The organism is Streptomyces sp. NPDC032745, from assembly GCF_055579465.1.
Window position 1 is genome coordinate 274,328 of record NZ_JBVING010000008.1, and the last position, 57,446, is coordinate 331,773.

General features: G+C 71.9%; 47 protein-coding genes and 1 pseudogene (2 of these 48 running past the window's edge). 27 read left to right on the top strand and 21 right to left on the bottom strand.

The genetic code is table 11. From position 1 onward, the window contains the following. On the bottom strand, positions 1-1,130 hold the 5' portion of the coding sequence (locus ACZ5WG_RS22400) for a hypothetical protein (RefSeq protein WP_468725363.1). Its footprint begins 325 nt before the window's first position; 1,130 of the gene's 1,455 nt are visible here — the first part of the coding sequence; it begins with the start codon at positions 1,128-1,130; the stop codon falls past the left edge of the window. Positions 1,131-1,451: 321 nt separating this feature from the next. Between ACZ5WG_RS22400 and ACZ5WG_RS22405 the strand changes: the two genes are divergently transcribed. From ACZ5WG_RS22405 to ACZ5WG_RS22415, 3 genes are all read left to right on the top strand, one after another. Continuing rightward, a complete protein-coding gene (locus tag ACZ5WG_RS22405; RefSeq protein ID WP_468725365.1) occupies positions 1,452-2,717 on the top strand; it encodes a sensor histidine kinase in 1,266 nt (421 codons plus the stop codon). 11 nt (positions 2,718-2,728) lie between these two features. After that, positions 2,729-3,388, top strand: coding sequence for a response regulator (locus ACZ5WG_RS22410; protein ID WP_468725537.1), 660 nt, complete (start codon positions 2,729-2,731; stop codon positions 3,386-3,388). Between the two features lie 161 nt (positions 3,389-3,549). Then, positions 3,550-4,788: an alpha/beta hydrolase gene (locus ACZ5WG_RS22415; RefSeq protein WP_468725366.1), complete on the top strand. Its 1,239-nt coding sequence runs from the start codon at positions 3,550-3,552 to the stop codon at positions 4,786-4,788. 105 nt (positions 4,789-4,893) lie between these two features. Here the strand turns inward: ACZ5WG_RS22415 and ACZ5WG_RS22420 are convergent, their stop codons facing one another. Continuing rightward, a complete protein-coding gene (locus tag ACZ5WG_RS22420) occupies positions 4,894-5,571 on the bottom strand; it encodes a class I SAM-dependent methyltransferase (protein WP_468725368.1) in 678 nt (225 codons plus the stop codon). Positions 5,572-5,936: 365 nt separating this feature from the next. Here ACZ5WG_RS22420 and ACZ5WG_RS22425 point away from each other — a divergent pair, with 365 nt between their 5' ends. The 11 genes from ACZ5WG_RS22425 to ACZ5WG_RS22475 all read left to right on the top strand — a co-directional run bounded on the left by ACZ5WG_RS22425 (position 5,937) and on the right by ACZ5WG_RS22475 (position 17,404). Continuing rightward, positions 5,937-6,158, top strand: coding sequence for a hypothetical protein (locus tag ACZ5WG_RS22425; RefSeq protein WP_468725370.1), 222 nt, complete (start codon positions 5,937-5,939; stop codon positions 6,156-6,158). Positions 6,159-6,848: 690 nt separating this feature from the next. Beyond that, on the top strand, positions 6,849-7,448 hold the full coding sequence (locus ACZ5WG_RS22430; protein WP_468725371.1) for an acyltransferase: 600 nt from the start codon (positions 6,849-6,851) through the stop codon (positions 7,446-7,448). A 429-nt stretch (positions 7,449-7,877) separates the two neighbouring features. Further along, positions 7,878-9,047 carry a hypothetical protein gene (locus tag ACZ5WG_RS22435; protein ID WP_468725372.1) on the top strand — a complete coding sequence of 390 codons (1,170 nt, stop codon included), beginning with the start codon at positions 7,878-7,880 and terminating at the stop codon, positions 9,045-9,047. Next, positions 9,044-9,844 (top strand): WecB/TagA/CpsF family glycosyltransferase, encoded by an 801-nt coding sequence (locus ACZ5WG_RS22440; protein WP_468725373.1) that lies wholly within the window; start codon positions 9,044-9,046, stop codon positions 9,842-9,844. The genes ACZ5WG_RS22435 and ACZ5WG_RS22440 overlap by 4 nt, the downstream gene beginning before the upstream one ends. Then, complete coding sequence (locus ACZ5WG_RS22445) at positions 9,844-11,100, top strand: nucleotide sugar dehydrogenase (protein ID WP_468725374.1); 1,257 nt, start codon at positions 9,844-9,846, stop codon at positions 11,098-11,100. The genes ACZ5WG_RS22440 and ACZ5WG_RS22445 overlap by 1 nt, the downstream gene beginning before the upstream one ends. Before the next feature lie 4 nt (positions 11,101-11,104). Then, positions 11,105-12,214, top strand: coding sequence for a non-hydrolyzing UDP-N-acetylglucosamine 2-epimerase (gene wecB / locus ACZ5WG_RS22450; protein ID WP_468725375.1), 1,110 nt, complete (start codon positions 11,105-11,107; stop codon positions 12,212-12,214). Between the two features lie 137 nt (positions 12,215-12,351). Beyond that, positions 12,352-13,224 (top strand): YveK family protein, encoded by an 873-nt coding sequence (locus tag ACZ5WG_RS22455; protein ID WP_468725377.1) that lies wholly within the window; start codon positions 12,352-12,354, stop codon positions 13,222-13,224. Next, positions 13,196-14,764 carry a lipopolysaccharide biosynthesis protein gene (locus ACZ5WG_RS22460; protein WP_468725378.1) on the top strand — a complete coding sequence of 523 codons (1,569 nt, stop codon included), beginning with the start codon at positions 13,196-13,198 and terminating at the stop codon, positions 14,762-14,764. The genes ACZ5WG_RS22455 and ACZ5WG_RS22460 overlap by 29 nt, the downstream gene beginning before the upstream one ends. Before the next feature lie 5 nt (positions 14,765-14,769). Then, positions 14,770-15,876 carry a right-handed parallel beta-helix repeat-containing protein gene (locus tag ACZ5WG_RS22465; protein ID WP_468725379.1) on the top strand — a complete coding sequence of 369 codons (1,107 nt, stop codon included), beginning with the start codon at positions 14,770-14,772 and terminating at the stop codon, positions 15,874-15,876. Beyond that, entirely contained in the window at positions 15,873-16,685 is an 813-nt protein-coding gene (locus tag ACZ5WG_RS22470; RefSeq protein WP_468725380.1) for a glycosyltransferase family 2 protein, read from the top strand. The genes ACZ5WG_RS22465 and ACZ5WG_RS22470 overlap by 4 nt, the downstream gene beginning before the upstream one ends. 41 nt (positions 16,686-16,726) lie before the next feature. Beyond that, entirely contained in the window at positions 16,727-17,404 is a 678-nt protein-coding gene (locus ACZ5WG_RS22475) for a class I SAM-dependent methyltransferase (protein ID WP_468725382.1), read from the top strand. A 54-nt stretch (positions 17,405-17,458) separates the two neighbouring features. Here ACZ5WG_RS22475 and ACZ5WG_RS22480 read toward each other — a convergent pair whose 3' ends face one another. Beyond that, the gene (locus ACZ5WG_RS22480) at positions 17,459-18,454 is read right to left on the bottom strand and encodes a glycosyltransferase (RefSeq protein WP_468725383.1); all 996 of its coding nucleotides are present in this window, start codon (positions 18,452-18,454) and stop codon (positions 17,459-17,461) included. Next, entirely contained in the window at positions 18,385-20,427 is a 2,043-nt protein-coding gene (locus ACZ5WG_RS22485) for an O-antigen ligase family protein (protein ID WP_468725385.1), read from the bottom strand. The genes ACZ5WG_RS22480 and ACZ5WG_RS22485 overlap by 70 nt, the downstream gene beginning before the upstream one ends. A gap of 95 nt (positions 20,428-20,522) precedes the next feature. On the opposite strand from ACZ5WG_RS22485, the gene ACZ5WG_RS22490 reads away from it, so the two are divergent. After that, positions 20,523-21,209: a hypothetical protein gene (locus ACZ5WG_RS22490; RefSeq protein ID WP_468725386.1), complete on the top strand. Its 687-nt coding sequence runs from the start codon at positions 20,523-20,525 to the stop codon at positions 21,207-21,209. Positions 21,210-21,286: 77 nt separating this feature from the next. On the opposite strand, the gene ACZ5WG_RS22495 is transcribed toward ACZ5WG_RS22490, so the two are convergent. The 7 genes from ACZ5WG_RS22495 to ACZ5WG_RS22525 all read right to left on the bottom strand — a co-directional run bounded on the left by ACZ5WG_RS22495 (position 21,287) and on the right by ACZ5WG_RS22525 (position 30,984). Continuing rightward, positions 21,287-22,333 carry a glycosyltransferase gene (locus ACZ5WG_RS22495; protein ID WP_468725388.1) on the bottom strand — a complete coding sequence of 349 codons (1,047 nt, stop codon included), beginning with the start codon at positions 22,331-22,333 and terminating at the stop codon, positions 21,287-21,289. After that, a complete protein-coding gene (locus ACZ5WG_RS22500) occupies positions 22,330-25,623 on the bottom strand; it encodes a DUF4082 domain-containing protein (protein WP_468725389.1) in 3,294 nt (1,097 codons plus the stop codon). Before ACZ5WG_RS22500 ends, ACZ5WG_RS22495 begins: the two co-directional genes overlap by 4 nt. Before the next feature lie 20 nt (positions 25,624-25,643). Next, positions 25,644-26,759 carry a DegT/DnrJ/EryC1/StrS family aminotransferase gene (locus ACZ5WG_RS22505; protein WP_468725390.1) on the bottom strand — a complete coding sequence of 372 codons (1,116 nt, stop codon included), beginning with the start codon at positions 26,757-26,759 and terminating at the stop codon, positions 25,644-25,646. Further along, a complete protein-coding gene (locus tag ACZ5WG_RS22510) occupies positions 26,756-27,589 on the bottom strand; it encodes a NeuD/PglB/VioB family sugar acetyltransferase (RefSeq protein WP_468725392.1) in 834 nt (277 codons plus the stop codon). The genes ACZ5WG_RS22505 and ACZ5WG_RS22510 overlap by 4 nt, the downstream gene beginning before the upstream one ends. Continuing rightward, a complete protein-coding gene (locus ACZ5WG_RS22515; RefSeq protein ID WP_468725394.1) occupies positions 27,586-28,740 on the bottom strand; it encodes a DegT/DnrJ/EryC1/StrS family aminotransferase in 1,155 nt (384 codons plus the stop codon). Before ACZ5WG_RS22515 ends, ACZ5WG_RS22510 begins: the two co-directional genes overlap by 4 nt. Beyond that, complete coding sequence (locus ACZ5WG_RS22520; protein ID WP_468725396.1) at positions 28,737-29,744, bottom strand: SDR family NAD(P)-dependent oxidoreductase; 1,008 nt, start codon at positions 29,742-29,744, stop codon at positions 28,737-28,739. Before ACZ5WG_RS22520 ends, ACZ5WG_RS22515 begins: the two co-directional genes overlap by 4 nt. Positions 29,745-29,847: 103 nt before the next feature. Beyond that, complete coding sequence (locus ACZ5WG_RS22525; protein WP_468725397.1) at positions 29,848-30,984, bottom strand: Gfo/Idh/MocA family protein; 1,137 nt, start codon at positions 30,982-30,984, stop codon at positions 29,848-29,850. A 410-nt stretch (positions 30,985-31,394) separates the two neighbouring features. Between ACZ5WG_RS22525 and ACZ5WG_RS22530 the strand changes: the two genes are divergently transcribed. The 4 genes from ACZ5WG_RS22530 (at position 31,395) to ACZ5WG_RS22545 (ending at position 35,664) form a co-directional block, all read left to right on the top strand. Next, on the top strand, positions 31,395-32,267 hold the full coding sequence (locus tag ACZ5WG_RS22530) for a glycosyltransferase family 2 protein (RefSeq protein ID WP_468725398.1): 873 nt from the start codon (positions 31,395-31,397) through the stop codon (positions 32,265-32,267). Positions 32,268-32,381: 114 nt separating this feature from the next. Beyond that, positions 32,382-33,725: an MFS transporter gene (locus tag ACZ5WG_RS22535; RefSeq protein WP_468725400.1), complete on the top strand. Its 1,344-nt coding sequence runs from the start codon at positions 32,382-32,384 to the stop codon at positions 33,723-33,725. Continuing rightward, positions 33,722-34,735 carry a TolB-like translocation protein gene (locus tag ACZ5WG_RS22540; protein WP_468725401.1) on the top strand — a complete coding sequence of 338 codons (1,014 nt, stop codon included), beginning with the start codon at positions 33,722-33,724 and terminating at the stop codon, positions 34,733-34,735. The genes ACZ5WG_RS22535 and ACZ5WG_RS22540 overlap by 4 nt, the downstream gene beginning before the upstream one ends. Before the next feature lie 140 nt (positions 34,736-34,875). Then, complete coding sequence (locus tag ACZ5WG_RS22545) at positions 34,876-35,664, top strand: SDR family NAD(P)-dependent oxidoreductase (RefSeq protein ID WP_468725402.1); 789 nt, start codon at positions 34,876-34,878, stop codon at positions 35,662-35,664. A 46-nt stretch (positions 35,665-35,710) separates the two neighbouring features. On the opposite strand, the gene ACZ5WG_RS22550 is transcribed toward ACZ5WG_RS22545, so the two are convergent. Beyond that, positions 35,711-35,884 carry a hypothetical protein gene (locus tag ACZ5WG_RS22550; RefSeq protein WP_468725403.1) on the bottom strand — a complete coding sequence of 58 codons (174 nt, stop codon included), beginning with the start codon at positions 35,882-35,884 and terminating at the stop codon, positions 35,711-35,713. A 492-nt stretch (positions 35,885-36,376) separates the two neighbouring features. On the opposite strand from ACZ5WG_RS22550, the gene ACZ5WG_RS22555 reads away from it, so the two are divergent. After that, positions 36,377-37,312: a lysostaphin resistance A-like protein gene (locus ACZ5WG_RS22555; protein WP_468725404.1), complete on the top strand. Its 936-nt coding sequence runs from the start codon at positions 36,377-36,379 to the stop codon at positions 37,310-37,312. Positions 37,313-37,426: 114 nt separating this feature from the next. On the opposite strand, the gene ACZ5WG_RS22560 is transcribed toward ACZ5WG_RS22555, so the two are convergent. After that, a complete protein-coding gene (locus tag ACZ5WG_RS22560) occupies positions 37,427-37,828 on the bottom strand; it encodes an SHOCT domain-containing protein (protein ID WP_468725405.1) in 402 nt (133 codons plus the stop codon). A 245-nt stretch (positions 37,829-38,073) separates the two neighbouring features. Between ACZ5WG_RS22560 and ACZ5WG_RS22565 the strand changes: the two genes are divergently transcribed. Beyond that, positions 38,074-39,387 (top strand): hypothetical protein, encoded by a 1,314-nt coding sequence (locus ACZ5WG_RS22565; RefSeq protein ID WP_468725407.1) that lies wholly within the window; start codon positions 38,074-38,076, stop codon positions 39,385-39,387. 139 nt (positions 39,388-39,526) lie between these two features. On the opposite strand, the gene ACZ5WG_RS22570 is transcribed toward ACZ5WG_RS22565, so the two are convergent. Together ACZ5WG_RS22570 and ACZ5WG_RS22575 are read right to left on the bottom strand one after the other, a co-directional pair. After that, positions 39,527-40,948 (bottom strand): DUF2252 domain-containing protein, encoded by a 1,422-nt coding sequence (locus ACZ5WG_RS22570; protein WP_468725409.1) that lies wholly within the window; start codon positions 40,946-40,948, stop codon positions 39,527-39,529. A gap of 99 nt (positions 40,949-41,047) precedes the next feature. Then, positions 41,048-42,034 carry a YhjD/YihY/BrkB family envelope integrity protein gene (locus tag ACZ5WG_RS22575; protein ID WP_468725410.1) on the bottom strand — a complete coding sequence of 329 codons (987 nt, stop codon included), beginning with the start codon at positions 42,032-42,034 and terminating at the stop codon, positions 41,048-41,050. Positions 42,035-42,208: 174 nt separating this feature from the next. On the opposite strand from ACZ5WG_RS22575, the gene ACZ5WG_RS22580 reads away from it, so the two are divergent. The 5 genes from ACZ5WG_RS22580 to budA all read left to right on the top strand — a co-directional run bounded on the left by ACZ5WG_RS22580 (position 42,209) and on the right by budA (position 46,384). Continuing rightward, complete coding sequence (locus ACZ5WG_RS22580; protein ID WP_468725412.1) at positions 42,209-42,901, top strand: GAP family protein; 693 nt, start codon at positions 42,209-42,211, stop codon at positions 42,899-42,901. A 165-nt stretch (positions 42,902-43,066) separates the two neighbouring features. Beyond that, positions 43,067-43,540 (top strand): DUF6325 family protein, encoded by a 474-nt coding sequence (locus ACZ5WG_RS22585; RefSeq protein ID WP_468725413.1) that lies wholly within the window; start codon positions 43,067-43,069, stop codon positions 43,538-43,540. Between the two features lie 45 nt (positions 43,541-43,585). After that, positions 43,586-43,876: an SHOCT domain-containing protein gene (locus ACZ5WG_RS22590; protein WP_468725414.1), complete on the top strand. Its 291-nt coding sequence runs from the start codon at positions 43,586-43,588 to the stop codon at positions 43,874-43,876. Between the two features lie 58 nt (positions 43,877-43,934). After that, positions 43,935-45,305: a chloride channel protein gene (locus ACZ5WG_RS22595; RefSeq protein WP_468725416.1), complete on the top strand. Its 1,371-nt coding sequence runs from the start codon at positions 43,935-43,937 to the stop codon at positions 45,303-45,305. A gap of 296 nt (positions 45,306-45,601) precedes the next feature. Beyond that, positions 45,602-46,384, top strand: coding sequence for an acetolactate decarboxylase (gene budA, locus ACZ5WG_RS22600; protein WP_468725418.1), 783 nt, complete (start codon positions 45,602-45,604; stop codon positions 46,382-46,384). 33 nt (positions 46,385-46,417) lie between these two features. Here the strand turns inward: budA and ACZ5WG_RS22605 are convergent, their stop codons facing one another. Next, entirely contained in the window at positions 46,418-47,242 is an 825-nt protein-coding gene (locus ACZ5WG_RS22605; RefSeq protein WP_468725419.1) for a class I SAM-dependent methyltransferase, read from the bottom strand. 196 nt (positions 47,243-47,438) lie between these two features. Between ACZ5WG_RS22605 and ACZ5WG_RS22610 the strand changes: the two genes are divergently transcribed. Continuing rightward, positions 47,439-48,314: an alpha/beta fold hydrolase gene (locus ACZ5WG_RS22610; protein WP_468725421.1), complete on the top strand. Its 876-nt coding sequence runs from the start codon at positions 47,439-47,441 to the stop codon at positions 48,312-48,314. Between the two features lie 90 nt (positions 48,315-48,404). Here the strand turns inward: ACZ5WG_RS22610 and ACZ5WG_RS22615 are convergent. The 5 genes and pseudogenes from ACZ5WG_RS22615 to ACZ5WG_RS22635 form a co-directional block, all read right to left on the bottom strand. After that, positions 48,405-49,076: pseudogene (locus ACZ5WG_RS22615) on the bottom strand (GNAT family N-acetyltransferase); the annotation flags it as partial. A 502-nt stretch (positions 49,077-49,578) separates the two neighbouring features. Then, the gene (gene kdpB / locus ACZ5WG_RS22620; RefSeq protein WP_468725422.1) at positions 49,579-51,729 is read right to left on the bottom strand and encodes a potassium-transporting ATPase subunit KdpB; all 2,151 of its coding nucleotides are present in this window, start codon (positions 51,727-51,729) and stop codon (positions 49,579-49,581) included. A 280-nt stretch (positions 51,730-52,009) separates the two neighbouring features. Beyond that, a complete protein-coding gene (locus ACZ5WG_RS22625; RefSeq protein WP_468725423.1) occupies positions 52,010-53,902 on the bottom strand; it encodes an APC family permease in 1,893 nt (630 codons plus the stop codon). Beyond that, the gene (locus tag ACZ5WG_RS22630) at positions 53,838-56,606 is read right to left on the bottom strand and encodes a sensor histidine kinase (RefSeq protein ID WP_468725424.1); all 2,769 of its coding nucleotides are present in this window, start codon (positions 56,604-56,606) and stop codon (positions 53,838-53,840) included. The genes ACZ5WG_RS22625 and ACZ5WG_RS22630 overlap by 65 nt, the downstream gene beginning before the upstream one ends. A gap of 247 nt (positions 56,607-56,853) precedes the next feature. Continuing rightward, positions 56,854-57,446: the 3' portion of an SDR family NAD(P)-dependent oxidoreductase gene (locus ACZ5WG_RS22635; RefSeq protein ID WP_468725425.1), read on the bottom strand. The gene runs 214 nt beyond the window's last position; the window shows 593 of its 807 coding nt (coding positions 215-807); its start codon lies off the right edge, out of view; the stop codon is at positions 56,854-56,856.

Genomic DNA, 57,446 nt, shown 5'->3' on the forward strand with positions numbered 1-57,446 from the left:
AGCAGTTCCTCCCGGCGGATCTCGGCCGGGTCGTGGTCGAGCGGGGCCAGTACGCCGTCGACGAGGCCGATCCGGTGCCGGGCTCCCCGGCACTCGACGAGATGCGGCTGGGCGGCCCGGTCCGGAATCCGGGACGGGGCGTTCGGCGCACGATCGGGTACGAGTGCCGACGCGACCAGCGGGTGCAGCCGACCGGCGTCGATGGAACCGGTGCGGAGCAGTTCCAGGTCGGGCAGCAGCCAGGTCGCCGCGTCGGGCAGGACCGGGGGCGGGCAGGCGCCGGGATGCGTGGACGCCGCCGAGATCCTCGGTACGGGCGGCTCGTTGGCGCCCCCGCTCTCCTCCGTGTCCGTGCCGCCGCTACCGTCCCCGCCCGCGACGAGGTCCAGGTCCAGTCGTTTGCGGGACCCGAGCCGTACGGTGAAGGTGCGGGTGGAACACCCGTCGGTCCCGAGCAGGATCCCCGCCTCGGCCGCCCAACGGTCGACGGCGCAGCGACGCCCCTGTGGCACGAGCCCGAGCACTGCCGGGTCCGGTACGGGGGCGCCGTCGCCGGGCAGTGGCTCGGCCCCGGACCGGATCCGGAGTTCATCGGTCCTGCGCGCGTCCCACAGGTGGCGGTGCAGGTCGAGGCGGAACCGGGGGTTGGGGTGCGGATGCGGATGACGGCGGGCGCCGGCATCGTCGTGGGATCCGTCCCAGAGCGCGAGGCTGATCCGCTGACCGGCGTCCGCCCACGCCGGCAGCGTCCGCGCCACGAGGTGCACCGGGCGTACGGCGCCGGGCCCGGGGTTGCCGTACCGGGCCAGGGAGATGGTCAGGCCCGGGCGTAGCAGTCCGTCAGGAGCGATCCTGGGCATGTGCCAGCGCAGCAGGTCGGGAGCCAGGTGGCGGAGATCGGACCGGATCCGGGCCGCGAGTTCACGCCCGTGGGTACGCGCCGCGGCACGCAGACTGAGATCGACGTCTATGCCTGCGGCGGCACACGCCCCGGCCCAGTCACCGGCAAGGCGACGGGCGGTCGCAGTCTCGATCATGGACGGCGGCACGGCGAACTCGCGCACGCGCAGCCAGAGGGAAAGGTGCCGGAGGGAAAGAGGGAGTTCCTCGTTCGCGGTGTGAGTGGCCATCAGCACTCACCTTGCGCGGACGGGACCCCCATTCTGTGAGCGGTGTGAGTCATCATCGCGATGACCATACGGGCCCTCTCCCCGGTCTGCCAGATGTTTTTGTCAGTGCCGTACCGCTTGGCGGCTTGGCGGCTTAGCGGCTTGGCGAGCAGGAGGCACACCCTCGTAGCTCTGGAGAGCTACGCGCCGATGCGGCTCCGTGGCGGGACGCCGGCAGCGGTTTGGCTCCGTAACCTCGTGTGCGGATGAACGGCTGGAAGGAACTCCTGTGAACTGCGCACGCCCCGAGGAACCACTGTGGCACGGCGAAGGAAGCACGCCGTGACCAGGAGTGATCTGATGTCCGGGCCCGATGCCGCGGCTGCGGCAGGCCGGTTCACGCTCCGTGGCCTGCGGGCGGACCTGTGGACCGCCCGCGCCCAGCCCATGCCGCCCGTCTCCTGGCCGCAGTGGCTGCGGTGGCTGCCGCAGGTCCTGGTCGTCCTCGGCGCCGGGGCCCTTTCGGCCACCGGCGCGGATCTCACCGCCAGGGTCCTGGCCTGTGCGCATGCGGCGATGCTGGTGGTGGGGCTGCGCCGGCCGGTGCCGGCGTGGTGGCTGTCGCTGGCGTTCACCGCGGGCATAGCCATCGGCCATCCCCCCACCTACGACAATCAGTTGTGGTCGTGGACCGTGCACGCCGGAGCTCTCTTCCTTCTCTCCCTGCGCATACCGGTGTCCTCGGCGGCCGTGGCCGCTCTGCTGAGTGCCGTGCCGGCGTTCTGGCTGAAGGCGGCGGGCTACACCGTCGGGTCCTTCACGTTCCTCGCCGGTGTCTGCGCGCTGTTCTCGCTGGCCGTGCTCGTCGGCTCGTTCGCACGTGGCCGCCGCGAGGACCGGGCGCGGCTCATCGAGCAGATCGCCGTCACGGCACACGAACGGGCGCTGCGTACGGTGCTGGAGGAGCGAGCCCGCATCGCACGCGAGCTGCACGACGTGGTCGCCCACCACATGTCGGTCATCTCGATCCAGGCGGACGCGGCTCCGTACCGGGTTCAGGATCCTCCCCAGGAGCTGGTCAAGGAGCTTGCGGCGATACGTGCGAACGCGCAGGAGGGCCTGGCCGAACTGCGCCGCATGCTGGGCCTGTTGCGGTCCGACACCACCGGCGAGAGCCCGGAGGGCACCACCCCGCAGCCCTCGCTGGCGCAGTTGGACGCACTGCTGGCCAATGTGCGCAGCGCCGGCGTTCCGGTGACCGCGCGGGTTCAAGGCGCCCGCCGGCCGCTGCCGCCGGGCGTGGAGTTGTCGGCGTACCGCATCGTGCAGGAGGCGCTGAGCAACACGCTGCGGCATGCGCCCGGCGCCGAGGCCGCGGTCGAGCTCTTGTTCACCCGCGCCGGGCTGAGCCTGCGGGTGGTCAACTCGCCTGCGACGCACGCCGCTACGCCGTCCGCCGGCGCCGGACACGGACTGACCGGCATGCGGGAGCGCACTGCGATACTCGGCGGGGCCTTCACCGCCGGCCCCACTCCCGACGGCGGTTACGCCGTGGCGGCGAGCCTGCCCGCCCCCTCCCGTAGCCGCGACAAGGAAGCCTCCCTGTGACGATCCGCGTGATGATCGCCGACGACCAGGCCATGGTCCGCGAAGCGTTCTCCATCCTGCTCGGCGCCCAGAGCGACATCGAGGTCGTCGCGACGGCCCAGGACGGCATCGACGCCGTGGCCAAGGCCGACGCCCTGCTGCCCGACGTCATCGTGATGGACATCCGCATGCCCGGCCTCGACGGCATCGAGGCGACCCGCCGGATCGCCTCCCGCCCGGGATCGGACACGAAGATCCTGGTCCTGACCACGTTCAACCTCGACGAGTACGTGTACGCGGCGCTGCGCGCCGGGGCCGGCGGATTCCTCCTCAAGGACGCCTCGGGGCTGGAACTCGCCGAGGCCGTCAGGGTGGTGGCCCGCGGCGAGGCATTGCTGTCTCCCGGCCTCACGAAGCGGCTCATCGCGGAGTTCGCCCGCACGAGCGGTACCCCGAAGGCTCCGACCGGGGTACGGATCGGCACACTGACGGACCGCGAGAACGAGGTGCTCACGCAGATCGCCCAGGGGCTGTCCAATGCGGAGATCGCCGGGAGGCTGGCCGTCGCCGAGGAGACCGTCAAGACCCACGTGGGCCGCATCCTGCACAAGCTGCAGCTGCGCGACCGCACTCAAGCCGCCGTCCTCGCGTGGGAGAACGGGCTGGTCACTCCGGGCACCAGCAGCCTGTGACGCACCCGTACTCAGCAGCGTCCCTCTCAAGAGCTACGCGGGACGTTGGCTCCGCCGGGGGACGCACGGGACGGCCCCCGGAAGCGACATTGGTGAGGCAGCAGAAGGAGGCCGCAATCGCCTCCTGACCCACACGCCTCGCACTTCGCAGGAGCACCGCCATGTCCCTACGCAGTATCCCGACACCGACAACAGGGGCCGCCCCCGCCAGCTCCACACCTGGCAGCCCCGCACCCGGCCCGCTCAAGCGGGTCGGCCGCGTGGCCGTCGCCCTGATCGCTTCGCTCCTGGCCTTCCTGGTTGCGGCGATCGTGCTCGGGGCGTACCTGCTGGCGATCCCGAAGGCGGGTGTGATCGGCCCGGTGCTCGGCGGGCAATACCCCTTCCACATAGCGGTCATCGCCCTGCTCGGTCTCGGTCTTGGCGTCCTGGCCCGGCGCAGCGGTCTGGTCCGCTGGGGCCGCACGGTGACCGTGATCACCGCATTGTCGAGCGCCGGCGCGCTGACCATGGGCGGCATCCAGTTCGCCGCCGCCCGGCAGGCCGGCACGGAGGTTTCCTTCGGCCAGATCTTCAGCGGGCTCGGGTACCCCGACACCGCACCGGATACGACGACCACGTACGCAGGCCCTGACGGCAGACCCCTGAAGGCAGACCTCTACCTCCCGAGACAGAGCACCGGAAATCCGGCCGGGAAAGCGCCGGCCATCGTGCTCGCGCACGCCGGCGGGTTCCACACCTTCGACAAGAGCGACCTGCGGGGCACCGGCCGCTGGCTCGCCGACCACGGTGTCGTCGTCGTCGCCGTCGACTACCGCCTGGCCGCACCTGGCCACCCGGCCTGGAACGAGGCCCCGCAGGACCTGGTCAGCGCCCTCGGCTGGGTCCAGCAGAACGCCGAGCAGTACGGCATCGACGCCTCCCGGATCTCCCTCGGCGGCATGTCCGCCGGCGGCACTCTCGCGATGAACGCCGCCTACCGGCTCCGGGCAGGCACCATCACGCCCAGCGCCGGCGCCATGCCCAGGCCCCCGGCCTCCGTCGTCGGCTTCTACCCCGGCACCGATGTCACCCGGATGTGGCAGGACGACACGGCCGGGACCCGCGAGGCGGCCGAACTCTTCACCGGCGGCACGCCGCAGCAATACCCCGAGCGCTACCGCGAGGTCTCCCCCACCACGGACATACGCTCCGGCCTGCCGCGCACCCTGCTGGTGGTCGGCGACCGCGACCGCAGCACCCGCCCGGAGACCGTCACCGACTTCGCCCACGCACTGCGCGCCCAGGGCGTGGACGCCCAGGTGAAGATACTCCCCTTCGCCGAGCACGCCTTCGACGACGCCTACGGCAGCCTCACCTCCCAGACCAGCCGCCAGATCCTGCTCGACTTCCTCATATGAAGCCGCCGGGACCACCGCTCGCGAACGCTCGCCACGGCGGCGTCCACAACCGAACACGCCCCACCACCGTGGACGGCGTGCAGCACCTCGTCTGACGGCAGGCCCTCAGCGGGACCGGTGTGCCGCGAAGACGCAGGTGCCCCAGAAGGAGTTCACCGGATCCGTGGGCCTGATGACCCGGTCCGTGGTGAAGCCGTGCTCGGCCAGGAGGCGCACCCAGCCGGATACGGAGTACATGTGCCGGACGGTCCACATGGACCGGGCGGGACCGGTGCGCACCAGCAACCGGCGGCGCCCCTCGGGCATCCCCGGCGACCGGGTGAGGCATGAGAACACGAGGCGGCCGCCGATTCGGACGCGTCGGGCGAGGACGGGCAGCAGGTCTTGCGGATCGGCGAACCACATGGCCCCGAAGACGGAGAACGCGACGTCGAGGTCGGGTAGGTGCGCGGCCGCGGTGACGGCGTCGCCGAGCCACCACTCGACCTGGTCCACGTCGGCGAACGTGAACGCTGCGTCACCGAGGCGGACCGGCGACACGTCGATGCCGATGCCCCGGTCGATCCCGTACTCGGCCAGGCCCGCCAGGTGCTGGCCCTGCCCGCAGCCGAGTTCGGCGACCGTGGCGCCTCGTACGTCACCCAGCAGTTCGGGCCCCGGTCCCGGGGCCGGACGGAACAGCCAGTCCAAGGGCCGGGCCGTCGGGTTGCGGCTGCTGACGATGACGTCCCATGTCCGGGCGTTCAACGCCGCGTCGTGATCGCTGCGGGTGGTCCGTTCCACGGTCGGTACCTCCTCGGTGGGCGAGCACACGGCACCCCGGCACCTGCGCCCGGAGCCCGAGGTGCCGCTCGCCCCTCGTTGCGTCGGTTGTCGACGAAGTCCGCTCGGTGGGGATGATGCCCGGGCGCGGCATGACTGCGTGGCGCGACCACCGTCGGAGCCCTGCGGCTGGTGGACCGAACCGCTCCCGGAGGCCGCAGACAGCACGACGGCCCTCCCGTGGGGAGTGCGGGAGGGCCGTGTGCCCGGGATGGTCCGGAGCCACACCATATGCACGGATACGCGCAACGCGACAGGCATATGACAAGAAGAATTTCGGATGTGCCGCACCCATGCCGGCCCGGACGCCGGTCGACGATGGCGACGTGAAGACGATGAGCGAACATGTGCAGATGTCCCCGTGGGAGGTCCTCCTGGTGCTGGGAGCAGTCGCGCTGGTCCTGGCGCGGTGGCTTCCGCTCCGGCTGCGGGGGCAGGTCAGCCTCGCCGCGCCGGCGGTCGTCGTGGCGGCCGGGGCGGTGCTCGGCGTGCTCGCCGACGGCCTCACGATCCGTACGAAGGTCTCGGCGACGGGCGACGGGCGATGACGCCGGGGACGAGAAGCGGGCGGCCGGCTGGACGGCGGTCCGCGCCGCGGATCTCGGCTTCGTACGGACCCAGCTGGCCCGCATCCACAGCGGCGAGATCGCCGGCCCGCTCACCGGGCACCTCGACACCGGCCGCGTCGTCGCGGTCGGCCCTCGGCGGCGCCGCGGCCCTGCAGGCAGCCCGCCAGGACCCCCGGTTCGCCGCCGTCATCGACCTGGACGGCGCTCCCCACGACCCGGCGCCGCAGCCCTTCCCCCAGCCGGTGCTCGCACTCACCCAGGCCATCGGCCCGGATACCGACCCGTAGTACATCCCACGCCTCACCCGCGTCCTGGGCCTCGGCAGCGCGACGAGCTACCGCCTCACCGTCCCCGGAGCGGCGCACCTCACGTTCACCGACGCCCCCCTGTACCTGCCGCCCCTCCCCTCGCTCGCCGGCTCCCTGGACCACGCGGCGGGCCCACGCATCACTGCCGCCGCGAGCCTCGCCTTCCTCGACAGCACCCTGCGCGGCACCCCCGGCGATCCGGCCACTGCCCTCTCGGCGTACGGCACCCTCGTCGTCCACCGCCCCGTCCGGGACCCCAAGTCCGCTGCGTGAACAGTCGGTTGATCTCCCCGTGGGCCGACCCGGCGGCACATATGCTCCCCCCTTACGTCTGTACCTCCAGCCTTAAGGGGACCGCCGCGTGAGTGTCCGCATTCAACCCTCCTCCCAGGTCGACGAGACGGCCGAACTCGGGGACGGGACCACGATCTGGGATCTGGCGCAGGTACGGGAGGACGCGCGGCTCGGGCGCGACTGCATCGTGGGGCGGGGGGCGTACGTCGGGCCCGGCGTACGGATCGGCGACAACGTGAAGCTGCAGAACTACGCACTCGTCTACGAGCCCGCCGAACTCGGCGACGGGGTTTTCATCGGCCCGGCCGCCGTGCTCACCAATGATTTCTATCCGCGGGCCGTCGACCCCGACGGCCGGCAGAAGCGCGGCGGCGACTGGGAGGCCGCCGGTGTCGTGGTGGCCGAGGGGGCCTCGCTGGGGGCCCGTTCGGTGTGTGTGGCCGGGGTACGCATCGGGCGGTGGGCGCTGGTCGCGGCCGGTGCGGTGGTGTCCCGGGACGTACCGGACTTCGCACTGGTCGCAGGGGTACCGGCCCGCCGCATCGGCTGGGTGGGCCGGGCCGGGGTCCGCCTGGTGGAGCGCGAGGGCGAGCCGGGCGTGTGGGAGTGTCCGCGCACCGGTGCGCTGCACGAGGAGAAGGACGGAACCCTGCTCGAGCGGACCTGACGGTACGTCGGCAATTTGGGTCAGCGGCATTTCCTCAAAACCACAATCAACGAACATCCTTGGGCATACCTTGTCCCTGTACACGGGATCTGAGCAGGCAACAGGCTTTGTTCAGTGGGGGGTTGTACACGACGAGGGCATCGCGGACCAGGTGACGGACGGCGCATCATCGCGCCCGCCCGACGCTGCCGTTCGCGCCTGCTCCGGTCCGGGGCATCGCTGGGGGGATACCAGTGGGCGGCCCTGGACGGTTCGTGCCATCGGGGGGATCACACCGCCGGCACGTGCGCCGTCATGCGCAGTCCCCTCCGCGGAACGACGACCGCCAGGTCTGTCCGAGGAGCGATCAGAGGGGGTAGGTGTGTTGGAGCCGTACAGCTCGGGCATACGAGGTGCGCGCAGCACACAGGGAACCGGGGTGGGGACCCGGTGACCGCCGCACGATTAGAAGCACTGGCCCACGAGGACCCGTCGCTGCACGCGCTCGCCGAGCGGCTGCTCGCGCTGGCCGAGGCGGGACTGCCAGACATGTACCTGCCGGGCTCCGACACCTTCGTGTTCACCCGGGTGGGGACGGTCACCTCCGACGGCATCCGCCGGGTGGAGGGGCGCGGAACCAGCACCCGGTACGCGGCCATCACGGCGCTGGGGGCGCGGTTCCTGCCCGAGGAGCGGCAGCGCGCCCTGTTCGGCGGACACAGCGTCGAGGAGTACACGGGGTTGCTGGTGGAACGGCTGCCCGTGGTGACGAACCTCGGCGACGCGGCGCTCATCGCCTGGGCCGCCGCCGAGACCGGGCACCCGAAGCTGGCGGACGCCCTCGCGCGGGTGGCCGCGCTGGACGTCCCCGGACGTCCGCAGTACACCGTCGAGGCGTCCTGGGTGCTATCCGCCCTCGCCGCGGCCCGTACCTCGGCGGACGTGGAGCACCGTCTGGCGGCCGCCCGCGACCGCCTGCTGGCGGCCAGGGCCGCCGGCAGCCCGCTGTTCCCGCACGCCACAGGGCCGGGCCTGGTCCCCGGGTACCGCTCCCACGTGGCCTGCTTCGCCGACCAGACCTATCCGCTCCAGGCGCTGGCCCGGCTGCACACGAGCGGGCCGGACCCGGAGGCCCTCGCGGCGGCCGACGCCTGCGCCGCCCGGATCTGCGAACTCCAGGGGGACGGCGGACAGTGGTGGTGGCACTACGACGCCCGCACGGGCGGCGTGGTGGAGGGCTACCCCGTCTACAGCGTGCACCAGCACGCCATGGCCCCGACCGCCCTCTTCGACCTGGCCGACGCGGGCGGCTCCGACTTCGGCGCCGCCATCCGCCGGGGGCTGCGCTGGATGACGGACGTGCCCGAGATCAGCGGGCCCGACGGCACCCCACGCGAGCCCATGATCCTCGACCGGTACGGGGTCACCTGGCGCAAGGTCTACCGCGGCGACCCGGCCAAGGCCGTCCGCGCCGCCCGCGGAGTCACCACCAAGGTGGCCCCGCAGGCGCGACTGGCGCCGCTCGACCGGATCTTCCGCCCCGTCGTGATCGACCGCGAGTGCAGGCCGTACGAGTTCGGCTGGCTGCTCCACGCCTGGCTCGGGGGTCCCGGGAGATGACCCACCGACAGTCCCGGCCATCCCGCCAGACCCTGTTCGGGGTCACGCTCGACGCGCTGACCATGGACGAGACCGTGCAGCGCTGCCTCGATGCGGTACGGCGCGGAGAACAGATCGAGATCGGCATGGTCAACGCCGCCAAGCTGGTCAACATGCGGCGCGACCCCCGTCTCGCGGCGGCGGTATCCGGCTGCGACCTCGTCCTGGCCGACGGCCAGGCCGTGGTGTGGGCCGGCCGCGTCCTCGGCGTCCGGCTGCCCGAACGGGTGGCGGGGATCGACCTGTTCATGCGGCTGCTGGCCGCCGCCGAGACGGCGGACGTCCCCGTCTACCTGCTCGGAGCCCGGCCGGACGTACTGGAGCTGATGCTCGGCCGGATCGCCGAGCGCTTCCCGGCCCTGCGCGTGGCCGGCAGCCGGAACGGCTACTTCGACGACGCCGACCAGGCGGCGGTCGCCGACGCCGTCGCGGAGAGCGGCGCCCGGCTGCTGTTCCTCGGCATGACCTCGCCCAAGAAGGAGATCTTCACCGCCGGCTACGGCAAGCGCACCGGCGCCCACGTGGTGCACGGCGTCGGCGGCTCCTTCGACATCCTGGCCGGCATCACCAAACGGGCCCCCGTGGTCTGGCAGCGCATGGGCCTCGAATGGTTCTACCGGGCCCTGCAGGAGCCGCGCCGCCTCGGGAAGCGCTACCTCACCACCAACACCGCCTTCCTCCTCATGACGGTCCGGGAACTCATCCGCCGCACACCGTCTGCCATACCGTCTGCCGGTTCCGCGAACAGGAGTCACTGATGCGCGTCGTCGTGGTGGGACAGGGATACGTCGGCCTCCCGCTGGCCATCAGGGCCGCCGAGGTCGGACACCAAGTGGTCGGGTACGACGTGGACGCCCGGCGGGTCAAGAGCCTCGCCGCCGGCGAGTCGTACGTGGAGGACGTCTCCTCCGAACGGCTGACCCGGGCGCTGGAGCGCGGCTCCTACCAGCCCAGTGAACTCGCGCGCGACTGCGGCGGCTTCGACATCGCGGTCGTCACGGTCCCGACCCCGTTACAGGACGGTGCCCCCGACCTGCGCTACATCGAGGAGTCTGCGCACACGCTGGCCCGCTTCCTGCGGCCCGGCGCGACCGTGGTCCTGGAGTCCACCACCTACCCGGGCACCACCGAGGAACTGTTCGGCCCGATCCTGGAGGACGGCTCCGGCCTCACCGCCGGAGCCGACTTCCACCTCGGCTACAGCCCGGAGCGGATCGACCCCGGCAACACCGTCTGGGGCTTCCAGCAGACGCCCAAGGTCGTCTCCGGCGTGGACGCCGCCTCGCTCAAGGCCGTGGAGGCCTTCTACGGAGGCCTCGTCGACAAGACGGTGCCGGTGCGCTCGCCCAAGGAGGCCGAGCTGGCGAAGCTGCTGGAGAACACCTTCCGGCACGTGAACATCGCCCTGGTCAACGAGATAGCCATGTTCGCCCGCCACCTCGACATCGACGTGTGGCAGGCCATCGAGGCGGCGTCCAGCAAGCCGTTCGGCTTCATGAAGTTCACCCCGGGCCCCGGGGTCGGCGGACACTGCCTGCCGATCGACCCGTCGTACCTGTCCTGGCGGGTCCAGCGCGAACTCGGCCAGAACTTCCGCTTCGTCGAGCTGGCCAACGACATCAACGGCCACATGCCCGAGTACGTCGCGCGCCGCGTCATCGACGCACTCAACGCGAAGCGCCGCTCGGTCAACGGCTCCCGGATCCTGCTGCTGGGGCTGGCGTACAAGAAGAACACCGGAGACGCCCGGGAGTCGCCGGCGGTACGCATCTCCCAGCTGCTGCTGGACATGGGCGCCAAGGTGCGCGCGGCCGACCCCCATGTCGTGGAGGGCCTCAAGGTCGACGCCCGCCTCGTGCGGGTCGAGCCGACCCGCAAGGAGCTGGCCGCCGCCGACGTGGTCGTCCTGCTCACCGACCACGACTCCTTCGACTACCCGATGATCACCGAGCACGCCTCCTTCGTACTCGACTGCCGCAACCGGCTCTCCGGTCCCGCCGTGGAGGTGCTCTGACACCATGCCCAGGATCATCTGCGTGGCCGGAGCACGGCCCAACTACATGAAGATCAAACCGGTGATGGACGCACTGGAGCGCCGCGGCGCCGAGGTGATCCTCGTCCACACCGGCCAGCACTACGACGAGTCCATGAACGACGTGTTCTTCCGCGACCTCGGCATCCGTCCCCCCGACCGGTACCTGGGCGCCGGGTCCGGTACCCACGCCCAGCAGACCGGCCGGGTGATGGCGGCCTTCGAGCCGCTGGTCGACGAACTGGCCCCGGACGTCGTGGTGGTGGTCGGCGACATCAACTCCACACTGGCCTGCGCCCTGGTCACCGCGAAGGCCGGCCCGCTGCTGGCCCATGTGGAGGCCGGACTTCGCAGCCGGGACTGGGGCATGCCGGAGGAGGTCAACCGGGTCGCCACCGACCGCGTCAGTGACTACCTGCTGGCTCCTTCTCCCGATGCGGCCGCGAACCTGCGGTCGGAGGGGTACCGGGAGGACCAGATCCACGTCGTCGGCAACGTCATGATCGACACCCTCTTCGCCAACCTGGACCGGGCCCGCGCCTCGGACGTCCTGGACCGGTACGGACTCACCCGGGGCGGGTACGGCCTGGTCACCCTGCACCGGCCGGCCAACGTGGACGACCCCGGGGCGCTGCGCGGCCTGCTGAAGGCGCTGGGAGAGATCGCCGACCGCTGCCCGCTGCTGCTGCCCGTGCACCCGCGGGCGGCGGAGCGGCTGGCCGGGATCGGAGTCCCCGGCGGGATCCGGATGGTCCCGGCCGCCGGATACCTGGACTTCATCGCCCTGCAGGACGCCGCCCGGGTGGTGCTGACCGACTCCGGGGGCGTCCAGGAGGAGACGACCGCCCTCGGGGTGCCCTGCGTGACGCTGCGGGAGAACACCGAGCGGCCGATCACCGTCGAGGAGGGCACCAACGTACTGGCGGGCACCGACCCGGACCGCATCACGGCGACGGTGCACCGGGTGCTCGACGATCCGCCCGCGGCGCGGTGCCCCGGGCTCTGGGACGGCCGCGCGAGCGAGCGCATCGCCGGGGTCCTGCTGGACGGCGGAACCGTGAGGACCCGGCTGCGGCCCACCGACCTGGCCCGGTAGCGCGGGCGCCGGTCCGAAGCAGAGCCACCGGGCAACACCGTAAGAACGCAACAACGCAAGAACGCAAGAACCGTAATCACCGAAATGAATGAGCGGCGGCGCGTGGAGGACACGGCGCCGCCGCGAGGGGGAAGACCATGGATCTCGCGGAGATCTGGCGGGTCATGTGCAGGCGCTGGTACGTGCTGCTGCCCGGGCTGCTGCTCACGGCCGCGCTCATCGCAGGCGTGTACGTGCTGGTCCCGGTGGAGTACCGGTCACAGAGCACGGTGACGCTCCTGAACTCGAAGAAGGCCACGGTGGCCTTCGACGGCAACCCCTTCCTGAGCACCCAGGCCTCGCTGACCGGCATGGCCGACGGCCTGGCGCGCAACCTCAACTCCGACGACTCCCGGGCCGACCTCAAGGCCCAGGGCGTCACCGGAACCCCCGAGGCGAAGATCGCCGACAATGCCCTGGGCCCGTTCATGTGGCTCACCGTCAGCGGAAGCGACCCGGACCGCGTCCTGGAGTCGGACCGGAAGCTCACCGCCTACGCCGAGAAGCAGCTGACCGAGTTCCAGGCGAAGCAGAAGGTCGCCCCGGACGCCATGATCCGCATGGCGACCATCGTGCCGCCGCAGGAGCCGGTGGCCGAGACCAAGACCAGGCTTCAGTACCTCGTCATGGCCGGGGGCCTGGGCTTGGTGCTCAGCATGGTCGCCGCCTTTTACGTGGAGGCGCGCAAGAGGTCGCACAAGCCCGAGCCCCGGCCGGCGCCCCGGCCGGAGGCCCAGGGCTCCGCGCCGGAGGAGGTGACGACCGCCTCCATCCCCGCGCCAGGGGAACCGGCCGCGGAAGGGACGCTCGCCTTCCGGCGGCCGCCCAGCTGGTCGCGGTCCGGTGAGGACGGGCCGGCCGCAGATCCCGAGGCACCACAGCCCGTCATGCCCGTCATGCCCGTGGCGCCCGCCGCCGAGCCGCTCGACGAGGAGTCGACACATGGACACCGCCCGCGCACCGGACAGTGAGACCGGTGAGCCGAGCGACGCCCCCGCTCCTCCCGCGCCCGCGCTCCCCGCTCCTCCTTCCCTCGGCCGGAAGGTCCGTTCGGCTGCCCGCTGGAGCCTGATCAATACCGTCGTCATGCGCCTGGGCAACTTCGCGACCGGCATCGTGCTGGCACGCTTCGCCCTGGGCCCCGCGGAATGGGGCGTGTACGGGATCGCCCAGACCGTACTGCTGGTCCTGCTGTCCGCGAACGAGCTGGGCGTGGGCCTGGCCATCGTGCGCTGGGAAGGGGACGCACGGCGGTTCGCGCCGACCGTACTGACCCTCAGCACCCTCTCGAGCGGTCTGCTGTACGTGGCGCTGTTCGCGGCGGCACCGACGGTGGCCGGCCTGCTCGGCTCGCCGGACGCCGCGGGCGTACTGCGGGTGATGTGCCTGTGCGTGGTGATCGACGGGGTGGCACAGGTGCCCGGCGGCTTCCTGACCCGTGAGTTCGCCCAGGGCAAGCGGATGATCATCGACGCGCTCAACTTCGTGCTGAGTACCTCGGTGACGCTGCTGCTGGCCTTCGAGGGCTGGGGCGCGATGAGCTTCGCCTGGGGAGCCGTGGCGGGGAACGTCGTGACGCTGTTCGGCTGCTGGCTGGCTGCACCGGGCACCCTGAAGTTCGGCTGGGACCCCGGGCAGGCGCGGGCGCTGCTCAGATTCGGGCTTCCGCTGGCGGGGGCGAGCATGCTGGCCCTCGCGGTGGTCAACGTCGACACCATGGTGGTGGGCGCGACGCTGGGCAACGTGTCTCTGGGCTTCTACGTGCTCGCCTTCAACATCTCCGGCTGGCCCGTGAGGATCATCTCCGAGGCTGCCCGCCGGGTCTCCTTCGCCGGCTTCTCCCGCCTGGCCGACTCGCCGCAGGCGCTCGCGCAGGGCTACAGCCGTGCTCTGGGCGTACTGATCACCGGCACCGTCCCGCTGTGCGTCCTGCTGGCCTGCCTGGCGGGGCCGGTCATCCAATTGGTCTACGGGAGCCAGTGGGGTCCCGCCGCCGCGGCACTGCCCTGGCTGATGGCCCTCGGCCTGATCCGCATCGGCTGCGAGCTCTCCTACGATTGTCTGGTCGCGATCGGACAGCGCCGTTCCCTCTTCCTGGTACAGGGCCTGTGGCTGGCAGCCCTGGTACCGGTGCTCCTCGTCGCCGCCCGCCTGAACGGCATTGTCGGAGTCTCACAGGCCCATGTCCTGGTCGCCGGCGGCATGGTGGTGCCCGTGTTCCTGTACGCCCTCAGCCGTGGGGGCATCGGTGTCGGCTCGATCGCCAGGGCCTGCGCGTGGCCCTTCCTCGGCGGGGCGGTGATGGCCGCGATCGTCCTGGGCCTGGAGCACAGGTTCGGTGACGGCCGGCTGGCGCTCCTGGCCATCGGCACGATCGCCCTGGCCGGCTACACGGTGTGCGTACTGCCCAGCCGCGACTTCCTGCGCGGCGTCGGACGCGGCGACCGGCACCACCGCGGCCGGCACCGGTCGTCCGCACCTGTTCGACCCACCCAACAGGACCTGAGGTGAGCCTGATGTCACGGCGCATCAGCCGAAACTCGTTCGCGGGAATGCTGCTCGCGGCCTTACTGACACTCCTGGGCGTGGCCTGCTCCGGATCGGACCGGTCCGCGCTGCCGGACTGCCCGGACGACGCGCCGTCCTGCCCTGCGAGCGGGTCCTCGGCACCACCGAGCGCCGGTGCGTCGACCGCAGCCGGCCAGGCGTCCGGTCGCCCCGCCGCCTCTCCGTCCCCGCCGGGGAAGCCCACCGCGACCGGGGGCGCCGGCAGTGCGTCCGACACACCCGCGGCCAAGGCCGCTTGCGCCTCTCCCGGCGCCTGCGGCTTCCCCGACGCCGGCACCACCGGTCCGCGGATCCCCCTCACGCCCCACAAGACCGGGAACATGGCCGTCCGTACCGACGGTCTCGTCATCCAGGGGTGGGACATCACCGGCTCGCTCGACATCTACGCGAACGACGTCACCGTCATCGACACCAAGATCACTTCTGACAACTGGTGGGGCATCAATCTGCGCCCCGGCTTCAGTGGCCTGCGGGTCCTGCACTCCACCATCACAGCCGTGTCCGGCAAGGGGCCGGACAACGGCGGCGTGGACTACGCGGTGTCGAACATGGGGGGCAGCTCCGTCGAGGTCGGTTGGTGCGACGTCTCGGTGTTCGGCGACGCCCTGTCCATGGGGCAGGGCAACATCCACGACAACTACGTGCACGACATCGTCCCGTTCATCAACCTGAGCGGCGAGTGGCAGCACACCAACGCGGTGATCAGCGGCGGCGGCAACACCGGGAACCTGATCATCCGCCACAACACCCTGCTGAACCCGACCGGCCTGGGGCAGGGCGCCTCGGGCGGCATCGGCCTGTTCGCGGACACCGGGGTGGTCCGCAACGTCACCGTGGACAACAACTGGGTGGCCGGCGGCGCGTACGCCCTCTACGGCGGTAGTACCGGCGCCAACGGGATCAAGGTCACCGACAACGTCTTCTCGACGGAGTTCCACCCCGCCTCCGGCGGATACGGCGTGGTCGCCCACTGGAACCACAGCGGCGCCGAAAACGTGTGGCGGAACAACCGGATGTCCGACGGCCGCCCGATCCAGCCGGAGCCGGCCCCGTGACCGGCGTCGTGACGCGCCGTGTCGCACGGGCGCCGTGGACGCTGCTCAAGGCGTTGTTCGGCTGGCTGGTTCTCTTCGAGGCCAGGAACAAGGTCCTGCTGGCCCGAACCGCAGTGCGGCTGCGCCGGATCGAGGACGCCGAGACCCGACGGCTGGCCGCCGCCCTGCCGTCGCCGCCCTCCGCGCTCGTCGCCACGGTGATCGCCACCCACCGACGTCCCGAGGCGCTGCGTGCCGCGGTACGCTCGGCCCTGGACCAGACCGTCCGCGACCAGGTCGTGATCGTGGTCGACGACGGCGCCGGACTGCCCGAACTCCACGACGACCCGCGGCTGTTCGCCGTCTCGCTGGAGCGCAACACCGGCGTGGCGGGCGTCGTGCGCAACGTGGGCATCCGTCTCACCCGCTCGCGGTACGTGGCGTTCCTGGACGACGACAACCTCTGGGAACCCGACCACCTGGAACGGACGTTGGCGGCCCTGGAGTCCCCCGACGGGCCCGACGGCGTCTACACGGCACTGCGCCGCGTCCTTCCCGACGGCAGTGAGAGGGACGTCCTGTCGGTGCCCTACGACCGGCGTCGCTCCGCCCGCGAGGCCTTCCTGGACACCAACGCCTTTGTCGCCCGACGAAATCGCTCCCTGCACTTCAGCCGTCTGCGCCGGACACCGGAGGTGCTGCCCCGCGAGGACTGGGAGCTGATCCGCCGGTACGGCCGCCGGCACCGGGTACTCCATCTGCCGCACCCCACCGTGCGGTACCTGATGAACCCGGCCAGCTTCTACACGCAATGGGGACAGCCCAGTTGAGGCTCGCTCCTTATCCGCTCCGACCACAGGTGGTTGATCCGATGCCCCGATCCCGAGCCCTGAGGAACAAATTCGTCGATGCGCCCGGCTCACTGGGCGAACGCATGCGCACCGCCCGCTGGGAGCGGTTTCGACGCTGCTTCCCCGGCATCGAGAACATGCGCGTCGTGGACCTGGGCGGCACGGCCGAAATGTGGCTGCGCGCACCGGTGCGCGCCAAGCACGTCCACCTGATCAATCTGGAGGAACATCCCGCCGAACTGCCCGACTGGATCACCGCGGAGATCGCCGACGTCACCGACCCGGTGGTCGCCGCCGAACTCAGCACCCAAGGCGGCTACGACCTGGTGTTCTCCAACTCGACCATCGAGCACGTGGGCGGCCACATCCAGCGCCGGAAATTCGTCTCGGCCGTCGAGCAACTGGCGCCACTGCACTGGATCCAGACGCCGTACCGCTACTTCCCGGTCGAGCCGCACTTCGTGGCGCCCGGCTTCCAGTTCCTGCCTCTGGCCGCCAGGGCGCGTCTGGTGCGGCACTGGCCGCTGGTCCACAGCCGCCCCGACAGCCCGGAGTCGGGGATGAACGCGGTGATCAACATCGAGCTGCTGACCCGCACCGAAATGCGCTATCTGTTCCCCGGATCGGCGCTGCTCAGCGAGCGGGTGCTCGGTGCCACAAAGTCGCTCATAGCCGTACGAGCGGAGCCCGCTCGCTGAACAACCCGATCCGATGACGCGCCGCGCACCGATCCGCGCGGCCTTTGACTACGGTCAGGGCCCCGGCGTAGCGCGAAGGGCGCCCGGCCGGGCGAGTGCGGCCGCGGCCGCGCGGCTGGCCGGGCGACCGAGCACGGCTCGCGAGGTCTCCCGGAGCAGGACGGCGGCACGGAAGGCGGCAGTGGCGAGGGCACCGTGCCGACGCCGGTACAGACGGACGCGGTTGAGGGTGAGCAGGGTCCAGAGCCGGGGGGAGATCCGGGAGTCGCCGCCGAGGTGTACGGCTTCGGCGGCCGGCTCGAGTCGGGTGCCGAAACCCCGGTCCCGTGCACGCAGGCAGTATTCGGTCTCCTCGGAGTAGAGGAAGAAGGACTCGTCCCATGGGCCGCAGGCGGCCAGGCAGGGCGCAGAGAGAGCCATCAGGGCTCCGGTCGCCCAGTCCGCGTGAGTGGGCCGCTCGTACGCGGCGGGGTCCGTGACCAGTTCACTCAGGCGGGGGAAGCGCCCGGCCCGGCGGTTGCCGATGACGGCCTCGCCGAGGGCGCGGGTCACGCTCGGCTCCCGGCGGAGCGAGTGTACGAGGGTGCGGCCGTCCTCCTCGTACAGCAGCGGCACGCTGATACCGACCCTGCCGCCCTCGGCCGGCGGTGCCTCGATCGCGTCCACGAGCACCTTGGCGCAGCCGCGCCGCATCCGGATGTCCGGATTGCACACCAGGGCGGCGCGGAAGCCGCCGTCCCACGCGGCGGCGGCCTCGAGGGCGGCGTTGACCCCTGCCGCGTATCCGGCGTTGCGGCCGGTCTGGACGACGGTCGCGTCCGGGGCCAGCGAACGGACCAGATCCACGGTGCCGTCGGCCGAGTCGTTGTCGGCGACGACCAGGCGCCAGTCCAACCCGGCCATGCCCTCCGGCAGCGAGTCGAGGAACTCCGGGAGCACCCCGGCGCTGTTCCAGGTGACGACGAGAACGGCAACGGGGTCTAGGGGGCCGACGGGACCGCCGGAGCTGACGGGACGGACAGGTCGGACGGGTCGGACGGGACCGGGCACGGGGACTCCACGGTTCGGGGCTTCGGCGCCTCGCGCCGGATGAAGCCGAGGTAGCTGCCTCCGGCGGCGATCGTCAGGAAGAACATCCCGGCGAACATCGGGAAGCTGAGGGCGTCGAAGGTGGCGCTGATCACCAGGGAGACCAGGGCCGAGGCGAAGAAGGCCTGCCCGAGCTCACGGTCGGATTCGGTACGGGCCAGCCTGCGGATGGCACCGCCCTGGTGGATGCCGGTGAAGAAGAGGGCCAGGAGCGCGATCAGCCCCAGGAAGCCCATCTCGGCCAGCGTCAGCATGTACTGGTTGTCCGTGAAGAAGAACAGCTCGGGCAGGAAGGTGCCGAAGCCCCGCCCGAACAGGGGGCGTTCGTCGAGGTAGGGGGCGATCGCACTGTACTTGACGGTGCGCGCCTGGGTGCTGCTGTCGGAGTTCGTCAGGAAGGACCCGAACAGGGTGGTGATGGTGCCGATCAGTCCCGGGACGATCACCTTGAAGCAGGGCACCGAGCCCAGCAGCAGGCCGATCGCGGTCCACCTGCGCTGCGGCTTCCAGCGGAGCATCATCACCAGGACCACGATGAGCACCCCGATGATGGAGGTCCGCGACACCGTGAGCGGCAGGGCGCCCCCCATCAGCACCACGGGCCCCCAGCGGCGCCAGGCGCTCAGGTGCCGCCGCACCGGATCGAAGGCCTGCTGCACGGCGAAGGGCAGCAGGATGGCGAGCATCCCGCCGAACTCCAGGGGCTGTGCCGTGGTGGAGCGCGGCCGGGTGAAGGAGCCGCGGTCCAGGGTGGTGATCTGGCCGACGGCCGACTGGAGCCCCGGGATGCTGATCTTGTCGGCGATGTTGGTCGCGGTGAAGAAGTCGTAGTAGCCGATCGCGGCCACCACCGCCCCCATCACCACGGCCCGGCGCAGCAGTACGTCCAGGCGCGCCCGGTCCTGGATCCCCGCCGAGACCAGCACCATCAGGGACACCCACACGAGCAGCCCGATCAGGCCGCGGTCCGCCGCGAGGACCTCTTTCTGGGAACTGCCGCGCGTCGCGTTCGCGAGGTACGAGGCCAGCACCGACACGGCCAGCAGGCACATCACGACCCGGGGCAGCCGGGTGCCCGGGGCCGGCCGGATGCGGCCGGTGATCCAGGCGGCCAGATACCAGAACAGGCCCAGCAGCGCGAACACGTTGGCCGGGGTGCCCACCCCGCCCATCCCCGGCAGCGTCAGGTTCGAGGGGATGAATACGGCCAGCGCCAGATAGCCGGTGAGCAGCGCGACGGCGTCCAGCTGCCGGGCCCGGGGCCTGCGGCGCACGCGCGCGGCGGGCCCGCCCGCCCCGGCCACGGACTTGCGCCGGCGCCTGCGGCGGCGGGCCACCAGCAGGGTCTCCGTCACGAAGGAGAGCGTGAAGCCGGCGGTGACGGACGCGATGACGACACCCAGCACCTGCTGGTAGCGGCTCTTGAGCTGGGGTTTGGGGGTCTGCGGCAGCACCACCGGCGCCGTCTGGACGAAGTACGCGGGCTGCACCTTGGCCGCTGCCTGGAGGGCGTTGAGCTGCTCGCCGGCGAAGGTGGTGAGCGTACTGGTCTCCTTGAGCACCTTCGCCCGGTCGGTGCCCGTGACGGTCAGGCTGAGCATCGGGCCCGAGGTGTTCGCGGCGAAGCCGACCGTGTACGGGTCGGTCACGCCGAGGCCGTGCAGGTCGCGCGCGGCGTCGGCCCCGGACAGGGTCCTGATCAGCACGTCCGCGGTGACGACCAGGGAACCGCCCGCGTTCGAGATGGGGTTGCCGAAGGCAGGGGCCAGTTCGGCCACCGCCGTGGAGTCGAGCAGCGCCACCGAGCTCTGCGACTGGTACGCCACGGGCACCGACCGGTACAGGTGCAGCCCCGCGAGGAGTCCGATCAGTGTGAGGGGCACCATCACGTACCAGCGGCGCCGCAGCACCGCGGCTATTTCACCGATGCTCACGAACACTCCTTTGCGCCTGCCGGAACCGATGGCGGGCCGACCCGCGTCCTGGAAAGATCGAACGCGACGGAAGGAATCCTGTGTCGCCTGGTGAGTTGTTCCGCACGCTTCGCCGCCGCTGGTACGTCCTGCTCCTGGTGGCGGTGCTCGCGGGCGCCGGGGCCCTGCAGGTGCTCCGCCCCACCCGGACCTATGTGAGCTCGGCGATCGTCGTGCTCAAGCCGCCGGTGACCGGCAGCCAGCCGAACCAGCTCGCCAATCTCCAGCCGCCGCTCGCCGCAGTGTCGTACGCGGCGGTCCAGCAGCTGGAATCTCCGGCCGGGGCGGCCGAGTTGCATGCCGCGGGGGTGGCGGGCACGTACCGGCTGATCCCGCGCAACAGCGGAACCAGCGTCACGCCCCGCTATCTGATCCCCTCGCTCCAGGTGCAGGCGGAGCACACGGAACCCGCCGCCGCCAACCTGGCCGTGCTCAAGGTCGTCGAGGCCTATACGAAGCACCTCACGGACATGCAGGCCGAGCAGCAGATCCCGGAACCGGCTCGGATGAGCGTGACGCTCCTCGTACCGCCCACGGCAGTGGCGCAGACCGGGACCAAGAGCCGCGGGCTGGCCGGGACGGTGCTGCTGGCCGGGGTCTGCGCCGTGACCGCCGCCCTGTGGACCGATCAGGTCATGACGCGCCGGAACCGGCGCCGGCGCGAACGCGCCGACACCGGTCCGGAGAACGAGGCCGGGACCGAGGCCGAGAGCCGGATGCCCGCCGCCGCGGCGGCCCGCTGAGGAAGCGGGCCGCCGGGCCGGTGGTGCCCCGAGGACGGGGCGTTGGTGCAGTCGGCGCTGTCGGTACTGCTGGTTCATCAAATCCCTCGGCGTTTCCAGGACTGCCACCAGAGCCACTCGCGCCCCCGGTCGGCGACGGCCGAGAGCACCAGCGGCTGGAGGTACGGCATCGCGCGGGCCCCGATCCGCCGGCGCCGGCGCAGCGCCCGGTACTCGGCGAGCGAGGTGTACTGCGGCAGGCACTCGGCGGCGAAGGCCTCCAGCTCCTCGACGGGCACCACCGCGGTGCGTCCCCGGTCGTACGCGCGGTAGGCGCGCCGCAGCGCGTACCGGGCGAGCCGGGTCCGCGCCAGGGCGGACAGCCGGCCGGCCTCCGGCAGCAGGCCGGCGCACTTGTCCAGCACCGAGTCGAAGGCGACGAGTCGCTGGCGCAGGTCGTCCAGCTGTCCGCCGAAGTCCGTGGTGGACATGTTGTTGCCGTGGACGCGGTAGAAGGCCTGGTCGGCCCCGCGGACGTAGCCCACGTCGGCGTGCGCCGCGAGCCGCATCCACATCTCGATGTCGCCGGCGTGCGGGAGGTCCGGGTCGTAGCCTCCGACCTTGCGCTGGAGGCTGGTGCGGACGACCACCTCGGGCGAGGTGATGCAGCCGGTGCCCTCCCGGAAGCGCCGCTCCAGCCACCACCGTCCGGGGTAGACCACCGAACCGGTGCTCCGGGTGCGGGCCGCGGGCAGTGGTCCGCCGTGCCGGAACCTGAGCGGCCTGCCGTAGGCGAAGCCGGCTTCGGGGTGGGCGTCGAGCAGCGCCGCGGCGCGCGCCAGGGCCCCGGGGACCAGCCGGTCGTCGGCCGAGAGCAGGGCGACGTAGTCCCCGTCGGCCCACTCGAGCAGACCCTCGTTGTAGGTGGCGATGTGGCCCTGGTTGCGCTCGTGGACCCGGACCTCGATGCGGGCGTCGGCGGCCGCGAGGGCGCGCGCGACGTCCGCGGAGTCGTCGGGCGAGGCGTCGTCGATGATCAGGACCCGTACGTCGACGCCCGGCTGCTCGTCCAGGACGCTCTTGACGCAGTCGGCCAGGAAATGGCCGTACTTGTAGCAGGGGATCACCACGCTGACGGTGCTCACTGGCCGGACACCTCCGTGGAGCCGTCCGTCGCGAGGCCGGCCGGCGCCGTGGTGGTGAACACCGGGCCGACCCAGTAGTTCACGGAACCGTAGGTGTTGGTGGGGAAGGCGGCGGAAGCACCGTACTTGTAGACGCCGTTGGCGCCACCGCTGCCGTCGGCCGGGGCGACCAGCGGGTAGGAACGGTGCGCGGCCGCGAAGTAGCCGCCGTCCACGGCGTACTTGCCGTTCGGCGCGTGGTAGGAGGCCACGTAGCTGGTGCCCGCGGTGATGGGTACCGGGGTGGCGAAGTGGAGCTGCTGCCAGCCCGAGAGGGTCTCGCTGCCGAAGGTGCCGGTGGCGAGGAGCGTCCCGGTGGACGACCACAGGCTGCCGGTGTGCGTGCCGGTGTTCCCGGGGCCCTTGTAGAAGGTGATGCCGGTGACGTAGCCGCTGACCGCGGACTGGAAGCGGGTGCCCAGCTCGACGGAGTTGGTGTCGTCGGTGACGCTTGGGGTGCTGGGTACGGTGGAGGAACCCCACAGGGTGCAGGGGCAGTTGACCGTGGGTGGGGTGGTGCTGGTGGTGAAAGTCCAGGTGACGGGTGCCGCCATGCTGTTGCCCCACAGGTCGGCCGCCTGCACGGAGGCCGTGTACGTGGTGTTCAGCCCGAGTTCGGTCGACGGGGTGAAGGTGGCGCTGTTGGATGCGCCGAGGACCTTGTTGCCGGGGACGGTGGCCCCGCCGGCGTCCTTGAGGGTGAAGGCGAGGGTGTCGGCGTCGATGCCCTCGCTGAACGTGGCCCCCAGCTGCGCGGTGATCGCGGTGCCGACGGCCGCGGACTGCGGGGTGGTGGAGGTGACGGAGGGCGGTGTGGTGCTCGCGGTGGAGGTGTCCAGGACCGCGTCGACCCAGTAGTTGCTGCCGGACGCGGCCGTGGAGGGGAACCCGCCCGTGGCGCTGTAGCGGTACACGCCGTTGCCCCCGTCGGTACCGCTGCGCAGCGCGGTGAGCGGGGCGAGCCCCGCGTCGGCGGTGGCGAAGGTGTTGTCGAAGGAGTACCCGCCGTGGGGGGCGAAGTAGGAGGCGATGTAGGTGGTGTTGGCCTTGACCGGGACCGGCGAGGAGAAGTTCAGCTGCTGCCAGCCGGACGCGGTCTCGTTGGTGAAGGTGCCGGTGGCCAGGCGCTGGCCGGTGCTGCTCCACAGACTGCCGGTGTGGGTCCCGGTGTTGGCCGGGGACTTGTAGAAGCGGACGCCCGTGATGGAGCCGGGCGCCGAGGAGCGGATCTTCACCCCGAGTTCGACGGCGCTGCCGTCGCCGGCGTTGACCGTGCCCGGTACGGCGGCGGCCGGCCAGACGGTGCAGGGGCACTGCTGGGGGCCGACGGTGAGCGGCACGGTGGTGGTGGCGCCGATGTTGACGCTGTCGTCCACCGCACGGACCTTGAGCTGTACGGCGCCGGGGGCGGTCGGGGTCCACTTGTAGCTCCAGGAGCCGACCCCGGTGGTCGCCTTCCAGGTGGTGCCGCCGTCGGTGGAGACCTCCACGCGGGCGACGACGCCGCCGCTGTCGGTCGCGGTCCCCGTGATGGTCACCGGCCGCAGCGCGGGCACCGTGGCATTGGGCGCCGGGCTGGCCACCGTGATGGCCGGGCCGGTGGTGTCCGTGGAGGCGGTCGCCGCGACGAGGTTGCTCTGCAGGGACTTGGGCTGGACGCCCATGTCGGCGAAGACGTTCACCGTCGCCTGTTGCATCCGCTTGTCCTCGGTGACCACCGCGTCGTCGGGGTTGCCCGTCGGCATGTTGGTCAGGCCCCAGGACCACTGCACCGTGCCCGCGCCGAAGACCAGGGCGTGCGAAGTCTGGTCGCGGAAGGCGACCAGACTATGGGTGGCGGTGCCGTTGCCGTAGGTGTTGCCGTAGTCGAGGCGCAGTTTGCCGTCGTTGATGTCCACGGTGGTGGACGACAGCTGGATCTGGCCGGGCGGGCGGGCCGCGTCCTCCACGTCGCTGTCCCATTCGTACCCGAGGGTGCCGACGGGGAAGGTGGCGGTCTGGGAGGGGGTGAGGGCGGCGACGGTGGTGTTGCGCCACAGCCTCATCCTGGCGAAGGAGCCCGGGACGGTGATGGCGTCGCTGCGGTAGCCGTTCACGCTGAACAGCGAGCCGGTCAGCTGGTTCTGCGGCTGGTAGGGCCGTCCGTTGGCGGAGCTGGCCGGGTCCATGAAGGTGCCGGTCCAGATCCCGCTCGGGTCGGGGATGCCGTTGGGCTGGGGGAAGGAGAGCTTGGTCTCCTTGTAGCAGACCAGGGTCCGGTTGGCGGTGTTGGTGCCGTCGTTGCTGGGGGCCAGCCGGGTCTTCCAGAAGACCTCGTTGCCGCTGAAGTAGGTCTGGTTCACCCCGGCCCGGCGGGCGGTGAGGGCGTTGGTGAACTGGTCCTGCGTCCAGTACTCGTCGTGCCCGGAGGACAGGAAGACCCGGTGGTTCTGCAGCGGGGCCGCGCCTCGGGTCGACATGTCGATGCCGGAGACGTAGCTGACGTCGTAGCCGTTGCGTTCCAGCCAGGAGAGCATCTGGTACTCGGAGCCGTAGATGCCGTTCTCGCCGCCGATGTCCATGGGCCGGTTGTAGCTGACCTCGTAGGCCCGGCCGTCGGGGGCGGGACCGCCACCTCCGTAGAGGTCCTGGCCGCCGTAGTCGTTGTACGCCTGCCAGGTCTGGTCGCTGGTCTGGACGACGATGTCCGAGTGGCTGGAGTCGTTGCGGACGACGAACGGGTACGGCATGACCCCGTTGCCGTCCGCCTGGTCGAAGTTGGCGATGTACAGGCCGGACACGGCATCGGACGGCACGGTCCACGTCGCGGTGACGGGCCAGTTGCCGCAGTCGACCAGGCCGGTGGCGGGCTTGGTGGTGCAGCTGCGGGGGTTGCCGCCCGGCAGGAAGTTCGCCGGGTAGGTCTGGGCCGCCTGTGCCCCGGTCGACAGCAGGCGGGCCCCGTTGCCCCCGTAGTAGCCCAGCCGGTATACCGAGACGTGGTACGGGGTCGACGACTGCACCTTGAACTGCACGGTGTCGCCGGCCTGGACGCTCATCTGGGCGCTGAAACCCTTGATGTCGCCGTAGGCGCTGGGCGCGAACCAGTCGGACATCGGCGTGCCCGGTTTGGAGTTCTCGCACACGATCGCGTTGGTGCCGGGGCCGCAGGGGTCCGCGGCACCCGCCACCGCCGGCGGTAAGAGCGCGGTCATGAGCGCCGCGACCAAGGTGAAGAGGCCGTACCGGATCAGCCTTGTCCGTCTGTTCATCTGTACCTCTTTGTTCTGCGTCAGAGCAGGGCGCTCGTGAGTGCGTCCACGACCCGCTGCTGTTGGGCGGCGGTGATCTGCGGGAAGAGCGGGAGGGAGAGCATCCGGTCCGCGGCCTGCTCGGCGTGGGGGAAGTCCCCGCGGCCGTGTCCGAGGTGACCGAAGGCCGGGGTGAGATGGACCGGGGCAGGGTAGTGCACCCCGGCTCCGATGCCCTCCGCGTTGAGCTTGCCGACGACCGCGTCGCGGTCCGCACCGCTGACCCGGACGACGTACAGGTGCCACACGTGGACGTTGCCGCCCGCCGTGACCGGCAGGGTCAGGCGTCCGGCGGCCGCCAGGTCGCCCAGCAGCTCGTCGTAGCGGGCGGCGGCGGCGCGGCGGGCCGCGTTCCCGTCGGCGAGGCGGGCCAGCTTGGCCCGGAGCACCACGGCCTGCAGCCCGTCCAGCCGGCTGTTGAACCCGGCCACGTCGTGCCGGTACTTGGCGACGCCGCCGTGGTTGGCCAGGGCCCGTACGAGGTCGGCCGTCTCCTCGTCGTCGGTGACCACCGCGCCCGCATCGCCGTACGCACCCAGGTTCTTGCCCGGGTAGAAGCTGGTCGCGGCGATCCCGCCGCTGCCGGGAGCACGGCCGTCGCGGGTGGCTCCCTGGCTCTGCGCGGCGTCCTCGACGACCTTGGCGTGCGAGGGCAGCTGCGCGGCCAGCTCCGCCGCGGGGGCGCACTGTCCGTACAAGTGGACCGGGACCACGGCGCGCGTGGCCTTGCCAACCGCGTCCAGCGCGGCCTGCGGGTCCATCAGCTGGGTGTCGGGCAGGCAGTCCACCAGGACCGGCCGGGCGCCGATCCGTGCGACGGCGCCGGCGGTGGCGATGAACGTGTTGGCGGGCAGCACCACCTCGTCGCCGACCCCCACCCCGCTGGCGCGCAGGGCGAGTTCGAGCGCGTCGGTGCCGTTGGCCACGCCGACGCAGTGGCCGACCCCGGCGAAGGCCGCGTACTCGCGCTCGAAGGCGCGGACCTCCTCACCGCCGATGAAGGCGGTGTCGGCCAGCACCCGGTCGAATCCTGCGCGTAATTCCTGCGCGACCTCGGCGTGCGCCGCCTTCAGGTCCACGAGCGGTATCTGGTTCATCCGACTGTGCTCCCCATCCGTGTCTCCGGCCTCATGCGTGTCTCGGGCCTCGTCCGTGTCCCCGGCTCCCGGCCGGCCCGCTCGCCGTCGGCGCGCAGCTCGTCGAGCGCCGGGCCCCCCGCCTCGCGCAGTCGGCGGGCGGGGCTTCCGGCCCATACCTCGCCGGGCGGCACATCGGCCAGGACCGTGCTTCCCATACCGGTCAGCGACCAGGCGCCGACCGTGGTGTTCTCCCGTACGAGGGCGCCCGCGCCCAGGTACGCCCCCCGCCCCAGCCGGACCCCGCCGCCGAGGCGGACCCCCGAGGCGAGCGTCGCGAAGTCCCCGACCGTGTTGTCGTGCGTGAGGACCGCGTGCGGCATCACCGCCACGTGCGCGCCCACCCGTACGGCCGCGGTCAGCACGCAGTGGGCGAGCAGCACCGAGCCCGCTGCGAGCACCGAGGACTCCGAGACGGCGGCCGTGGGGTGGACCACGGTCGCGTACCGGCTCTCGGGCAGGGCCAGGCGCCGCACCAGGCGGGCGCGTACCGCGTAGTCGCGCGGGCTGCCCACGCACACCACGACCCGGGCCTCCGGCCGCTGGTGCACCAGGTCGCTGCCGCCCAGCACCGGCACGCCGTCGACGTCCCGGCCGTGCAGGGCCGGGTCGTCGTCCAGGTGCCCGGCGAGCCGCCACCGCGGGGCGCGGCCGCGCTCCCGGTCGGCGGCGACCACGGCGCGTACGGCCTGGGCGGTCTCCCGGGCGAATCCGCCCGCGCCGACGATCAGCAGGTTCTCGGTCGGCACGGCGTCGGCGGCCGGGGCGGTCGGGGCCGAAGTGGCGGTCATCCGCCGGCCTGTTCGCGCAGCACGGCCACCACCCGGTCCTGCTGGTCCTGCGTCATCGTGTGGAACAGCGGCAGGATCAGCGAGTCGCGGCTGATCCGCTCGGTCGCCGGCATCGGCGCCGCCCCGTGCCCGGCGTACGCCGGCTCCAGGTGCGAGGCCATGATCCCGCGCCGGGCCGAGACCCCGGCCCCGGCCAGCACCGCGAGCAGCTCGTCCCGGCCGACCGGGAAGTCCTCGGACAGCAGCACCCAGTACGACTGGAAGTTGCCCTCGCCGTGAGCGGGGTCCCGAACCGGGCGCAGGCCGGGGATTCCGGCGAGCAACTGCCCGTATCTGGCGGCCAGTTGGCGGCGGCGGGCCACGATCGCGTCCAGCTTGCCGAGTTGTACCAGGCCGACCGCGGCCTGGATGTCGGTCATCCGGTAGTTGTAGCCGACCTCCAGATAGCTCTCGGCGATCGGCTTGCTGCTGGCGTGCCGCTGCGCCGCGGACACGCTCATGCCGTGTTCGCGCAGCCGGCGCAGCCGCTCCGCCCACTGGGCGTCGTCCGTGGTCACCATGCCGCCCTCGCCGGTGGTGATCACCTTGCGGGGATGGAAGGACCATGCGGCGAGGAGTGCGCCGTGGCCCACCGACTTGCCCCCCACGGTCGCGCCGATCCCACAGGCGGCGTCCTCCACCAGCGGGACGCCCCAGTCGGCGCAGGCCGCGCGCAGGGCGTGCACGTCGGCCGGCACCCCGCCCTGGTGGACGGCGAGCACCGCCCTGGTCCGCGGGGTGCGCACGGCGTCCACGGTGGCGGGCGTCAGGTTCCCGGTTGCCTCCTCGACGTCCGCGAACACCGGGTGGGCGCCCACGTAGCGCACCGCGTTGGCGGTGGCGATGAAGGACAGCGAGGGCACGACCACCTCGTCGCCCGGCCCGAGCTCCAGCGCGATCAGCGCCAGGTGCAGGGCGGTGGTGCACGAGCTCACGGCGATGCCGTGCTCGGCGCCCACCCGCTCGGCGAAGGCCCGCTCGAACTCGGCGACCCGGGGGCCCTGGGCGACCCAGCCGGAGAGCACGGCGTCGGCGGCGGCCTGCGCCTCCTCCTCGCCGAGCCACGGGACCATGACGGGGATGCGGGCGGGGGCCGGGTCCTGGACGCTCATCGGCCGGCCTCCCCGGCTGCTGCCTGCGCGGCCGCGTCCGCCGCGCGCTCGGCCCGCCACCAGTCCACCAGGTCCCGCAGTCCACGGCGCATGTCGATCTCGGTGGTGAAGCCGAGGCGTTCCGAGGCCTGCGAGGTGTCGGCGAGGCGCCGGGTGACCCCGTTCACGGCGCGGGCCGGGCCGTGCTCCGGCACCATCCCCTCGGCGCCCATGGCCTCCAGCAGTCCGACCGCCAGGTCGCGCAGGCTGGTCTCGGACCCGCTCGCGACGTTGAACACCTCGTCGGTCAGGTCCGATTCGGCGGCGAGCAGGTTGGCCCGCGCGATGTCCCTGACATCGGCGAAGTCCATGGTCTGGGTGCCGTCGCCGAGGATCAGCGGCGGCTCGCCCGCGGTGATCCGCTCCATCCAGCGGATCAGGACCTCGGTGTACAGGCCGTGGATGTCCATCCGGGGCCCGTACACGTTGAAGTAGCGCAGCGCGATGTAGTCCAGCCCGTACATGGCGTGGAAGCTGCGCAGCACCCCCTCGTTGAAGGCCTTCGCCGCCCCGTAGAAGGTGTCGTTGTTGTACGGATGGTGGCGCTCGGTGGTCGGGAAGGTCTCCGCCAGCCCGTATACCGAGGCCGACGACGAGGCGATCACCTTGCCCACCCCGGCGGCGACCGCGGCCTCCAGCACGTTGAACGTGCCGTCGACCAGCACCTCGTTCGCCAGCCGCGGCTCCTCCGCGCACTGGGTGATCCGGATGGCGGCCAGGTGGAACACCAGGTCGGCGCCCTCGGTCGCCTTGCGTACGGTCTCCCGGTCGCGGATGTCGCCCTCGACGACGTCCACCACGCCGCTCTCGGCGGCGCGGGCCAGGTTGGCCGCCCGCCCCCGCACGAAGTTGTCGAGCACGACGACCTCGCGCGCCCCGTGGTCCACCAGCTGGTCGACCACGTGCGAGCCGATCGTGCCCGCTCCGCCGGTGACCAGAATCCTCTTGCCTCGTACGCTGCTCAACGCCCTGCCCCTACTGAGTCGGTCATGGTGTTTCCTGCTGCGCGCCCCGCGCGGTGTGCGCGGCCGTGGGCGCGGGCGGTCCCGTGGAGGGTCGCGCCAACGATCAGCGTCCGGTGCGCAGTCCGACGACCGCGCCGCGGAACTCCAGGCTCCGGGAGGCCGCTTCCAGGATGTCGAGCACTTGCAGGCCCGACCAGCCGTCGGTCAGCGCCGGCCGCCGCGTCCTGATCGCGGCGGCGAACTCCTCGACCATGCTGCGCAGGGCTTCCTTCTCGCCGATCGCGGGCGCCACCATGTCCCCGGTCCGGTAGGAGACGAGCATGTCGCGGCGCTCGTCCGCGCCGATCTCCTGCGGGGCCGTCATGTCCACGCCGCGGTCGAAGACCGCGACGCGCTGCGTGGGGTTGAGGTCGTCCCACACCAGGGTGCGCTTGGAGCCGCTGACCATCGTCGTGCGGACCTTCACCGGGGACAGCCAGTTGACGTGCACGTGGGCGATGGCGCCGGTGTTGAGCGTGAGCGTCAGATAGGCCACGCAGGACTGGCCGGCGCCGATCGGGTCCGCCCCGTGCGCGGCGACGGCGACGGGCCGGATGTTCTCGGGGAGGATGAAGTCGAGGACCGACAGGTCGTGGGGGGCCAGGTCCCACAGGACGTCGATGTCCTTCTGGACGAGCCCCAGGTTGATCCTGACCGAGTCGACGAACTGGATCTCACCGAGTTCGCCGGAGCGGACCATGTCGCGGATGCGGGCCACCGCCGGGGTGTAGCAGTAGGTGTGGTCGCACATGAGGGTGAGGCCGCGTTCCTCGGCCTCGGTCACCAGCTTCAGGCCGTCCTCGTACGTGGCGGCGAGGGGTTTCTCCACGAGGACGTGCTTGCCGGCGCGCAGGGCGGCCAGTGCGACGTCGAGGTGAGTGCCGGCCGGGGTGGCCACGGCGACCGCGTCGACGGCCGGGTCCGCCAGGACGGCCGCGTAGTCGGAGGTCGCCTGGACCGTGGAGTAGTGGCCGAGCACCTGCCGCGCACGGTCGACGTTCAGGTCGCAGAGCCAGCGGAGCCGGAACCCCGGACTGGACTGGAAGTTGCGGACGAGATTGGGTCCCCAGTAGCCCGCTCCGATGACGGCGACGCCTAACGGCTTGGCCGGCCACGCGCCTGCGATCGCGGCCTCGCGTCCCGCACCCTTCGCGGTGTCCCTCTCGGGTTCCTTCTCGGATACCTTCTCGGATTCCTTCACAGCGTTCCCCTTTCCTTCGGCGCACGCCCGAGGGCGTATCGACAACCCATGGCCGGGACGCGTGCGAAGGAAGGGGGTGCCGCCGACGGCGGGCGCCGGGGCGCCTGCGCGACCCGTGCGTGACCTGCCCGACGGTGATGGCCCCCCACGACCGATGCCCTACGTGCTGCGACGTACTTTCCGCCCCCCGGCCGTCCGGCACCCCTCGCCGGTCCGGCCACGGGCAGGCAGCCTGTTCCCCCAAGCCGCCGCACCCGCATTTCCCCAACTGCCCTGCTCCGGTTGGATTTCAGCGACGCCGAAGCACGCCGAATCCGGTCGGCTGCGCTCAATCTAGACCACCGGGCCTACCCCCGGGGAGAGTTGGAGGAAACGGTCGGCTCGGCTGTTCGAGCGTGCATACTTCCGGGGTGACCAGCATCGTGATCCCGGCCCACAACGAGGGCCGGGTCATCGGCCGGCTCCTCGACGCGCTCCTGGCCGACGCCCCGGCCTCCGGGCCCGACATCGTCGTGGTGTGCAACGGCTGTACGGACGACACCGTCGCGGTGGCGGGTGCGCGGGGACCCCGCGTCCGGGTGGTGGAGATACCGACTCCCTCCAAGCACAAGGCACTTCGGGTCGGCGACGAGCACGCACGGGGCTTCCCCCGCATGTACGTGGACGCCGACGTGGAGTTCGGGGCGGCCGGCGTACGGGCGCTGGCCGGCGCCCTTGCCGCCAGTCCGGACCTCCTCGCCGCGGCCCCCGGCCGCGACATCCCCCTCTCCGGGTGTGCCTGGCCGGTCCGGGCGTACTACCGGGTCTGGCAGCGGCTGCCGGCCGTCCGCGAGGGGCTGTTCGGGCGCGGGGTCATCGCGGTGACCGAACCGGGGCACGCCCGGATCGCCGCCCTGCCCCCGCTGATGGCCGACGACCTGGCCGCGTCCCTCGCGTTCGCGCCGGAGGAGCGGCGCGTGGTCGAGGCGGCCCGGGTCGTGGTCCATCCGCCGCGCACCTGGGGTGACTTGATCAGGCGGCGCGTCCGGGCGGCGACCTCGTCCGCCGAGCTGGAGCGCTTCCAGGCATCGGTGCCGTCCGGAGCCGCGGAGGGTACGCGGGCACCGTCCGCGCGCACCGGTACGGGCGACCTGCGCGCCCTGCTCCGGGACCGGCCGAGCCTGTTCCCCGGGATCGTGGTGTTCGTCGTGGCGGCCCTCGCCGCCCGCCGGGGGGCCCGCAAGGCGATCCGGAACGGGGACTTCTCCACCTGGCTGCGTGACGAGAGCAGCCGGCAGGGCTGAGCCGCCCCACCGAGCCGAATCCGGCCGTGGACCGCCCAGTTGGCCCGTACAACCACTAGGGTTTCACGCACACGTACGAGTGACTCAGACCGTCGGCACCGGGAGCTCGAGAGCATGTACCTCGCGGACCGCTCCGCGCCCGCCGGCGCGAAGACCGCACCGGAGACCGCACCGGACGGCGGGCCCGTCCGGGCCCCCGCAGTCGCCTCGGCCGTCCTCGCGCTGGGCACGGTCAGCCTGATCACCGACGTCTCCTCCGAGATGGTCACCGCAGTGCTGCCCCTGTACCTGGTCGCCGGACTGGGGCTGAGCCCGCTCGGCTTCGGCGCGCTCGACGGCGTCTACAACGGGGTCAGCGCGCTGGTACAGCTGACCGGCGGCCACCTCGCCGACCGGGTCCGCAACCACAAGCTGATCGCAGGCATCGGCTACGGCCTGTCCGCCCTGTGCAAGCCGCTGCTGCTGCTCGCCCACAGCCTCGGCCCGGTGGGTGTGGTGCTCGCCCTGGAACGCACCGGCAAGGGTCTGCGCACCGCCCCGCGCGACGCACTGATCTCCCTTTCCACGCCGGCCGGGTTACAGGGCCGCGCGTTCGGCGTCCACCGCGCCATGGACACCACCGGGGCCCTGCTCGGCCCGCTCGCCGCCTTCTTCATCCTGAACATGGCGGTGGGCGGGTACGACGCCGTCTTCGGCGTCAGCGCGTGCGTCGCCGTGCTCGGCGTGGTGGTGCTCGTGCTGTTCGTCCCGTCGGGCGCGGGCCCGGACCCGACCGGGCCGACCGTGGTGGACCCCGGCACGGGGGAGCCCGGCTCCCCGAAGCCCGCCGCGGTGAACCTGCGGGAGGCGGTGGCCCTGCTGCGGCTGCCCCGGCTGCGCGCCCTCGCGCTCTGCGCCGCCCTGCTGGGCCTGACCACCGTCAGCGACGCCTTCCTCTACCTGCTGCTCCAGGACCGCTCCGGCATCCGCGAGCAGTGGTTCCCGCTGCTCCCCCTGGGCACCGCCGCGGTGTTCCTGCTGCTGGCCGTGCCGGCCGGCGCCCTGGCCGACCGGATCGGGCGGCGCACCGTGTTCCTCGCCGGGCACGCCCTCCTGCTGGCCGGGTACGGGTTGCTGCTGTGGGCCCCGCACTGGCCCGCCCTCCCCTACCTGGTCCTCGTACTGCACGGCCTGTTCTACGCCGCGACCGACGGGGTCCTGCCCGCCGCCGTCGCCGCGACCGTCCCCGCGCAACTGCGCGCCACCGGTATCGCCCTCGTCGGCACCGGCCAGGCGCTGGCCCGCTTCGGCTGCTCGCTCGCCTTCGGCGCCGCCTGGACCCTCTGGGGCGCCGGTCCCGCGCTCGCCGCCGCCGCGGCCGGCCTGTGCTGCTGCGCGGGCGTCGCCGGCTTCGTACTCCGCCCGGCGCCCCGGGACACCGCTCCCGAACCGGCCCGACACCCCCGAGGGACCCGATGACCCGCCGACGCCGACTGCTCGTACTCGCCGTGGCCGTGCTGCTCCTCGGAGGCCTCGGCACCGCGCTGGTGCTGCGCGCCGCCGCCAGGGCTGGGCAGACGCACGAGGGGGACCCGACGGTCGCCCAGGGCCCGGTCACGCTCGCGCGCCAGGACCGGCTGGCCTTCCTCAACGGCGCGCAGGGCCCGCACCGCGGGGCCCTCGTCTCGGTCCCGGGACAGTCGCCCCAGGCCGAGCGCACCGCGTCGGGCCTCACCTGCCAGCGCTTCCACGCGGCCGCCGGAACCGGGCTGTGCCTGAACTCCACTCCGGGCGCGCTCGCCCAGGACAACCGGGCACTGATCGTCGACTCCGATCTGCGCACGCTGCGCAGCTTTCCGCTCGCGGGCACCCCGTCCCGGGCCCGGGTCTCGCCGAGCGGCCACTTCGCGGCCTGGACCGTGTTCGTCTCCGGAGAGTCGTACGGCGCCGCGTTCTTCTCCACGCGCACCGCGATCGTGGACACCCGTACCGGGGCGATCGAACCGGACCTGGAGAAGTTCTCCATCCAGCTGGACGGCCGGCCGTACGCCTCGGGCGACGTGAACTTCTGGGGCGTGACCTTCTCCAAGGACGACGACACCTTCTACGCCACTCTCGGCACCGCCGCCCAGACGTACCTGGTGAAGGGCTCGGTCTCGCGGCGCAGCGTCACCACCCTCGCCCAGAACGTGGAGTGTCCTTCCCTCTCCCCGGACGAGACCCGGGTCGCGTACAAGAAGCGCGTCGCGCGCGGCGCGTCGCTGTGGCGCGAGCACGTACTGGACCTGGGGACGCTGCGCGAGACGCCGCTCGCGGAGAAGCGGAGCGTGGACGACCAGGCCGTCTGGCTCGACGACCGCACTCTGGCCTACGCCCTGCCCGCCGAGGGCCGGGCGGACACCACCGATGTGTGGACGGTCCCGGCGGACGGCACGGGCGCCCCGCGCGTCCTGACCCCGGCGGCCTCGTCCCCGGCGCGCCTCGGCTGACGGCCTGACGCGCGGATGCGAGGGCCACCTGCCTGACGCCGCGGCCCTGTCGGGACCGGCCCGGGCCCTCGTTCGTGCACACTCGGTCCTCGTGGGCCGGCCTGCCGGGACCCGGTCCGCACCTCGTCGAGGAGGACCGCGTGGACCTGCATCTCACGGACAAGGTGGCGGTGGTCACCGGAGCGAGCAAGGGCATCGGCCTGGCGGTCACCCGGGCGCTGGCCGGTGAGGGCGTGCGGGTGGTCGCCGCCGCCCGTACGGTGGGCGGTCCTCTGACGGAGCTGGCCGCCGGCGGGCGGGTCCGGCCCGTCGCGGTCGACCTGACCACACCGGACGGACCGGAGCGGGCGGTACGGGAAGCGGTCTCGGCGTTCGGCGGGCTCGACATCCTCGTCAACAACGTCGGCGCCGTGCGTCCGCGGCTGGGCGGCTTCCTGTCGCTGACCGACGAGGACTGGACGTGGGCCCTGACCGTCAACTTCCTCACGGCCGTCCGCACCACCCGGGCCGCCCTCCCGCACCTCATCGAGCGCGGCGCCGCATCGATCGTCACGGTCGGCTCGGTCAACGCCTTCCTGCCCGACCCGGCGGTGATCGACTACTCCGCGGCGAAGGCCGCACTCACCAACTTCTCGAAGGCGCTTTCCAAGGAGGTCGGCCCGCGCGGCGTACGCGTCAACACCATCAGCCCCGGCCCGGTCGAGACGGCTCTCTGGCTCGGGGAGCAGGGCGTCGCCGCCACCGTCGCGGGCGGTACGGGGAGCACACCGGCCGAGATCGTCGCGGGTGCCGCCGCCCAGAGCGTCACCGGGCGGTTCACCCGCCCCGAGGAGGTCGCCGATCTCGTCCTGCTGCTGGCCTCGGACCGGGCCGGCAACACCACGGGCTCAGACCACACCATCGACGGCGGACTCGTCACGACGCTGTGAGCGGCGTGCTGCGCCGGTTGGAGCGGCGATCGCGGCCGGCGGCGGGTCAGATGCGTTTGTCGGCGAGGATGCGGTCCGCCGCGTAGTGCGGGCACGAGGCGGTGTGCCAGGTGACCGTCAGCATTCCGGCCTCCGCCGACAGGGTCCGGGCCGTCCCGTCCTTCGGGCCGGCCTTGCAGTACGAGCACACCAGGGCTCGCGGCTTGGGAAACTCCAGCATGATCGTGCCCTTCCCGCTCAGACGTACTGGCGACCGGTTACGCCAACTCCTATCAAACCTGGGCGGAACACGGTCCGATACCTGCCGGTAGGACCAGAATTCCCGCAACCCGGAGCCGCCGGCGCCCGGTAGCGGCCTGACCGTGGCGGTCTCCAAGAAAGAGATCACGACGGCCGGCTCCGGCGTCACCCTGAAGTGTCAGGTACCGAGGGCCGTCCGGGGCGGCGCCGCGGCCGCCCTGCCGACATGCGCCTGGGCGGACGGGAACACGGCGCGGCGTACACGTGATCGAATAGGTGCGCAGACAGTCGAACGGGAAGAAGGCGGGCCGTACCTGTGTCAGACACTCCCCATCCGGATGGCCGGCTCAGGCCCGCCGACCCGAACGCCCAGGTGTGGGACGGCTCCGGCCCTTCCGGTGGCGCAGCCCCGTGGCCCCCGCCGCAGGGTTGGCCCGCTCCGCCCGCCGGGTACGTTCAGCCCCCTGCGCTCGTGGCCGCGCCGGCCGGCTCCAGGTATCACGAGCAGGCGAGGAACGGGCGGCAGGGCGCACTCGGACGTCTCGGCGAGATTCTCCTCGTCACGGTCCTCCTGGCGGTGGGCCTCATAGCCGTCACCGTGGCCGGCGTCGCCATCGGCCACGGACTGGGGCTGAAACTCGCCCCCGACGGCAGTGACCGGGTGCTGTCCGACCCCCTGGCGGACGAGGCCATGGGGCTCATGAGCCTGGCGGTCGGCATTCCCGTCGTCCTGCTGGCGGTCCGTGCGTGCGGCCGTCGGCCCGCCGCAACGGTGATCTCCGTCCTGGGGTGGCTGCGCTGGCGCTGGCTCGCCCGCTGTGCCGGGGTGGCATTCCCCCTGATGGCGCTCCAGATGGGCGTGCTCCTGCTCTGGGGCTGGGTCGAGGACGGCCCGGAGAGCCTCTCCGGCGAATTCCCCGGATGGCTCCCGCTGTTGCTCGGCTTCGCGGTGTTCCTGGTGCTGGTTCCCTTCCAGGCCGCGGCCGAGGAATTCGTCTTCCGAGGCTGGCTCACCCAGTTCTTCGGGGGGTTTCTCCGCTCGCCCTGGCCGGGGATCGTCGTCGCCTCGTTGCTCTTCGCCCTCGCCCACGGGTTCGGTGCATGGTCGGGCTTCGCGCTGCTCTTCTACTCCGCGGTGTGGTGGGGCTGGCTCGTCCTCCGCACGGGCGGACTGGAGGCCGTGATCGCGATCCACACGGCAAACAACGTACTGTCCTACGGCATTGCGCTCGCGCTGGGGCAACTGGCTGATTCCGGAACCGCAGCAGACGCCCCGTGGCAGGCACTCGTCCTCGAGCTGGTGTGCGCACCCGGCTACTGCCTGCTCATCTCGAAACTGAGCGCCCGGTACGGCGTTGAAAGCCGCAGCCCGCACCACCGGCTCACGCTGCCGCTGTCCCACCCATGAGACCGAGTCGACCGGAGACCGACCGGACCGCGGCGCGTTGAGGCGGAGACGACACCGCGGGAACCCGTGTCGGCGGCGCCGCGTTCCGGTCCGGGGCGCCGACGGGCCGACAGCTCAGGCCAGCAGCTTCGTCTTGGCCTGCTGGAACTCCTCCTCGGTGAGCGCGCCCTTGGCCTTCAGCTCGGCGAGCTTGGCCAGCTCGTCCGCGCCGCCCGATCCGCCGGCCGGAGCGGTGCCTGCCGTCTGGCGGATGTAGTCCTGGAAGGCCGCCTCGTTCTCCTTGGCCTGCTTGACGTCCCGCTTGGTCATGCCCTTGCCGCGGACGATGACGTAGATCAGCACGCCGAGGAAGGGCAGCACGATGACGAAGATCAGCCAGCCGGCCTTGCCCCAGCCGCTCATTTCGTGGTCACGGAAGATGTCCGTGATGATCTTGAACAGCAGGAACAGCCACATGATCCACAGGAAGAACCAGAGCATGGACCAGAAGATGCTGAGTGCCGGGTAGTCGTCCATGGATGCCTCCTTCGGGCGGGCCCGATGCCCGCGATCAGCAGTATTGGCTCGCCTCCTGCGTTCCGCATGTCGAGCGGAGCCGTACGCCTTCGCCCATGCCCCACCGAACCGCTCGGCCGCCGTGCTCGCCGGGCCGCACCGCAGGCCACGGATCGCATCGACGGGTCTCACCCGGTCGGGTCACCTCCACTCGCCGGATCGAGCGCGCCGGGATTGCCTGGGGTACGACCCCTAGGAGGGCTGCCATGCCGGACGACGAAAGCCAGAACGAGATCGCCGCACTGCGGGCTCGGGTCGCCACACTGGAGAGCGAGGCGGCGAAGCGCCCGCCGCCCCACCACCGGGTGCGCGCGTTCCTGTCAGCGCTGCTGATCGTCATCGGCTGCGTCCTGGCCCCACTGGGCATCGTCGCCGCCTGGACGGCGGACATCGTGGGCGACACCGACCGCTACGTCGCCACCGTGGCCCCGCTCGCCTCCGACGCCGACGTACAGGCGGCCGTCGCGAACCGGGTCACGGGCGCGGTCATGGAACACCTCGACCTGCCCGCCCTGCTCGAGGGCGTGGCCCCGGACGACCGGCCGTTGCTGGCGAAGGGGCTGGGGAAACTGGGTGACGGGCTCGAGGGCGCGGTCCGGAGCTTCGTGCACGAGAAGGCGCAGGAAGTCGTCGCATCGAATGCCTTCGACACGATCTGGACCGGCGCGAACCGTGCGATCCACACCTCGCTCGTACGCGCGCTGACCGGCAACGACGAGGGGGCCGTGCAGATCAAGAACGACTCCGTGACCCTCGACCTCGCTCCGGTGATCGATCAGGTGAAGACGAAGCTCGTGGACTCCGGGCTCAGCGTCGCCGCCAAGATCCCTCAGATCCACACCGACTTCACCATCCTCCGGTCGGACGACATCGGCCGGGTCAAGACGGGCTTCCGGCTGCTCGAGCTCGCCGGCCTGTGGCTGCCGATCCTCGCGGTCATCCTCGCGGCCGTGGGAGTCCTGCTGTCAGCCCACCGGCGCCGTACCCTGGTCGCGGCCGCCCTCGGCTTCGCCGCCGCGGCGCTCATCCTGGGCATCGGCCTGACGGTCTTCCGTACGGTCTATCTCAACGCGCTTCCCGACACCGTCTCCCAGCCGGCCGCGGGCGCCGTCTACGACGCGATGATCCGCCTCCTGCGCATCACCATCCGCGCGGTCGTGGTCCTCGGCGTATTGCTCGCGCTCGCCGCCTGGCTCTCGGGGCCGGGACGCCGTGCCACGGTGGTCCGCCAGGTGTGGCATTCCGGTATCGCGGCCACCCGGGCCACGGCCGACCGGGCGGGCCTGCGTACGGGCCCGGTCGGCGCGTTCGTCGGACGCCACCGCGTCTGGATCACCTGGATCCTGGTGGCTGCCGCCGTCCTCGCCTTCGTCCTGTGGCCGCACCCGACCGGCTGGGTCATCCTGGGTCTCGCCCTCGCGCTCCTCTTCGCCCTTGCCGTGATGGACTTCATCGCCGAGGACGCCGAGGTCGCCGACAGCACGGCGACGACCGGCGGCAGCCCGCCGAGTCCCCGATAGGCCACCGGGCTCAGGAGCGCACCACCCCGGGCCGGCCCCCGGGGGACGCGCCGGGTGGAGAACGCGCCGGGTGGAGAGCGGCGCCGTCACAGGGCAGCCGACCGGCACAGAGGCGGGCGCTCGGGGCGCCCGCCTGCGTTCACGCCGACTCCGCCGCCACCCGGCCGGAGGTCACCGCGTCCACCAGGGCCTGGTGGTCGCGCTCGTTCCGGTCGGCATAGGTTTCCGCGAACCGCACCAGCGCCCGGTCGAACACGTCGCCGCTGCCCAGATAGGCCGCGATGCCGATCCGGTCGCCGGACCTGGCGTGCGCCCGGGCCAGGGTGGTGCCGCACACGTCGCCGAGCGTCTGCATGCCCCGCGGTGCCATGAGCTCCGGTTCGATGTTCCCCTTCCAGTCCCGCAACTGCCGTACGTAGAAGTCCCGCTGGCGGCCGTCGATGCCCTTCACCCGGTGCCAGCCCAGGAAGATGTCACTGGCTGCCTGCATCAGGCGCTGCCCGGCCACCACCCGCTCGCCCTGCATGGAGTACTCGCCGGCGCCTACGTACGGGGCGAGGACCGACTCGCCGGCCTCCTTGGCCTGGAGGATCAACGGGTCGCCACCGTCCCTGCCCAGGAGCAGAATGATCCAGCACCGGGTGCCCACGCTGCCGACGCCCACCACCTTGCGGGCCATGTCGACGACGGTGAACTGCCGCAGCAGGTGCCGCCGGTCCGAAGGGAGGGTCTGGCCGTACTGTTCGACCAGGTCGATGATCTGCTCCTCCAGCGTGCTGCGCTCGTTGTCCGGCAGCAGCTGCGTGAGCGGTACGACCAGGGGCGGTATCGACCTGAACCGGTGCTCCCCGTCGACCACCTCGGTGAGTTTGCCGGCGGCCTGCAGGCTGTCGCGCCCGCGTGCTTTGGCCAGTGTCTCGGCCAGCTGCTTGCGGCCGCGTGAGCGCAGTTCGGCCGCTCCCAGCGTCTGGAGCTGCTCCGCGTCGATCCTCGCGTACCAGACGTCGAGGTGGCGCATGGCGGCGTAGCGGCGCATCTGCTCGCGGTAGGACCTGCCCACGGACCGGACGATCACAGCGCGCTCGCGGTCGCTGAATCCGTTCTCCCGCCCGGCGATGGCCAGGCTCACGGCCAGCCGCTTGACGTCCCATTCCCACGGTCCGGGCAGTGTCTCGTCGAAGTCGTTGACGTCGAACAGCAGATTCCGCTCCGGGGAGCCGAGCAGCCCGTAGTTCAGCATGTGGGCATCGCCGCACAGTTGGACCCGAAGGCCCGAGTCCGGGGTGTGGGCCAAGTCTGCGGCCATGACGGCGGCGGCGCCCCGGTAGAAGCGGAACGGTGACTCCGACATCCGCCCGTAGCGGATCGGCACCAGCTCCGGCACCCGGCCGGCCGACTGCCCTTCGAGCACGTCCACCGGATCCTGCCGGTGCGCGGACGGCTCGAAATCCCCCTGCCCGGTGCGGGGCGCCCGGCTCCGGGCAGCGCGGCCGCGGGCGGCCCGCTCTTCCGCGGACAGCCGGCGCACGCCGTTGTCCGTTATTGCTGCACGCTTTGCCATTGCTGTCGACCTCCAGGCCACTCGGGCCCCTGCTGCCCAGCATGGCACCCCTGGCACCGCGCTGCCGTACGGCGCCATACGGTGCCGGAGCGCCGGAGCTCAGCCCTGCTCCGTCCGCTGCCGGCTCGGCGCCGGACTGTCCAGCCGCCTGGCGAGGTACGGCTCCTGCGCCAGGACGGCGCCCATGGTGACGCCGCCGGCGATGGCCACGCACAGCACGATCAGCCACGACAGCAGGACGAAGACCGAGCCGGCCGAACCGTACTCGCTCAGCGCCCGGTTGAGGGCGCGCGGCATGTAGAAGCCCGCGGTGACCGAAAGGGCCGTGATGGCGCCGGCTGTGATCACCGCTCCCGGCAGCAGGGGCAGCCAGCCGACGAGGCGGCCCAGCAGGAGGTGCTGGGTCCACCACCACACCAACGTCTGGAAGACGAAGGTGAGGGGGATGCCCAGCCAGAGCCCGACGCCGAACCCGCTGCGCACCGGTTCCTGCACGACCAGCAGAGCGATCCAGACGGCGATCCACGCGAGCCAGCGCCAGATCGCGATCCGCGCCCCGGTACGCGGAATCTCCCACGCGCGCTTGCACAGCCGCTGCATGGCGCGGCTCACGGCGGTCGCGGACAGCAGCACCATCAGGGAGCCCACCACGCCCACCGCGTTCTGGAGGTCCGCGTCGGAGCTGCGGAAGATGTCGGACAGCTGGTCGCTCGCCTCTCCGTTGAGCCCGAACACCGCACGAATCGATGCGGCCATCTGCTGCCGTACGCTCTCCGGGGCGAACGACGCGACGACGAAGACCAGGGGGACGGCGGTCAGGAAACACTGCGCGGCGAGCCGTGTCGCGGAATCGAAGATGTTCACCGACACCATGCGCTCGGCGATGTCGGTGATCACCGGAAACCGGGTTTCGGCACGGTGCTGGAGCCGCTTGGCCGAGGCCGCCGTCCGCCGCGAGCGGGTACGCCACCACTCGGCGTGCAGGACGGCGCGCCTGCTCCGGCCGGAGGGCATCAGCGCACCGGGGAGGGAGTCGGCGCAGGGGGAGACGAACGGCTCGACGCCGACGCCAGGGCCGGTGGGCAAGTCGTCGTCATTGCGGTCTCCTTCGTGTGCGTCCAGGTTGAAGGAAACGCCCGGGAGCGGCATCTCGAACGGCTCCGGCCGGCCGCCCTCGGCCCGTCCGCCGAACGGCCGTGAAAAGGTGTCGGGGCCCGGACCCGTGCGTAGTGTCGTATCTCGTCACACGATTGGGGCGCCATGGTCCTCGACCTCTTGCTCATCGCGCTGGCCATCACCGTCGACCCGCTGCCCATCATGGCGTTCGTGCTCGTGGTGTCGTCCGCCAGGGGTGTGTGGAAGGGTCTCGCCTTCCTGCTGGCCTGGCTCGCCTGCCTCGTCGTGGTGATCGCGACCGTACTCGCAGTGACGGACGGGCAGCCCCCGTCACCGCGCTCCCCGCCCGGCATCGCGGGCCTGGCGGCCAAGTTGGTCATCGGACTCGGGCTGGTGTTCTACGGGCTCCATCGCCGCCGCCTCATGAAGGCGGGCACGGCCCCGACCGGCTCCGCCACCCCGCTCGGCCCCGACGTGCAAGGCGGACCCTCCGACAGCGCAGCCTCCCGCATGGACTCGAGCTCGGTCTGGGCGGCCGCGGGCCTTGCCGTGCTCGTCCAGCCGTGGGGCCTGGTCGCCGCGGGCGCGACGACCGTGCTCGAGGCGAACACTTCGCACACCTCCACCTACCTGGCCCTGTTCGGCTTCTGTTTCCTCGCGACCGCCAGCCTGCTGGCCGCCGAGCTGTACATCGTTTTCGCACCCGAGGTCGCGCACGACCGGTTGATGCGCCTGCGCGGCTGGCTGGAGGGCCACCAGCAGCAGGCGATCGCCGTCATCTGCCTGGTGGTCGGCCTGTGGCTGACCGGCAAGAGCATCTACCAACTGACCGGCTGACCGATCGGCTCGTTCGACCGGTGGCCTTCCGGATGTGCGGAGGCGCGTGCGCGGTGCTGGAATGGGCTTAGGCGACGTCCCTCCTGCCCACCGCGTGCCGGGCCCACCGCCCGTGGATCAGCGGCCGACGTGACGTCCCCCTCCCCCAGCGCGACAGGAGCAGCCATGAGCAGCGAGGTCGAGGAATCAGGCGGGTTCGGCGACATCGACGACATGGGTCCCGTGGACTATGTCGTGATCGAGTTCCCGGGCAACCGGATGACGGGCAAGGGACTCCCCATGCTCGTCGATCTCGTCGATCGCGGCATCATCCGCATCTTCGACCTGGTCTTCGTCCGCAAGGACCTGGACGGCTCGGTGACGGCGGTGGAGCTGAACGACTTCGGCAGCGAGGTCGACCTTTCGGTCTTCGAAGGAGCCTCGTCCGGCCTGCTGGACCAGAGTGACATCGACGACGCCGGCATCGCGCTGGAACCCGGGAACTCGGCGGGGATCATCGTGTACGAGAACACGTGGGCGGCGCCGTTCGCCCGTGAACTGCGGCGCGGAGGTGCACAGCTCGTGGCCGCCGGCCGGATCCCCGTGCAGGCGCTGCTCGCGTCGCTGGATGCCATGGAGGTACCGCCTGGCGACGAGTGAGGACGGCCGCAGCCCTGCTTCACCGCACCCCTGGAGATGAGCATCATGCCCGGACTTCTTCGCGGAGTCGCCCGTACGGCCGTCGTCGCCGGCACCGCCACCGCCGTGTCCAACCGGGTGTCCCGGCGGCAGGCAGGCCGGTGGGCCCAGCAAGAGGCGCCGCAGGCCGAGGCCGCGCCGCCGCCCCCTCCCCCGCCTCCGCCCCCTCCCCCGGCTCCTGCCGCCGACGACATGAGCACCAAGATCGACCAGCTCAAGCAGCTCAGCACCCTCAAGGAGCAGGGAGTGCTGACCGAGGCGGAATTCGCCGAGCAGAAGCGTCGGCTCCTCGGCTGACGGAGCACCCTGTACCGGACGCACCGGTGAGGGACGGGGGACGGGAAGGAACGGCCCCATGACGCAGCCGACGCAGCCGAGTGCGAGTCCGCAGCCGCCATCGCGGCCCGCGGAGGCTCAGAGGCTCGGCGAGCTGCTCCGGACTCCCGGATACCGCAAGACGCTGGTGTTCTGCGGACTCGTCGGCATCCCGGTCTCGCTGGCCGCATTCTGGTTCCTCGCCGGGCTCCGGAAACTGGAGAGCCTGGTCTGGGTGGACCTCCCGCATGCCCTCGGCCACGACGCTCCGCCGTGGTGGTGGCCCCTGCCGCTCCTGCTCATATCGGGGCTCTGCGTCGGGCAGATCGTCACCCGTTTCCCCGGGGCGGGCGGGCACATCCCCGCGACCGGCCTGCACGCGGGCGGTCCCGGAGCCGCAGCCCTGCCCGGAGTGATCCTCGCGGCCGTGTTCAGCCTGCCGCTCGGCGCCACGCTCGGCCCCGAGGCCCCGCTCATCGCGCTGGGCGGCGGACTCGCGATCGCGCTGCGGCACCTCACCGGAACGCCGGAGACACCGATGAGCACCGCGCTGCTGGGCGCGGCCGGATCCGCCGCGGCGATCGCCACCATCTTCGGCAATCCGCTGATCGCCGCGGTGCTGCTCATGGAGGTCGTGGGGGTGGGCGGGCCCAAGCTGTTCGCCGTCATGCTGCCCGCGCTGCTGTCGAGCGGCATCGGCTCGCTCGTGTTCACCGGTTTCGGCCGCTGGACCGGTCTGGGGACCGGCGACCTGCAGCTGAAGACGGGCGCGCAGTTCCCCCGTCTGGACATCGGTGACGTGGCCTGGTCGATCGTCATCGCGGTGGCCCTCGGCGCCGGCGTGCACCTGATCCAGTACGGCGGCCGACTGACCGCCGTCCACGTCGCCAAACGGCCCCTGACCGTCACGGCGCTCTGCGCGCTCGCCGCCGGAGCCTGCGCCGCCGCCTATGCCCTGGGCACCGGCCGCTCTCCCGCGGACGTGGCCTCCTCCGGCCAGGCCACGCTGGGTCAGCTGACCGAAGATCCGCAGGCCTGGGGCGTCGGCGCGCTGATCGCCGTCCTCCTGTGCAAGGGCGCCGCCTTCTCCCTGTGCCTGGGCAGCCTGCGCGGCGGCCCCGTCTTCCCGTCGCTGTTCCTCGGCGCCGCGGCAGGCGTCCTCTGCTCGCCGCTGCCCGGCCTGGGCATCGGCGCCGGGCTGGCGGCCGGCATGGCCGCCGCCACCGTGACCGCGTTGCGGCTGCCGGTCAGCAGCGTGGTGCTCGTGGTCCTGGTCATGGGCAGCGCCGAGATGATCCCGGTGGCGATCCTCGCCGCCGTCGTGGCGTTCGTGACCGCCGAACTCCTGCCGCCCGGCCCGCCGATCCCGCCGGTGGGCCGCGCACCCCAGCCCGCCGCTCCTGCACGGTGACCGTTGCGGCTGGGCCGGGTTGGCAGACGCCGGGGCGTCGGAACCCGGCGTGTGATCACTCTGATCACAACCCTGCACTGCCCCTGACACACGCAGCCTGGCGGGGGCGCGAGGGGGTGTCGGACGGCGGGTGCCGGTCGGGTGCCCTGTCCGGCACAACGGGCGACCACCTGCGCGCCGTTGTGGCGACATGGCCGGCTCCCTAGCGTGCTGCTGGATGCAGATCTGCCGGGTCGGGGGGAGCGACTTGAAGGCGCTGCCGGACCGTCCTGCGCACGGGGACCCAGGGGGGGCACATGCAGGGACCGGACTCAACTCCGCCGAACACGCCGGGGCAACAGGGATCACCCGCACGTCCGAGGGGGCGGATCTTCCAGGCCTCGACCATGACGGCCATGCTGGAAGGCGTCTACGAAGGCACGACGACCATCGCCGAGCTCTGCCGCCACGGCGACTTCGGCATCGGAACCTTCGACCGGCTCGACGGCGAGATGATCGTCCTCGACGGCCGGTGCTATCGATTGCGCGCCGACGGGACCGCCGGTGAAGCCGACCTGGCCACGCGAACACCCCTCGCGGCGGTGACCTACTTCCACGGCGAGTACGACTGGCGGATGGCCGAACCGGTCGACGCCACAGAACTGCGCGCGGTGATCGACAACTGGCTGCCGAGCCCCAACATGTTCTACGCAGTGCGCGTCGACGGGTACTTCGACCACATGGTCACCCGCATGCTCCCGGAGCAGCACCGTCCCTACCCCCGGCTGATCGACGCGGTGGCGGGACAGATCATCTCCACCCACACCGACCTGCACGGGACCATCGTCGGTTTCCGCAGCCCCACCCACATGCTCGGAGTGGCAGCGGCCGGGTACCACCTGCACTTCCTCTCCAGCTGCCGCACCCGCGGCGGACACGCCTACGACTTCGTGCTCCGCTCCGGGCGAGTACGCGTCGACGTGGGCTACGAACTGGTCCTGCGTATGCCGCGCACACGGGACTTCCACACGGCGCAGCTCGGCCGGGGCGATATCGCGGGTGAGATCGAGGCGGTTCTCCAGGGCGGCCGGAGGTCATGACCGGTGCTCGGAAGCACCCTTGCAAGGATCGCCTCACTCCACCCGGGCGAGGAAGAGGTCGCTGAAGTGCTCCATCTCGATGCCGCCGCCGTGGGCCTCCAGGACCCGGGCAGTCTCGGCGAGGACCTGCTCGCGCCGGTCAGGGGGCAGGACGCGATAGCGCGAGAGCGAGGCCAGGTATCCCAGGTAGCGGCCGGTGTCGTAGTGCTGACCCTGCCGATACCGGACGGCACGCAGGTCGGTGAAGCGCCCGTCGCGCCGGCATTCCTCCTCGGGCCAGCCGGGCAGCCCGGCCCAGTTCCCGGGCACCTCGCCGTAGGAGGACGCCGGCTCGCCATGCGGCGCGTGGTCAATCCCGTGGCGGCCGTCGACCTCGGCCAGGGCGGCGTGCAACCGTGCATCGCGGACCCCCTGCGGGTTCCAGAACAACGCCACGGCCCCGCCCGGCGCGAGAGCGTTCCGGGCCAGGTCCCAGCGCCGCTCCGGGGCCACCCAGTGCCAGGATGTGGCAGCAAGGAGCAGCCCGAAGCGGCGGCCGCCGGGCCGCCACTCTTCGAAGCCGCCGCTGTGCACCCGGACCCCCGGGTAGCACGAGGTGTTGCGGCGCAACACCTCAGCCATGCGCGGATCGGGTTCGATGCACACCAGGGACGTACCCAGCGCCGCGAACGGCACCGTGGCCTTGCCGGTCCCCGCACCGACCTCCACCGCCTCGCGATCGCCCAGGGCCGCGTACGCGAGGACGTCCGCAACCAGAGCGTCCGCATATCCCGGGCGGGCGGCATCGTAGAGTTCGGCCACCTCCCCGAACACCTGACTGCGCGCCATATCGACCTTGCCCCGCACCGTCATCCGCATCACCCGCTTCCCCGATCGGCAGGCGGCCACCCTACCGGCGCCGGCCGACAGCGCCGGGCCTGCCGGCGGCCCTGCACCTCGGACCACGGACGCCGGGTCGTGTTTCCCGACCGGCCGGACTGGTACAACTACCACCGACCCGACACCGGCATCCACGGCGGACGGTCCGGCGCACCGCAGGAGAGGAGAGGCAACGATGGCCGAGCGTGTTGTGGAGTCGGGCGGCATCACGCTGTGCACCGAGTCCTTCGGCGACCCGTCGGATCCGCCCGTCCTGCTCATCATGGGCCTGGGTGCTTCGATGCTCTGGTGGGAGGAGGGTTTTTGCCGGTTGCTCGCCGAAGGCGGGCGCTTCGTGATCCGTTACGACCACCGCGACACCGGCCGATCGGTCACCTACCAGCCGGGGCGTCCCGGATACACCGGCGCGGACCTGGTCGGCGACGCCGCCCGCGTGCTCGGCGCCTACGGGATCCCTGCCGCGCACGTGGTGGGTGTCTCGGCCGGAGGGGCGCTCGGGCAGCTGCTCGCGCTCGATCACGCCGATCGCGTCCTCTCTCTCGTACTGATCAGCACGTCCTCCGCCGTGCCCGGCGACAGCGAGCTCCCGCCGCCCACCGAGGAGTTCATGCGATTCGTCTCCGATGCGCGCGTCGACTGGTCGGACGGCGACTCGGTGATCGACTACCAGGTTGCCTACGCGCGCGTGCTCGCCGGCGGTAGGCGCCGGTTCGACGAGGCTGCCGCGCGCAGCCTCGTCCGTCGCGATGTCGAGCGCGCGCACGACTTCGGCGCAGCCCGCAACCACGACTCGCTTCCGGACGGCGAGCTCTCACCGGCGCCCCTGTCCTCGATCACCGTGCCCACGCTGGTGATCCACGGGACCGCCGACCCGATGTTCCCGCTCCGGCACGGTGAGGCACTTGCGGAGCGAATCCCCGGGGGCAGGCTGTTGGTGCTGGAGGACGCCGGCCACGGGGTCGAGCGGGCCGACTGGGCGACGGTCGTCCCTGCCATCCTCGAACACACCGCCCCGGGCAGTGCTCGCCGGGTGGGCCCGAGCGAGCCCTGACGGGGCCGTGGTGCGGATCCCCCGGGTGGCGTAGTGGACGTACTCGTGCTCCAGGCGGAAGCCGGCCCGCCAGGCGAGGAGCCGGCTGGGGCGGTTGCCGCGGGCGCAGGACCAGGTCGGGGTCCGGCCGCGTGCCGCGACGTCCTCGCAGAGGGCGGTCACGCAGGCCAGTGCCAGGTGCCGGCGGCGGTGGTCGGGGTCCGCGAGGACGGCGACGTCCTCGTACCGGCTGCCGACGAAGTACGTGCTCGCCACCGCCAGCAGTCCGCGCCGGTGGAAAGCGCCCCAGGCGCCGCCGGACCGGGCCAGGTCGTGGGGGCCGCCCCAGGTGCCGTGGATCCACGACGCCTGCGGCCCCATCGCCGCCAGTGCCTGAGCATCGTCGCTGCGCAGGCGCCGTACGGTCACTCCGCGCGGCGGCCGGGCCGGTACGGCGGGTGCCCGGCGGATGTACGTCATCCGCTCCCAGGGGGTGACGCCCTCGAACGCCGCCCGCAGCGAGGGCACGAACCCGGCCGGGGCCTGGACGTAGTGGGCGGCCAGCGGGCCGAGGTCCCCGGCGGAAAGAGCCCGCGGGTCACCGCGCAGCAGCGCGTGGTCGCCGCAGGAGACGGCCAGGGCCCGGGGGTTGAGCGGCCGGTCGCACCACCAGCGGCCGTTCCCGGTTCTCAGCACGTGCTCGGCGAGCGCCCCGATGCCGGGGGACCCGGCAGGGAACCACGGGGCGAGGGACGGGAGACGGGAAGGGTGCAGCTCGATCACGGGGCCACCTCTGGGGGCGGAAGGGAGAGGACTCTGAGGCCCTGGGGCTCTGGGGGGCCGGGGGCAGCCCGGACGGGGCCGCCCCCGGCGGCAGAGTCGCCGGCGCGGCGCGCGGACCTCCGCGGCCGACCGCCAGGCCGACGGGCCGACGGGCAGACGGGCAGACGGGTGCTAGGGAGTGTCGTCAAAGTGGCGTCGGCCGCCCGGAAGGGCGGGGCTGGCGGGGTCTGGTGCGTGCGATCGCAAGGCGGAGGAGGGAAGCGACGCGGAGCGTCGTTGACCGACGACAACGCGGCGAGCGTGCGTGCCAGACCCCGCCAGCCAGACGGGACTTTGACGACACGACCTAGAGCGCCGGGAGCCGGACAGGTTGCGCGGACGGCGTCACCGGGTGCGGTGGCCGGTCCTCGTGGCGCAGGCCGATGTCCATGGACTCATCCAACCTCCGGGGCAGCGACGCCTCAAGGCCTCTTACGCGTCCCTGATCCGGCATTGACGGAACTCATCCGAGCCCGGGCACGGCAGACACCACGAGGTCGATGAGCTTGATGCCGACGAAGGGCAGGACGAGACCGCCGAGTCCGTAGACGGCGAGGTTGCGGCGCAGCAGGTCGTGCGCGGACGCCGGGCGGTAGCGGACGCCGCGCAGCGCGAGCGGGATCAGCGCCACGATGATCAAGGCGTTGAAGATGATCGCCGAGGTGATCGCGGAGGTCGGGCTCTGCAGGCCCATGACGTTGAGGGCCCCGAGGCCGGGGTAGGCCGACGTGAACATGGCGGGGATGATCGCGAAGTACTTCGCGACGTCGTTGGTGATCGAGAAGGTGGTCAACGCACCCCGGGTGATGAGGAGTTGCTTGCCCACCTCGACGATCTCGATGAGCTTCGTGGGGTTGGAGTCCAGGTCCACCATGTTCCCGGCCTCCTTGGCGGCCGAGGTGCCCGTGTTCATCGCCACGCCGACATCCGCCTGGGCCAGCGCCGGAGCGTCGTTCGTACCGTCGCCGGTCATCGCGACCAGCTTGCCGCCCGCCTGCTCCCTCTTGATCAGTGCGAGCTTGTCCTCGGGCGTCGCCTCGGCCAGGTACTCGTCGACTCCCGCCTCGGCGGCGATCGCCGCCGCGGTGAGCGGATTGTCGCCGGTCACCATGACCGTACGGATGCCCATGCTCCGGAGTTCCGCGAAGCGGTCCCGGATGCCGTCCTTGACCACGTCCTTGAGGTGGATGATCCCGAGGACCCGCGGTCCCTCCCAGTCGTGGGCGGCGACCAGCAGGGGCGTGCCGCCCGACCTCGACACGGCGGCGGCCCGGTCGGCGGTCTCGGCGGGCACGGTGCCGCCGCGCATCGCCACCCAGTCGGCGACCTGCTGCACGGCGCCCTTGCGGATGGCGCAACCGGTGCCGTTGTCCCAGCTCAGGTTGATCCCGCTCATCCGGGTCTTGGCGCTGAAGTGAACGAAGCGCGGGTTGCTCAGCTCGTGCTCCGCGGGAGCCGTCAGGCCGTACCGCTCGGCGAGGGCGACGACGGAGCGGCCCTCGGGGGTGTCGTCCGCGAGCGAGGAGAGCTGGGCGGCGTCGGCGAGCTTGCCGTGGTCGACTCCGGGCAGCGGGATGAAGCGCTCGGCTTCGCGGTTGCCGGTGGTGATGGTGCCGGTCTTGTCGAGGAGGAGAGTGTTCACGTCGCCCGCCGCCTCCACGGCCCGGCCGCTCATCGCCAGGACGTTGCGCTGGACGAGCCGGTCCATGCCCGCGATGCCGATCGCCGACAGCAGCGCCCCGATGGTGGTGGGGATGAGGGTGACCAGCAGCGCGACCAGTACGGCCGTGGCCTGGGCTGCATGCGCATGGCCGGCCATCGGCTGGAGGGTGATCACCACCAGGATGAAGATCACGGTCAGGGCGGCCAGCAGGATGTTGAGGGCGATCTCGTTCGGGGTCTTCTGCCGGGCCGCCCCCTCGACCAGGGCGATCATGCGGTCCAGGAAGCTGTGTCCCGGGCGCGAGGTGACCCGTACGACGACGGAGTCGGACAGGACGGTCGTACCGCCCGTGACACCGGACCGGTCGCCGCCCGACTCGCGCAGTACGGGCGCCGATTCGCCGGTGACGGCGGACTCGTCGATCATGGCGGCGCCGTCCACGACGTCGCCGTCGGCCGGGATCATCTCGCCCGCCTCGACGAGGACGAAGTCGAAGGGCTGGAGTTCCGCCGGGGTGACGGCCTCGGTCTGCGCGCGGCGCAGGTTCGTTCCGTACGTCCAGTGCTGCAGGCGCAGGGCCACCGTGTCCGTACGGGCCTTGCGCAGCGATTCGGCCTGGGCGCGGCCCCGGCCTTCGGCGACCGCTTCGGCGAGGTTGGCGAAGAGCACGGTCAGCCAGAGCCAGACGCTGATCACCCAGGTGAAGACCGACGGGTGCAGGAGCGCGGAGAGCGTGGTGAGAACGGAGCCGACCGCGACGACGAACAGCACCGGTTTGCGGACGAGTTCGCGCGGGTGGAGCTTGCGGACGGCCTCGCGTGCGGAGGCGGCGAGCTGGTCCGGCTCCAGCATGTTCACGGGACCGGGGCGCCTGCGGGACGGCCGGGTCACCGGGGGCGGCGGCGGAGTTCCGGGACCCGGAGGGATGTGCTGCGCAGCAGCGGAAGACATGGGAGTCGCCTTCTGTGGGATCGGCAGGGCGCCCACCGGCCATGGGAAGGCCGGTGGGCGCGAGACACGATTGATCGAGAGCGGTGGGAAAAGACCGCCGCCGGGTGCCTGTCGGCATGGCCCCCTCAGGCCGTCGTCATGCGAATGGGTCGGGCGCCCCGGCGGCGGGGACGGGCAGAAACTTACCGTCGGATCTGCGCAATTCCCTTTCACATCAAGGGAATTGGTGGCTTCTTGACGGCGGCGTGCGGAGGGCCGTCAAGGCCTCGTCAACGAGGTGTCAACGCGTGTCTTCGGTGATGTCGCTGACGCGGAAACGCAGTCGGCAGATCACCGCGTCCGTGTCGCGGCGTACGGCGTGGGCCACGACCGAGCCGCGCTGGTTCTGGAGCAGTCGCTGCCACAGGTGCGCGGGCTCGGTCTCCGGGATCAGTACGGTGATCTGCGAGTCCGGGTCAGCCGCGGTGAGCTCGCGTACGTAACCGGAGACAGGTCGGCCGAGGGCGCGGGTCTGCGAGCTGACCTCGACGAGCTCGACCCCGGGGTTCCACAGCTCCCAGTCGCGGCGCAGGGCCTCGGCGGCCCGCCGGTCCTCGGGGGCGGGGTGGGTGACGGTGACGGCGAGGACCTCGTCGCCCATCGAGCGGGCGGCGGTCAGGGCCTGGCAGGTCAGCTTCGAGAGCCCGGAGACGGGTACGACGACCAGCGAGCGGGCCCGCGTCGGGGACTGCGGGATCCGGCCGAGCTCCAGGCGCTCCCCGATGCGGGTGTAGGCCCGCTGCACCTTTTCGAAGCCGAGGACCAGCAGCGGCAGGGCGAGGGCGATGATCCAGGCGCCCTCGGTGAACTTGGTCGCGGTCACGACCACGGCCGCGACACCCGTGAGGAGTGCGCCGAAGCCGCCCAGGGCTGCCTTGTTCCGCCAGCCGGCGGGACGTTCCGCGGACCAGTGGCGGACCATTCCCACCTGGCAGATCGTGAAGCCGACGAACACGCCTATCGCGAAGAGCGGTACGAGGGTGTTGGTGTCACCGCCGGAGAAGACCAGCAGGGCGGCTGAGACCGCGGCCAGTGCGAGCACGCCGTGGCGGTGGACCTGGCGGTCGGCCTTCAGGGCGAACAGGTGCGGCAGGTAGTTGTCGCGGGCGAGCAGGCTCATCAGCACGGGCAGTCCGCCGAAGGAGGTGTTGGCGGCGAGCGCCAGCAGCACCATCGTCGCGAACTGGACCACGTAGAAGGCGGTGTTGTGCCCGAAGGAGGCGTCCGCCAGCTGCGCGAGGACGGTCACGCCCTCGACGGGCTGGAGGTGGAAGCGGCCGATGAGGACGGACAGGCCGATCAGCATGACGCCGAGCAGGGCGCCCAGCGCGACCTCGGTGCGCTGGGCGCGGCGGGCGGCCGGGGCGCGGAAGGACGGCACGGCGTTGGCGACGGCCTCGACACCGGTCAGGGCGGAGCAGCCGGCCGCGAAGGCCTTCAGCAGGAGCAGCGCGCCGACGGCACCCGAACCGTGCTGCAGGGCGCCCTCACCGAGGGCGGAGGCGTGTCCGGCCGCGGAGGCCGTGCTGACCGGGCCGTCCCGGAACAGGCCGACAGTGATCATGACGAGGATCGAGCCGACGAAGACCGCAGTCGGCACCAGGAAGGCCTTCGCCGAGTCGACCACTCCACGCAGGTTGACGCCCGTCACCAGCACCAGGACGCCCAGGCACATCCACACCCGCTCCCCGTACAGCTCCGGAAACGCCGAGGTCAGCGCGGCGACACCGGCCGTGACCGAGACCGCCACGTTCAGGACGTAGTCCAGGATCAGCGAGGCCGCGGCCACCAGGCTCGTACGCCGCCCCAGATGCCGCTTGGCCACGGCGTACGAGCCGCCGCCGTCCGGGAACGCCGCGATCACCTGCCGGTACGAGGCCACCAGCACCGCCAGCAGCACGGCGATCGCCACGGTCACCGGGAGCGTGAACCCCATCCCGTACGCGCCGGCCGCGGCCAGTACCAGAACGATCGATTCCGGCCCGTAGGCAACGGACGCCATGGCATCCAGCGAGAGCGCGGCCAGCCCCTGGAGCGCAGTGAGCTTGTGCCGGTCGCCGGCCCCGGTATCAGGGGGCTCCTCCGTGCCGGGGATCTGCGTCGCCGCATCCGTCGTACCTGTGTGCATGGCCATGGTGCCGGTCCCTCCGATCGAGCAAAGACGAGGGACAGCGTCCGGCCGGGAATGCGGCATCGCCAGCCATCTTGTCGACATCGATACGCCCGCCGTCCGACTCTTCACGCAGTCCTGACGACCTGCCCGAACCGCACGTGTGGCGTGCGTCAATTGACCGTACGCATCCGCCGGCGGCGGGGAGGGCGAGGACCATGGTCAGGCCACCGCCGGGGGTGTCTTCGGGGGTGAGCGTGCCGGCCATCGACTCGGTCAGGCCGCGCGCCAGCGCGAGGCCGAGCCCGACACCAGTGGTGTTGTCGGTGTCCCCCAGCCGCTGGAACGGTACGAAGGCCTTCTCCCGGTCGGCAGCGGGCAGCCCGGGCCCCCGGTCGATGATCCGGAACTCGACGCGGTCGACCAGGGCGCTGGCCGTCAGCAGGACCGAGGTCCCCTCGGGGGCGTAACGGGCGGCGTTGCCGAGGAGGTTGGCGATGACCCGCTCGAGCAGGGGCGGGTCGGCGAGGACGGCGGGGACCGTCTCCAGGCCCCGGGTCTCGACGGCAGGCGCGTCGGGCGGCAGGGATTCCAGTGCGGCCGGCAGCACCTCCTCCAGGACGGTGGCGCGCAGGCTCAGCGTCAGCGCCCCGGCCTGGAGGCGGCTCATGTCGAGCAGGTTCTCGATCAGCCGGCTGAGCCGGGCCATGGACTCGTCCGCGGTGGCGAGGAGTTCGGCCCGGTCCTCCTCGCTGAACTCCACGTCGCTGCTGCGCAGGGAGCTGATGGCGGCCCATCCTCCGGCGAGCGGCGTGCGCAGGTCGTGACTGACGGCGGCGAGCAGCGCCGTACGCATCCGGTCCGCGGCCTTGACGGGTTCGACCTCGGCGGCTGCCTCGGCGAGCCGGGCCCGTTCCACCGCAGCGGTGACGTGGGCGGCGAAGGCGGTGAGCACTCGGCGTTCGGAGGACGGCAGGGTGCGGCCGCGCAGGACCAGGTGGGTGTCCGGCCCGATCGGCACCTGTACCACGGGGACGCCTGCGCCGAGCGGAGCGGCAGAGGCCCTTGCCCCCGTTTCCGGTTCCGGTTCCTGTTCACGTACGGGCGGCGGTAACCGTACCGGCCCGGTCAGCAGCTCGACCGCGTCCATGCCGAAGGTCTCCCGCGCCCGTTCCAGGAGCGCGGGGACCGTCTGGTCGCCCCTGACGATCGAACCGGCCAGCGAGGAGAGCGTCTCCGCTTCGGCCGTCGCCCTCGCCGAGCGGCGCGAAAGCCGCAGCGACCGGTCCACCACGGCGGCCACCGTCCCGGCCACCACGGCGAACACGACGGTGGCCAGCACGCTGTCGAGGGTCGACGTGAACGCGCCGACGGGCGGAATGAACCAGTAGTTCAGCAGCAGCGAGGCGGTCACCGACGCGACGACCGCGGAGACCACCCCGCCCACGCAGGCCACGCCGACGACGGTGAGCAGGAACAGCAGCGCCTCGCTGGTGAGGTTGAGGCTGCCGCGCGTGTGGTCGAGGAGGAAGGTGAGGGCGATCGGCAGGACGAGGCCCAGGACCGGCCCCGCGATGAGCCGTGACGTCGGCAGCGTCCGTCTGCGGGACGGCAGCAGGCGCCCGCCGCCCGCCCGTTCATGGGTGACCATGTGGACGTCGATGTCCTCGGAGTGCCCGACGACCGTTTCCCCGATGCCGCGCCCGGTGAGGAAGCGTTCCAGACGGCTGCGGCTGCTGGTGCCCAGCACCAGCTGGGTGGCGTTCTCGGCGCGGGCGAACTCCAGGAGAGCGGTGGGGACACCGTCTCCGACGACGCAGTGGTAACTGCCGCCGAGGCTCTCGACGAGAGCCCGCTGCCCGGCCAGCGCGGCGGACGACGCCCCGGCGGCCAGGCCGTCACTGCGGGCGATGTGCACGGCGAGCAGGTCGCCGCCGGCGGACCGGGCCGCGATCCGGGCCGCCCGGCGGATGAGCGTCGCGCCCTCCGGGCCACCGGTGAGCGCGACCACGACCCGCTCCCGGGTCTCCCACACCCCGCCTATGCCGTGCTCCGAGCGGTATTTCTGCAGCGCCTCGTCGACCCGGCCGGCCACCCACAGCAGGGCGAGCTCGCGAAGGGCGGTCAGGTTCCCGACGCGGAAGTAGTTCGCGAGCGCCGCGTCGACCTTCTCCGGCGGATACAGATCTCCGTGGGCCATCCGGCGCCGCAATGCCTCGGCGGGCAGGTCCACCAGTTCGAGCTCGTCGGCACGGCGCACCACGTCGTCGGGCACGGTCTCGTACTGCGGCACCCCGGTGATCTTCTCGACCACGTCGCTGAGCGACTCCAGATGAGCGATGTTCACCGTGGTGACGACGTCGATCCCGGCGGCGAGCAACGCCTCGACGTCCTGCCAGCGCGCCGCATGGCGCCCGCCGGGGACGTTCGTGTGCGGGAGATCGTCGACCAGCGCCACCTGGGGCCGCCGCGCGAGAACCGCGTCCAGGTCCATCTCCGTGAAGGTGCCGCCCCGGTGCGCCCGCGGGGACCGCGGCACGACCTCGAGGCCGTCGGCCTTCTCCTCGGTTCGGCGGCGACCGTGGCACTCGGCGAAGGCGACCACCACATCGGTGCCGCGCTCGGCCCTGCGCCGCCCCTCGTCGAGCATCCGGCAGGTCTTGCCCACCCCGGGTGCCGCACCGAGAAAGACCTTCAGCCTCCCGGGCCGCACGTCCGCCGCCACCACCGAACCTGCCTCCTCATTCCCGACGGCCGCTCCGGCCCGCGGCCGGCCTGCCTGCGTGCGTGCCTTCCTGCGTGCGTGCCTTCCTGCGTGCGCGGTACACGACACGTCCAGGTCATCATCGGGCGAGCGGGGCCCCCGGCGAGGCCCGGCCCGAGGACCTTGACGCAGTTCTGTCGCGGGCCGCCGATCCACCGGCCCGCGACGTGCGGACTGCGGGCACGCAATCTCCGCGTGCGTGTGGATCCCTTCAGGCGGTGTGGCCGACGAGCAGGTCGGCGAGCTTGCTGAGGCGCCTGACGGTGCGGTCCTCGGTGGCGGCCGCGGCCGGGGCGACACGCCGGTCTCGGTCGTAGTAGGCGCCGTTGACGATCTCGAGCGCCGGGTCGCAGAGGCGTACGACGTGTGCCGCGCCCTCGGCGGCCGGCGCGCCCTCGTGCCCGTACAGGGGGAGCAGGCCGGTCTCGCAGACCCCCGGGTTGACGGAGACGGCGGTGACGCGCGGGTCGGCGGCGAAGACGGTGAGCGCCAACTGCGACTGGGCGTACGCGGCGAGGCGGGCGTAACGGCGGATGCGCTGCGGGTCGTTCCACTGGATCGCGGCGGTGCGGTGGAGCGAGGAGGAGACATTGACGACGCGGCCGCCGGGGTCGCTGGTCAGGGCCGGCTCCAGCAGGTTGGTGAGGAGGTAGTGGGCAAGGAAGTTCACCTGGAAGGCGATCTCGTTGCCGTCGGCGGTGAGGGTGTGGCGCTCGGGGGCGGCCATCGCGGCGTTGTTCACCAGCGCGTGCAGGTGCGGGTGGTCGCGGACGACGGTGTTGGCAAGGGTCTCGACCTCCTCCA

What these genes read in the sequence shown, in the direction of transcription:
- ACZ5WG_RS22475 (WP_468725382.1), top strand. Translation starts at nt 16,727, where the DNA reads ATGCCCCGATCCCGAGCCCTGAGGAACAAATTCGTCGATGCGCCCGGC.
- ACZ5WG_RS22510 (WP_468725392.1), bottom strand. Translation starts at nt 27,589, where the DNA reads ATGACCGCCACTTCGGCCCCGACCGCCCCGGCCGCCGACGCCGTGCCG.
- ACZ5WG_RS22585 (WP_468725413.1), top strand. Translation starts at nt 43,067, where the DNA reads ATGAGCAGCGAGGTCGAGGAATCAGGCGGGTTCGGCGACATCGACGAC.
- wecB (WP_468725375.1), top strand. Translation starts at nt 11,105, where the DNA reads ATGCCCAGGATCATCTGCGTGGCCGGAGCACGGCCCAACTACATGAAG.
- ACZ5WG_RS22595 (WP_468725416.1), top strand. Translation starts at nt 43,935, where the DNA reads ATGACGCAGCCGACGCAGCCGAGTGCGAGTCCGCAGCCGCCATCGCGG.
- ACZ5WG_RS22540 (WP_468725401.1), top strand. Translation starts at nt 33,722, where the DNA reads ATGACCCGCCGACGCCGACTGCTCGTACTCGCCGTGGCCGTGCTGCTC.
- ACZ5WG_RS22500 (WP_468725389.1), bottom strand. Translation starts at nt 25,623, where the DNA reads ATGAACAGACGGACAAGGCTGATCCGGTACGGCCTCTTCACCTTGGTC.
- ACZ5WG_RS22460 (WP_468725378.1), top strand. Translation starts at nt 13,196, where the DNA reads ATGGACACCGCCCGCGCACCGGACAGTGAGACCGGTGAGCCGAGCGAC.
- kdpB (WP_468725422.1), bottom strand. Translation starts at nt 51,729, where the DNA reads ATGTCTTCCGCTGCTGCGCAGCACATCCCTCCGGGTCCCGGAACTCCG.
- ACZ5WG_RS22560 (WP_468725405.1), bottom strand. Translation starts at nt 37,828, where the DNA reads ATGGACGACTACCCGGCACTCAGCATCTTCTGGTCCATGCTCTGGTTC.
- ACZ5WG_RS22410 (WP_468725537.1), top strand. Translation starts at nt 2,729, where the DNA reads ATGATCGCCGACGACCAGGCCATGGTCCGCGAAGCGTTCTCCATCCTG.
- ACZ5WG_RS22565 (WP_468725407.1), top strand. Translation starts at nt 38,074, where the DNA reads ATGCCGGACGACGAAAGCCAGAACGAGATCGCCGCACTGCGGGCTCGG.
- ACZ5WG_RS22625 (WP_468725423.1), bottom strand. Translation starts at nt 53,902, where the DNA reads ATGGCCATGCACACAGGTACGACGGATGCGGCGACGCAGATCCCCGGC.
- ACZ5WG_RS22550 (WP_468725403.1), bottom strand. Translation starts at nt 35,884, where the DNA reads ATGCTGGAGTTTCCCAAGCCGCGAGCCCTGGTGTGCTCGTACTGCAAG.
- budA (WP_468725418.1), top strand. Translation starts at nt 45,602, where the DNA reads ATGCAGGGACCGGACTCAACTCCGCCGAACACGCCGGGGCAACAGGGA.
- ACZ5WG_RS22440 (WP_468725373.1), top strand. Translation starts at nt 9,044, where the DNA reads ATGACCCACCGACAGTCCCGGCCATCCCGCCAGACCCTGTTCGGGGTC.
- ACZ5WG_RS22515 (WP_468725394.1), bottom strand. Translation starts at nt 28,740, where the DNA reads ATGAGCGTCCAGGACCCGGCCCCCGCCCGCATCCCCGTCATGGTCCCG.
- ACZ5WG_RS22590 (WP_468725414.1), top strand. Translation starts at nt 43,586, where the DNA reads ATGCCCGGACTTCTTCGCGGAGTCGCCCGTACGGCCGTCGTCGCCGGC.
- ACZ5WG_RS22605 (WP_468725419.1), bottom strand. Translation starts at nt 47,242, where the DNA reads ATGCGGATGACGGTGCGGGGCAAGGTCGATATGGCGCGCAGTCAGGTG.
- ACZ5WG_RS22505 (WP_468725390.1), bottom strand. Translation starts at nt 26,759, where the DNA reads ATGAACCAGATACCGCTCGTGGACCTGAAGGCGGCGCACGCCGAGGTC.
- ACZ5WG_RS22465 (WP_468725379.1), top strand. Translation starts at nt 14,770, where the DNA reads ATGTCACGGCGCATCAGCCGAAACTCGTTCGCGGGAATGCTGCTCGCG.
- ACZ5WG_RS22415 (WP_468725366.1), top strand. Translation starts at nt 3,550, where the DNA reads ATGTCCCTACGCAGTATCCCGACACCGACAACAGGGGCCGCCCCCGCC.
- ACZ5WG_RS22535 (WP_468725400.1), top strand. Translation starts at nt 32,382, where the DNA reads ATGTACCTCGCGGACCGCTCCGCGCCCGCCGGCGCGAAGACCGCACCG.
- ACZ5WG_RS22455 (WP_468725377.1), top strand. Translation starts at nt 12,352, where the DNA reads ATGGATCTCGCGGAGATCTGGCGGGTCATGTGCAGGCGCTGGTACGTG.
- ACZ5WG_RS22580 (WP_468725412.1), top strand. Translation starts at nt 42,209, where the DNA reads ATGGTCCTCGACCTCTTGCTCATCGCGCTGGCCATCACCGTCGACCCG.
- ACZ5WG_RS22570 (WP_468725409.1), bottom strand. Translation starts at nt 40,948, where the DNA reads ATGGCAAAGCGTGCAGCAATAACGGACAACGGCGTGCGCCGGCTGTCC.
- ACZ5WG_RS22610 (WP_468725421.1), top strand. Translation starts at nt 47,439, where the DNA reads ATGGCCGAGCGTGTTGTGGAGTCGGGCGGCATCACGCTGTGCACCGAG.
- ACZ5WG_RS22445 (WP_468725374.1), top strand. Translation starts at nt 9,844, where the DNA reads ATGCGCGTCGTCGTGGTGGGACAGGGATACGTCGGCCTCCCGCTGGCC.